We start from the raw sequence: 57671 nt of genomic DNA, 5'->3' as shown, positions 1-57671 counted from the left end.
AGCCCCTGCGTGACGGCCTGCGCCTGCCGGCAGGCACCAGCCAGCTGCAGATCGACTACGTGGCGCTGTCGCTGGCACGCCCGGAGCGCAACCGCTACCGCTATCGCCTGTCCGGCGTCGACGACGGCTGGCAGGACGCCGGCAGCAGTACCCGTGCGTACTACACCAACCTGGAACCGGGCAATTACCGCTTCGAGGTGGAAGCTGCCAACGAAGACGGCATCTGGAGCACCACGCCGGCCAGCCGCAGCTTCCGCATCGCGCCTACGTTCATGCAGACGGTGTGGTTCAAGCTGTTGTGCGCAGCGGCGATACTGGCACTGCTGGTGATGGCCGTACGCATCCGCAGTGGCCAGCTGGCGGCATTGTTCCGTGCCCGTCTGCAGGAGCGCCACGGTGAACGCGAACGCATCGCCCGCGACCTGCATGACACCCTGCTGCAGGGCAGCCAGGGCCTGATCCTGCGCCTGCATGCGATCAGCCAGTCCGCGCAGACCCCGGCGCCGGTGCGCAGCCAGCTGGAGTCGGCGATGCAGCTGGCCGAGCGCAACCTGGCCGAAGGCCGCGAGCGGGTCAACGCATTGCGTGATGGCCCGTTCGCCGATCGCGACCTTGCGTCGGCGCTGGCCGATGTGCACGCCGAGTACGCCGGCCAGGGCACCAACCCGCTGCGCCTGACCGTGGAGGGGGCAGCGCCACTGCTTCAGGCCGACGCCGCTGAAGAGGTCTTCCTGATCGGGCGCGAGGCGATCCGCAATGCGCTGCGTCACGCCGACGCCAGTGCCATCGAGGTGGAGCTGTCCTACGGCACGCGTTGCTTCCTGCTGCACGTGCGCGATGATGGCGTGGGTATCGCCGACGAGAACGCCGGCCACGGCCACTGGGGCCTGCAGGGCATGCGCGAGCGGGCGCAGCGTCTGGGTGCCGAGCTGCAGCTGTGGACGCGCCCCGGACTGGGTACCGAAATTGCGCTGGCGGTCCCCGCGCGGCGCCTGTATCACCGACTTCCATCGCGTTGGCGCTGGCCCTGGAGCACACCGAAGCATGACTGAAATCCCTGCCCCGATCCGCGTCCTGGTGGTCGATGACCACCCCCTGCTGCGCGACGGCCTGGCAGCGCTGCTGGGCGCGCAGGCCGACCTGCAGCTGCTTGGCGAAGCCGCCGACGGCGAAGAGGCCATCGCGTGCTACCAGCGGTTGCACCCGGACGTGGTGCTGATGGATCTGCAGATGCCACGCCTGGATGGCGTTGAAGCGATCGTGCGGATCCGCGCGCTCGACCCGCGCGCGCGGATCATCGTGCTGACCACCTACCGCGGCGATGTGCGTGCGGTGCGCGCACTGCAGGCCGGTGCCAGTGCCTACCTGCTGAAGGACATGCTGCGCCATGAACTGGTCGACACCATCCGCATGGTGGCCGGTGGCCGGCGCGCACCGATCCCACCGGCGGTGGCTGCCAGCATCGCCGCGCACGTGGTGGAAGACCGGTTGTCACCCCGTGAAACCGAGGTGCTGCGGCACGTGGCGGCGGGCCTGTCGAACAAGCGCATCGGCGAACGCATGCAGATTTCCGAGCAGACGGTGAAGGCGCACATGAAGAGCCTGATGGACAAGCTTGGCGTGGGTGATCGCACGCATGCGGTCACCCAGGCGCTGCGGCGCGGCATCATCAGCCTGGATGACAGCGGGCTGGATTGACGCCAGGGTCCCACGCTCAATAGATCCACGCCATGCATGGATGAATCCCGGCCGGCTACAGGGCCTCCGCCAGGAACGCCAGCACCGCCGGCCCCACCTCACGATCAGCGCGTGCGTGTCCTTCAGGCGTTCCACCTACCTGCAGATACGGCCCCACATCATGGCGGTGGGTGGTCGGTTGCAGCAGCGGCGTGATCAGGTGCCCTGCATCCGCGTAGTACAGGAAGCGATCGCGATCACCGCGCCCTGCCGCAGCGAGCCTGCGCTGTGCCACCGCCATCATCACGCCGGAATCGCCGAGCCGATCATCACCTCCGCCGATCCACAGCGTGCGCGCGGCCATCGTCTCGATGGGCAGCAGCGCGGCCTGCAACGCGGGCTCCCATTGCGGCCCTGGGGCTCCCCAATCAATGTCTTTGCGATACGGCAGCCACGGCAGCGGCCTGCCCTTCCAGCTCAACGGCGAACGGTCGACCGCGCGGAAGTCGGCGGGCGCCACATCACGCGCGATGCCGCGGAAAGGAGCCGGGCTGCCCACCCAGGACACCGCAACGCGCAGCTCGGGCAGATGTACTGCGGTGGCCATGGTCACGATGCCGCCCCATGAGCCCCCCATCAGCCCCACCCGTTGCGGGTTGACCCGCGGGTGCAGCTGCAGCCAGCGCGCTGCATCGCGCACGGTCTCCAGCGGAACCTCGATCAGGTCCTTGGGCACCCCTGGCCCGCGGTACCAGGCCACCGACAGCGCGACATAGCCGTTGCTGGCCAGCCACGCAGCATAGGTGTCGCCGCCCTCGAATCCACCTTCCGCGCCGCCCAATGTCACCAGCGCAGGGGCCCTGGCCTCGGCCTGCAGGCCGGCTGGCAGATACAGGTGCGCTTCGCGCCCGTCCATTTCGACCCGTTGCACCTGGACGCTCGGCAGCATCAGGTGGCGTCGCAGGGTTCTGCGCGCAACCACCGATCCTGCCCGCTCCACCTCCAGCTCGAAGTGCTGCGGCTGGAATCCCAGGCCATCGTCGGAGCGCTGCCACTGCAAAGGAAGGGCGTTGGGCGTCCCCTCCTGCGGCTGCATCGACCAGATCAGCCCGCTTGCGTCGACGCCCCGGTAGCTGCCCTGCTCCGATCCAGTGCGGGAGATGTCGACACGTCCCTGCAGATCCGCACGCAGGGCAGCATGTGATTGCCAGCGCTGGCCCCGGCGGTCGCGCATCGACAAGCGCAGCTGGATCACTTCGGCCGCTGCCAGGCCCTCGACCGTGATGGCAGGAACGCGATCGGCGCGCCCGGGATGATCATCAACGTGCACCGTTACCCCCGCCAGCGCGGGCAGCGCCAGCGCACCCAACAGAATCCCCAAGCCCCAACGCATTCTCGTGTCCTACCCTGATCTGGAATGCAGCAGGGTGCACCGGCCGCGCTCCGGAGGCGGGATGCTTCAGCGGAACTGGCACCAACCGTGCCGCCGCTGGCACCGGCCGTGGGTCAGGACCGTGCGGCCAGCGCCTCCTCCAGCGCCGGCCGGTAGCTGCGGCTGACCGGCACCTGCACGCCTTCGGCCAGTTCAAGCAGCGCATCGCCGTTGTGCCGCTCGATCAGGGACCGCACCCGCAGCGGGTTCACCAGCACCGAACGATGCACGCGCAGCAGTTCCCCATCTCCCAGCCGCTCGGCCAACCGTGCCAGCGGTTCACGCAGCAGATGCAGCTGCTGCCCCACATGCACGCAGGCATAGTGACCGGCCATGTCGATGTAGTCGATCTGCGCCAGCGGCACATAGCGGACGCCGCCGGCGTCGGGTACTGCCAGCACCCGCGTACTGCCGCCCGCGGCCGGGGCGAGGCCGGCCAAGCGCCGCACCCGTTCGATCGCCTCCTGCAGCCGCGGTGCCGCCACCGGCTTGAGCAGGTAGTCGGCCACGCCCAGTTCAAAGGCACGCAGCGCGTGGTGAGGCAGCGCGGTCACGAAAATAGTGTGCGCCGCCAGCGCCGGCTGCTGCAGTGGCAACGCCCATCCGTGGCCGTCGGGCAGGGCCAGGTCCAGCAGCAGCAGGTCGAAACGTCGCCCCTGCAGATGATCGCGCGCCTGCGCCAGCGTTGCCGCTTCCGCATCGACCCTGACCTGCGGCATCCCCGCCAGCAACCGGCGCAGGCGATCACGCGCCAGCGCTACGTCATCCACCAGCAACACACTCAGCGGTCGCGTCACGTGGCCACCCGCGGCAGGATCAGCCGCGCGCGGTAACCACCGCCCTCGCTGCCAGCGCGCAAGCGCCCCCCGATCATCGCCAACCGCCGCTTCAATGCCGCCTGGCCGGTGCCCAGGCCATCGCCGCTGCTGGGTCGCACGCAGGCATTGAACAGCGACACCTCGAGCAGCCCCCCGTCCACCTCCGCACGCAGCTCGATCCACAGCGGTTCATCACCCGGCTGCCAGCCGCTATGCAGTACCGCGTTCTCGATCAACGGCTGCAGCAGCAGGCCCGGCACCCGCCACGCCAGCGCCTGGGCGCTGGCATGCAGGCGAAGATGCAGTGCCTCGTCGCGCAGCAGTGACTGCAGGGCGACGTAGTCCTGCGCGGCCCCCAGCTCGTCGGCCAGCGCACGCTGCGCCGGGCACTGCAGCGTGTCCCGCAGCAGCGATGACAGCTGCGCCAGCGCCGCGTCCGCCAGATGCGGCCTCTGCAACGCCAATCCGCCGATGGCATTGAGTGCATTGAACAGGAAATGGTGCTGAAGGTGCTGCCGCAGGGCGACTTCACGGGCCTGCTGCAACGCCTCCGTCTGCGCCTTCAGCCGCTGCGCTCCGGCCAGGCCATGGCCGACGCCTGCCACCGCAATGAAGGTCGGCAGTGCGAACAGCGCCGTGATGCCGATCGCTCGCATCGCCTGCGGCAGTGCCGGCCATGGCTGTTCCTGCCACAGCTGCAGCAGCAGGTGGCCCAAGGTCCATCCAATGGCCGTCAGCAGCGGGATCAGCAGCAGGCCCAGCAACAACCACCCGACCAGATGGCTGCGCGCGGACAATGGCCAGCGCCGGCACGCGGCCCACAGCGGTGGCGTTGCCAGCATCCAGGGCAGTTCGGCGCCAAGGATGAACAACGTCGCCGGCACCAGGCCACCAGGCTGTCGAGTCAGGTGCACTGCCGGCACAGCGGTGGCAATCAACAGCGCCCACAACGCCAGCATCACCCAATGCGGGCGCGGCAACGAAAGCGGTGCAACCGGCGCAGGCGGCAGCAGGGTGGGCGAAGCAGGCATGCAGGGATTCGAACGGAAAACGGGCACCATGCTAGATGCCCGCATCGAATCGTTCCCGTGCCGGAAGCAAGGGGCTCATCCTTGCATGGCGCAGGTCTACTGCTTGGCTGCCTCGGCATTCCAGGCGGCAACCTTGGCCCGGGTCTCGGCCAGCATCCTGTCCAGCGCCGCACGGTCATACACGTTGCCACGCAGGATCACGCTGTCGATCTTTTCGGTAGCGGCGATGTCCTGCAATGGATTGGCGGTCAGCAGCACCAGGTCGGCGGCCTTGCCGGTGTCCACGCCACCGTAGCGATCGATCTGGCCGAACCAGGCCGGGCCGGAACGGGTCGCTGCCGACAACGCCTGCGGTGCACTCAGGCCCTCCTTCACGAACAGCTGCAGTTCCTGGTGCAGCGCAATGCCCGGGAAGTTGTACGAGTTCAGGAAACCCGCATCGGTGCCGGCGATGATCGTCACGCCCGCCTCCTGCAGCAGCGGCAGCACTGCGGCCACCTGGTGGTACTGCGCGTGGCGCGCTTCGATCTGCGCGGGCGCGGCCTTCGCGGCGCGGTCCACGCGCCACTGGTAGGTCGCGCGCAGGCCCGGGCCGATGTAGGCCAGGTACGGGTCGTTGGCGTGGTCATCCTGGTCGAGGAAGTCGAGGATGCGGCCACCGTTGAGGGTCGGGGTCACGAACACGCCACGCCTGGCGAAATCGCGGTAGGCGCGCATCGCGGTATCGCGGTCGAAGCTGGCGTCGAGCCGCCGGTTGGCTTCCGCGCGGTCGATGCGGCCGGCGGCGAAGTCGGCTGCGATCTGCGCCTCGTCCTTGCTGCCGGCCTTGAACGCATAGTCCAGGTGCTCGATCGAAGCCAGCCCGGCATCGACGGCCTGCTCCACGGTCAGCGCCATCGGGATATGGCCGGACGCCTTGAAACCCGCCTTGCGTGCGGCACTGGCCGAGTACAGGAACAGCTCCGGCTTCAGCGTACTGTCGGTGATCTTCACGAAATCGACCTTGTCCTGCTGCAGGCGGGCGATCGCCCGATCGACGTCCGCCTCGCTGCCCACTTCGATCGTGCCCTTCCAGACCGGCTTGATGCCTTCGATCTTCGCGCCCGAACTGAGCAGGCGCGGCCCGAAAAGGGTGCCCTTGGCGATCTCGCCACGCCACTGCAGCACCTGCTCGGGCAGGTCGCCGGAGCAGTCACGCACGGTGGTGATGCCGTGCGCGATGTACAGCGGCAGCAGCGCCTTGTTTTCTTCGATCAGCGCCGGGCCGCCGCCGAAGTGCACGTGCATGTCCCACAGGCCCGGGATCAGGTACTTGCCCTTGGCATCGATCTGGCGGGTGGTCTTCCACTGGCTGCGCAGCTGCGCGTCCGGACCAACGGCAACGATGTCCTCGCCGCGGATCACCACGCTCTGCCCAGGCAGCGTGCTGGCATGTTCGACATCCACCACGGTGGCATTGCGGATCAGCAGGTCGGCACGCTCGGCGGCCGCGGCCGACAGCGGCGCCACCGCAACAAGGACGGCAAGAGACAGCGAATGGAAACGGAACATGGACAGCATCCTGATGGGCACGCCCAGCGTGCGGGTGGAAGGGTCGGGCCTCAGCGCACCGCGCCGTACTGGCGCAGCAGTGCTTCGATGTCGGTGTAGCCGCGTTGCCGTGCATGGGCCAGTGGTGTCACGCCATCGCCGTCAGCCCGTTCGGGATCGGCACCGGCATCGAGCAGCAGCTGCACGATCTGCACATGACGCGGACCTCCATCGCCGAGCAGGATCGCTTCCAGCAATGCGGTCCAGTGCAGGCGGTTGACATGATCCACCGCAACGCCCGCGCGCAGCAGCGTGCGCACGGTGGCGACGTGGCCGCGCTCGGCGGCCGGAATCAGCGCGGTACCGCCATAGCGGTTGGTGCTGTGCAGATCAGCGCCGTGCGCCAGCGTCATCGCCAGGATTTCGTCCAGGCCACGCGCACCGGCGTACAGGTAGGCACTGTCCTGCAACGCATCCTTGGCATTGACGTCGGCACCGGCCTCGATCAGCTCGCGCGCGGCATCCACGTTGTTGCCATGCGTGGCCAGCAGCAGCGCGGTACGACCCTGGCCGTCGCGAGCGTCGAGATCGGCGCCCTCTTCCAGCGCCGCGCGCACCGCCTCGCTGTCGCCGCGGGCGGCCGCGTCGCGCAGGCGCGCATCGGGCGAGCCCGCGGTGGCCGAACATGCAGGAATGGCCATCGCCAGCAGGCACAGCAGCAGCAGGCGCCCCAGCGGAGCGGGCCAGCGACGGCAACGATGGATACGCATCTTCGTTTCTCCTGTTCGGCGGGTCCTGCGGGCGCTGCCGGCACAACCGCAGCGCCATGCTTGCCGCCCCCTTTCCTGCATGGTAGAAGTCGCCACTTGCATCCAGAAGTGAAATGTTCAAATGCCAGACAGTGCCAAATCGAATAGAACCCTGTTCGAACTGGACCTGCTGCGGGCGCTGGCGATGGTGGCCGACTGTGGCAGTTTCACCACCGCCGCCACGCGACTGCATTCGACCCAGTCCACGGTCAGCCAGAAGGTGCGCCGCCTGGAGGAACTGGCCGGGCACCGCCTGCTCGAACGGGGCCACCGCGACGTGCATCCCACTGATGCCGGCCACACCCTGCTCGGCTATGCGCGGCGCATGCTCGACCTGAACGAGGAAATGGCGCAGGCACTGGCCGGTGCCACGGTGGAGACCGCCGTACGCATCGGCGTGCCCGAGGACTTCGTCAACGCGCAGACCACGCGGATGCTGGCGGCCTTCAGCCGTCGCCATCCGCAGGTGAAGCTGGAGATCAGCAGCGGACTGAGCCGCGACCTGGCGCACGGATTCGACCATGGCGAGCTGGACCTGGTGCTGGTCAAACAGCGTCGCAACACGCGTCAGGCCGTGCACTGCCGGCGTGAGCCGATGCATTGGATCGACAGCCTGCGCAGCAGCTGCCTGCAGCTGGATCCGCTGCCGCTGGTCACCTTCCCGCCGCGCGGGCTGTATCGCGACGAGATGATCCACGCCGTGGAAGCGCTGGGCCTGCGCTGGCGCATCGCCTTCACCAGCTCGTCGCTCAGCGGCATCCAGGGCGCGGTGGCCGATGGCATCGGCATCAGCCTGCTGCCCCGACGCGCGGTCATGCGTGAACACCGCATCATCGATGGTGAGCGCGACCTGCCGGTGATCGACAACTACGAGATCGGCCTGCTGCATCGCGCCGATGCCGATGACGCCGTGCGCGCGCTGGCCAGCGAGTTGTGGCGGCAGGTGCAGCGCGAACCGGATTGAGCAGCGTAGATCCGCGCCATGTGTGGATGCGTTTCGCGCATCAGACATCGATATCTGAACAATCCTGCCGCGCCTGGGCGTCACATCGCCAGATACAGTGCCCACTGTTTCCGTGCTCCGCGGCGCCTCGCCATGTCCGACGAAATTCCCGCCCGCTTCGATCCCCTGCCCGCTGCCCTGCAGACCCATCTGCAACACCAGCGGTCGTTGATCGCTGCACGCGTGGCGGCCGGTTTCCCCAGCCTGCCGGTGCAATGGCCACTGCCAGCCAGCACGCTGCAGCGTGTGGTCGACGCCGAACTGATCGACCGTGACGACGGCGACGGCTGGGAGGCCCTTGGCGTGGCGTTCGGCGACACCCTGGCCCAGCGCGTGCCAGGCCTGGCGTGGATGCAGGTCACCGACGCCTGGGGCATCGATGCGGTGCTGCGCTATGCCGACAGCAGCCTGCAGATCGGTGCCAGTACGCTGCTGCTCAAGCGCGTCGAGCAGGGCGAGGTGATCGACATTGCCCACCTGCTGGCGTGGCTGGAGGAGTTCGTCGCGACCCGCGCCGACGATTACGTGTGAGCCGCGCGCCGGATTCGATCGCATCACCCACGCATGGCGTGGATCTACAGCCAGCGGCCGTCCACCACCACGCGGCGTTGCACTGGCACTGCAGCCACCGCCGCCGGGCCATGGTCGGCACGCACCGCGACGAAGGTGGCCGGGAGGCCCTCCGCAAGGCCGTACTGTGGCAGTCCGATCACCTGAGCGGCATGGGTGGTGACCATGTCCAGCGCCAGCATCAGGTCGGCATCGGTGTAGAAGCCGGAGCGGTAGCCCAGCAGCATCGCCCGCTGCAGCAGGTCGCCATTGCCGTACGGCCACCAGCAGTCGCGGATGTTGTCGTTGCCGGCGAACACGCGCACGCCGGCGTCATGTAGCGCACGCAATGGCGGGAACGGGTGGTCGCCCGGTGCATTGCTCATGATGGCTACGCCGGCCGTGGCCAGCGCCTCGCCAACCTGCAGCGCGCGCGCCAGCGGCACTTCACCCAACGAATAGGCATGGCTGACCGCCACCCGGCCCTGCAATCCGGCCGCCCGGGTCCGCGCAGCGATGCGCAGCAGCTGTGCCAGCCCGGTCTCGCCGGGTTCGTGCAGATGGATGTCCAGCCGCACGCCATAGCGCTCGGCCAGGCCGAACAACAGCGCCAGCTGGCCTTCGGCATCGCCGTCGAGGGTGGTCGGGTCGATGCCGCCCAGTACCTCCACGCCCGCGGCAATGGCCTGCTCCAGCACTGCGGCGGTGCCTGGGCAGGACATCACCCCGGCCTGCGGGAACGCCACCAGCTGGATGCGCACGATGTCGGCACAGCGCAGCGCCGCCTCGCGCACCGCGTCCAGATGGCGCAGCCCGGTACTGCCATCGATGTCGACGTGGCAGCGCATCGCCACCGTGCCGAAGCCGCTGCACTGGCGGATCAGCGCCTCGGCCCGGTCGACCATCGGTGCCGCGCCCGCCACCGCCGCCTTCTCCACCGCCAGGCGCTCACGCAGGCTGTTCACCGGTTGGTGCGGATGCCAGCGATCACCCACGAAGCTCTTGTCCAGGTGGATATGGCCGTCCACCAGGCCTGGCAGGACGGCAAAGCCGCTCAGATCGACGCTTTCCGCACCTTCGCGCGGCGTGCCTTCTGCGTTCAGGCCGCTGATGCGTCCGTTGCGGATGTGGAAATGCAACGGTGCACCGTCGCGATCCACGCCGCCATGGACGAACTGAAGCGTCATCGGAAACTCCCGCAAAGCCAGGTCATGGCGCCATCCTGCGCCCCCGGCACCCCCATCGGCCAACGAAATATCTGGATGCCATGCATTCATCAGAACGATGAATGCCGCAACGACGGCCGGCCGCTGCCACGCCGTGCACACGCCTGAACGGGTACCATAGGCACCTGTTTCCGCTGTGATGCCGCATGGGCCCGTCCGACCGCCACGATCGTCTCCGCCGCTGGCAGGCCGCGTCCCTGCTTGCCGCCGCCCCGATCGCCAGCCTGTCCGCCACTGATGCCGCCGCCACTGCACCGCTGCAGGCACCGCCTGGACAGCAGCGCATCGCGCCGGCTGCGCTGGTCGAACGGCTGCACCAGCGCGTGCTGTCCGGGCAGAGCGCTACCGCCACCCTGGAGCACTGGTGCGCCGAGCATGGCCTGGCCGAGCAGGCACGGGTGCGTGCGGTGCGCGTGCGCGGCCAGGACAAGCCGGCACCGGCCGACGTGTTGCAGGCGCTGGGCGCGGCGCAATCCGGTACCGCCCTGCGCTACCGCCGCGTGCAGCTGGTCTGTGGCACCCGCGTGTTGTCCGAGGCCGACAACTGGTACCTGCCCGGCCACCTCAGCCCGGCCATGAACGACGTGCTGGACAGCACCGACGAGCCCTTCGGGCGCGTGGTCGGCCCGCTCGGCTTCCAGCGCCAGACCCTGGCCGACCAGACCTTCTGGCCGCCGCGCGGCGAAGGCGATCATGGCGTGATCCTGGAAGTGCGCGCCCTGTTGCGCGACCGCCAGCAGCAGCCTTTCAGCTATGTCATCGAGTCGTACCTGCAGCAGGCGCTGCCCTGAACCGACGGCGGGCGCAGCGGCACCGCACAATGAGCCAAAAGCAGAAGGCCCGGCAATGCCGGGCCTTTCGCTTGCAGCGGGATCAGCGGAACCGGTAGTCCAGCTGCAACCAGTACTGGCGGCCATACGGGTCGTAGTTGCCGACCGGATAGAACGGCCAGCCGCCTCCGTTCCTGTCTGCCGGCGGGCGGCTGTCGCGCAGGTTGTTGACGATCACGCCCACCGACAGGTTGTCACCAAACTGGCGGAACACGCTGGCGTTGTAGGTCATGTACGGACCCATGCGGCCACTGCCATCACTCTTTGGCAGCGAGCCGAAACGGTTGCCATACAGCGTGGTGGTCCAGTCACCCTGGTTCCAGGTGATGCTGCCGTTGGCCTTGCTGCGCCACTGGTAGTCATCCAGCGAATTGCGGATGTCGCGCTCCGGGTCGTCGGAGAACTGCCGGTATGTGTGCTCCAGCACCACGGTGTAGGCCAGGCGCGTGGTGAAGCGGCCATAGCGGCCCGCATCGAAACGCCAGTTGCCCTTCAGGTCCAGGCCGCGCACCGATTCGGACGCCGCGTTGATCGGGTTGATCAGCACGCGGGTCACCTGGTCCGGTTGCACGGTGGCGTTGGAGGGGTTGCGGATCACCCGCGACAGCGCGTCCTGGCACAACGGTGAGCCGATATCACGCGCCTCTCCGCCCAGCGTGCGGCCCAGGCGGCAATCGGCCTCGTCGCGCAGGATGCGGCTGGTGTCGAGGCTGGTCACCTCGTTGTCGATGCGGATGTCGTAGTAGTCAGCGCTGAAATCCAGCCCGGCCAGCGGCGACCAGACCACGCCGAAGCCATAGGATTTGGCGGTTTCCGGCTGCAGCTGCGCATTCGCGCGGTTGCTGTAGTCAATCGACAGGCCGTTGTAGTCGCAGTTGTCATACGACTGGCCTGCGGTGCGGCAACGCCAGTAGTCGGTCATGCCCGGGTTGTAGCCACGGGTCTCGGTGGCGAACACGTAGTTCATGTCCGGCGCGCGGAAGCTGGTCGCAGCGGTACCACGGATCAGCAGGCTCTCGATCGGGCGGAACTCCACGCCGAAGCTCCAGGTGGCCTTGCCGAGGTGCTCGCCGCCGGCACGGTACTGGTCGTAGCGACCGGCCAGGGTGGTGGTCAGCGACTTCAGCAACGGCAGTTGCAGTTCAACACCCGCCGCATAGCGGTCGCGCTCGCCCCCGGCACCGATGCCGGCGCTGGTATTCCAGAACTCTCCACTCCCCAGCCGCGGATCAGGGCGGTTGCGGTAACCCTGGCTGCCAGCCTCGACCACCGCCGCCAGCGCGGCATCACCGCCGGGCAGCTCGAACAGGCGGCCGTTGATGCTGGCGCTGAAGGTCTGCAGCCACGCCGCATTGCGGCTTTCCTGGTAATCGGACAGCCCCGCGTACTCGTTCGGCGTCAGCGGCTTGAACAGGCGTGCCGGGTCCGGTGCATAGACCTCCACGCCATCGCGCACGCCCAGCTTCGGGCCGAGCAGGTATTCGTTGATGCCGGCCAGCAGTACCGGGCGACGGGTACGGTTCTCGTAGCGGGAACGGCTGTAGACCGCTTCATAGTCCCAGTCGCTGTCGCCGATCCGGCCTCGCGCGCCGACGTTGAACGACCACGAGTTTTCCAGGAAGCGGTTGGCGTTGCGCGGCAGGCCACCAATCTCTTCCGGTGCGAAGCGACGGTACCAGCTCTCCAGGTTGCCGGTGGTCTGGTTGTAGAAATAGTTGCGGGCCGACGTCCAGGTGGGCGCGCGGGTGTTGTTGGTGATGCGTGCGCTGCCCACGGCCAGATCGGCGAACAGGTCGGTGGTCTCGTTGACGTGGAAGGTCAGCAGGCCATATCCATTGAGGTTGCGCTTCTCGGTCTGCACGGTCCAGTAACTGGCGGCAGCCTCGTTGCTGCCGCAGTACCAGCCCTGGCGCGGGTTGAAGGCACGGAACACACTGCCGCCGTAGATGCCCGACGCCGGGTCGCAGCCGTTCGTACCCGGGTCGATGTTGCGGCCGGTGGCGGCGTTGCGCCGGTAGGCGATGGCGGTGGCCTGCGGCGCCTTGCCGGTCGGGTCATCGTCCAGCGAATCCATGAAGTCGCGCTGGCGCGCGTGGATCGCCTTGCGCACATCGAACTCGAAGCCGAACAGGCCGTCCCAGCGCTCACCGGAACCGCCGCCGACCACCTGCACGCGCTGGTTGTCGCCACCGCCCTGCTGGGTACCGCCAGCGCGCACGTTGACGTCCACGCCCTCGAAGTGGTCCTTGAGGATGATGTTGACGACGCCGGCGATGGCATCGGAGCCGTACACCGCCGATGCACCGGCAGCCAGCACCTCGATGCGCTCGATCAGCGCGCTCGGAATGTTGGCCAGGTTGACCACGTTCACCGAACCTTCGTAGGCCAGTGGGTAGTCGGACTGGCGTCGGCCGTTGACCAGTACCAGCGTGCGGTTTGGGCCCAGCCCCCGCAGATTGATGGTGTTGGCGGCCGGGGTGAACGTATTGCCGAAGTCCTCGCCCTGCACGTTGCCGGTGTTCTCGGTCAGGGCACTCAATGCATCGAAGGCATTGCGGTAGCCCTGTGCATCGATCTGCTCACGGCTGATCACCGTCACCGGCGACGGCCCCTCGACGCTGGCGCGGGGAATGCGCGAGCCGGTGACCTTCACTTCCTGTAGCTGGGTGGGTGCGCTTTCCTGCGCGAAGGCCGGCGACGAGACCAGCATCAGGGACGACAGCGCAAGCACCAGCGGACGCGGGCGCAGCGCCTTGTGAGAGGCGGACATGGGCTTCCTGGAGGAGTGGGTGGTGGCACGGGCGGCGGCCATCGGCACATAACGTTCCCGTAACGAAAGTGTCCTGAATGGGCAGTTTCAACGGAAATGACCAGCCCTGATGGACTTATGCCTGAACCGAATCAGACCTGCCGCGGCAGCGATCACGCTTTTGCAACGATTTGAATGGTCTGCCGCTGCGGGCCTCGCCATCGTTGCGGGGATGATCAGCCCATATCCGACCCCCGCCCTCCCCCCGCTACGCCCGGTGCTGCGCCGCCATCTGCTGCAGCTGCAGGTGGCGCCGATCACCCTGCGCCCGTTCCAGCGCACCGATCTGCCGCGCTGGCGCCTGTTCGACGACCGTCGGCAGCGCGGCCGCCACCCCCCGTCCGGCATCGACGAGGAAGCACGCTTCCTCGCCCATATGCATCGCTCACGCCTGGAGCAGGACAACGACCAGCTGATGCTGGGCGTCTTCGATGACGAACACGGCACGGTGCTGGACCAGCTGCACATCCGCCTGCAATCGCAGGAGGCGCGCTGCGTCGAGCTGCTGTCGCTGCAGCACGGGCATCCGCATGTCGACGCCATGCTGCAGGCACTGTGCCCGTTCCTGTTCGACGGCGTCGGCCTGCATCGCCTGTTCGTGATGCTGCCCCCGGACGGCAACACGCCGTTCGCCAACGCGCTGCACGCCTTCGGTTTCAACCTGGAAGGCCTGCTGCGCGACCATCACCTGGACATGGACGGCTGGCAGGATCGCCAGCTGTGGGCACTGACCGCGCCGACGTGGCGCAGCGGCCTGCAGGTGGCGGACTAGCGCACCCGTTCCAGCACATCGCCGGCACCGGTCAGCACCGAGCAGGCGTGGTCCTGCAACTCTTCTCCGCTGGCCTCGTTGCCGGTTTCCGCGTCCACACGGGTGGCCAGCAGGATGAAGCCCGGGCCACCCTGCACCCGGTCACTCCCCGCCACCACCAGACTCCACTGGCCCACGTCGTCCACGCCTGCCAGGCCATAGGCCAGCAGGTTGAGCGGATTGGCGGTCAGCTCCGCGCCCGGCAGCAGGCGTGCCTGGTAGCGATGTCCACGCAGCAGCACCGGCAGTGGCGCCCACTCGGTGCCCAGCGCAGCCGCCTGCGCATCGAGGGCCTGCAGCACGTCTGCACGCAGGCAGTCGATGTGGATATGCAGCTGGTGCTGCGAGCGCCCATGCGGTGAATTCAGCGCCAGGCTGGCCACGCTGCGCGGCAGCGGCCGGCCCAGGGCACGTTCGGTATGGCCGCGGGCCTTCCAGGCGGCAGCGAAGTAGTTCGGTGCGCCGCGCCGGTACAGGCTGCGGTTCTCGATGCCACTCAGCTTGTCCAGCGGCATCAGCAGGAACTGGTAGTCGCCGTGCGCATCCTTGACCAGCACATCGCGCCGATCCACTGCCGCCTCCACCTGCAGGCAGTCGCCACGCGGGCCTTCTGCCCCGCGGCAGTCACGCTCGATCAACCGCCACAACGCATCGGAGTGGGCCGGCGGTGGCGGAGCGCTGGCACAACCAGCCAGCGCGGACAGGGACAACAGCAGCAACAGGCGGGGCACGGCACTCACGTCAATGGCTCGGCCAACGGCCGCGGCCCGTAGTGTAGCCGCCCTCCCAGCCACGCACCGCGCCGGCGGCATGGAAGCTTTCCTTTGCCCTGCCCGGGGCATGCGGGGTCGCGCCGAATCGCTTGCATGGCGGTCCCGCCGTTCCGCCGGATCAATGTCCTGGGTCAGTAGGTGCCGTACGACACTTCCACCACCACCGGCTTGCCCGCGTCCTGGGCCGGCTGCAGGGTGAAGCGGTCCAGCGCGCTGCTGTCATCGCCCAGCGGCGTGCTGCGGAACTGCAGGCGGTAGGTCGACCCGGCCTGCACGCTGCCATCGGGCAGCAGCCGTGCGTTGGCCGGAACGAGCAGCCCACCCAGATCGCTGTAGGCTTCGGGCGCATCACTGAAGCCGTAGTCGACCAGATCATCGGTACGCCGCATCTCGTAGACCCGGGTCGGCCACGGCCGCGCCGTACTGCGGCCGTTGCGCAGATCGGTCACCCACTGTTCGGGCAGCTGGTAGACCTTGCGCAGCGCCGTATCGTCCAGTTCGGCGCTGGCCACCTGCAGGCAACACACCAGCCGCTTGCTCTCGCGGTCGTAGATCGCGAAACGGGCGTCACGGCTCGCCGGCGCCGGCAGCAGCGCGAACGGCACCTCCCGCAGCGCCGGCTCGGCGCCATCGCGCGAGCCCAGGTTGCGCCAGCCACCGAAGGTCGGCTCGGCCGCCTGTGCCACCGGGACGGCCAGGCAAAGCGCCACCATCAGCGCGCCGGCCGTGGGTGCGATCCAGTTGTGCATGTTGTTCATCCGTCGATGGCACCAGGCCAATCAGTTTCGTGAGGATGCCATGAAGATGCAGCGGCTGCCATGTGGGGACGGGCAAGGACGCGGCGGCGCGGGTTCCGGCCAGGCAACGAAGCAGGCCTGCCCGCTAATAGGTTCCGAAAGGCACCTCGACCCTCAGGGCTGCACCGCCCCTGGCCGGTTTCAAGGTGTAGGTGTGTACGCCACCGTCGCCATCGGCCAGCGAGGTTTCATCCCGCTGCACCGTATAGCGCTCCCCGGCAATCTCCAGCGCATCTGGCCCCACCACCCGCGCATCTGGCGGCAGCAACAGGCCACCCGCTGCGTCGCCCTCTTCCTTGAAGGTATGGCTGCCCATCGCATCCTGGACCTTCAGCAGCTGGACATGCGGACGATAGGGTGCGGCATCCAGATTCCAGCCATTGGTCAGATCGGTCACCCACGGCCCCGGGATGTGCAAGCGGTCCTGGAGCTCGCTTTCACTCACCTCGGCGCCTTGCACCGACAGGCAACACACCACCTTGCCTGCCCTGGCGTCGTAGATCGCCCAGCGACTTCCCACCGGTGCAGCATGGGGAAGCATGGAGAAATGGAAGTGCCGCGCGTAATCACTGTCGGAGACCCGGCGCCACCCGCCCACGTCGCGCGGCTGCGCATGGCAACTCGCCGAAAGCAGTACGCCTGCTGCCGCAAGCGCCGCTCGACTCACGAACCCGGCCATCTTCACCGGTCAGCCGCCCATTGCGGTTCCCAGCTGCTGGAACGCGCCGCCGATGGAGGGGATATTCGCGGGCGGCAGCGTGGCGGGATCGCGGCACTCCTGCGCCCTCCTGCCGGCGACGCTGAAGACCTCGCGATAGCGCAGGTAGCCGTAGGTATTGAGGCGCGGAATGTTCAGCTCCGTCCACTTCATCATGTAGAAGCCAGCCAGCGAATCGTGCATGTAATTGTCGAACAGGTTGGTGCTGACATCAGGCACCGGCGTAGCGTTGAGCACCAGGTCCAGCAGGGTGCTGGTTTCGGCGGGAATGCCTGCGTAGGTGTAGGCCGCAGCGGACGCTCGTGGAGTTGGCTCGAACACCGGACGTCCGGCCTTGCGTCCGGCGTCCATGCGTTTCTGGCTTTCATCCAGCTGGCGGCGGTAAGCCGCCATGTCGCTCTTGCCTTGGGCCAGCTCGGTGACCAGATTGGCAAAGTCGCGCTGCGCGTTGGCCAGATCCACCTGATCCTCTGCATCGGACTGCTTGAAGAACGGCTGCTGTAGCAAGCTCTGCGGGCCGTTGGGCAGGCGCTTGCCCTTCCAGGCCACGTACTGCCGACAATGACCGGTGATCTGCTGTGTGTGCGCGCCTGCAGGTACCCCATGGCCGGTCAGCCAGGCGTTGTAATCGCGGATCAGCTGTGGGTGGCAGCCGAAATGCGTGGCATAGGCCGGGTCCTCGTTGAGTTCGGTGATCGTCTCCATCATGACACCCGCCTTGATGGCTTCGTGATGCATGTCGATCAACGGAATCTGTGACAGCTTGGCCTTGCCGTTCGCTGCGCCCGACACGAAATCCTTGCCCTGGCCGCCGGGCGAGTAGCCACCGCCGACATCGGAATGCATGCCGGGATAAAGCACTTCCTTCCCGCTGGTCGCCAGATCCAGCGGGAAGTTGATGCGCTGCTCATGCAGGGCAGCGAAATGCACGCATTGCCGGGCTTCGGGGTGAATGCTCATCATGTCACCGGCGGCCCAGTCCCATTTGCCCTTGGATACCCGGCTCATGGCAGCAACGCCCACCGATGCTACGGTGTCGAAGATACCCATGAAATTTAGGTAGAGCGGAACACCGGCGATGTTGTAGCCACAGCCGCTGCCCCAGGCCTCGGCGGTTTCATACAGCCGATGCACGAACGCCCGCGCCTGTGCGGCACCGCGCGAGAAACCGAAAACGGACACGTGCACAGAGGTGACGCGACGCTGGTGGCTTTTCACCACGCGCTCGAGGCGTTGCGCGATTCCGGTCAGCATGGCGCGGCGCGTCATACCTTCCAGCAGGCGCGTCTCGCTCATCGAACCGACCAGGATCTTGGCTTCAGCCGGCGTGATCAGATCATTGGATTTGAGGTACTGATGCACCGAGTTGATGACTTGCAGGATCGCCCAATGGATGCGATCGGCACCGTATCGTGCAGCCCCTCCTCCCAGCGTGTCGCCATCCTGGTTGGTATCGCCGACCTCGGAAAATGGCGTCCCCACGCCGGGAACATAGACGCTGAAGAAGCCGTTCTCCGGCTCGGCCAGGTTGGCGTCGTACAAGCGTGCCACGTTGCTGTGGCCGTTGCGTGCAAGCTGGGTGCGGGTGGCGCGTGTCTTGCCGGTGACGAAGGTCCCTTCCCACTCACGGTTGTTGCCGGTGCCATCGAAGTAGATGCTCACATGAACCTGGCCCTGGCATTGCGAACCCTTCTCGCGCAGGCACGCCATCGCCTTCGCCCGCCGCTGTGCCTCAGCGCCGCTCAGGGCCCGCTGTCCGTTGGCGGGCATGGGCTGCGCGCCAGTCGCCGTGCGTTCATTCATGTCCTTGCCTCCTTGTTCCGATGTCCGTCCCTGCCGGATTGCTTGTCCCTGTTGATCCCACCCCGCTTACCATCAGCCAGCGGGCGGGCGCCGGAGGTGCTCCCACACGGGATTTTCCCCCTCACGCAACGGCGCCTCGGGTCCCGTCAACGGATAGTCCGGGTGCCCCAGTATCAGATTGGTCACGAACACCTTGACCTGGCCATTGCGCAGGAAGTGAACAGCGAGACTGCCAACCTCGTCGTACCTGGGGATTGATACCGTCGCCTTCTGGTAGGTTTCCAGATCAGTTGTCCACTCGATCTCCACGTTCAGATCCGGAGTCCATCGGTCAGGAACAACAGCGCAGCAGACCGTGCCGCTTGCCGAGTGACGTCGAGCCGATCCTCCGCTTCCACCATTCACCTGGAACTGCGCAATGGACTGGTCGGTATGGTTGTAGCCCCGCACTCCCACAGGTGTAGAGGCGGGCTGGCCCTTGCAGGCGGCCAGTACCGGCAGCAGAAGCAGCACAACCAAGGCGGACAGCAGCGGAACACGCATAATGTGATGTGTACGCACGAATCGTGGGATCATTTCTTCTTGTCCTTGAGGGTGCAGCAGCGACCCGAGCAGCGCGTCATGGCTGTTGCCTTCTGGTTTCCAGCATCTTCATTCCCGATGCAGTTGCTGACGTCATCATTCGCGCCTGGCCCTCTGATCAGCTTTCGAGGGGGCGCCGAAGGTGCTCCCACACCGGATTCTCGCCTTCGCGCAAGGGCGCTTCAGGGCCGGTCAACGGATAATCGGGATGACCCAGCACGAGACCGGTGACAAAGACCTTGACCTGTCCGTTACGCAGGAAATGGACCGCCAGGTTTCCGGGCTGGTCGTACTTTGGAACTGCAACAGTCTTCTTCTGGAACGTTTCGAGATCCGTCGTCCATTCGATCTCCACCTTCATATCCGGTGTCCATCGATCAGGCAGCATCGCGCAGCACACCGTTCCGCCTTCCGAGTGGGAATCTGCCGACCCGCCACTGCCGCCGTTCACAAGGAACTGCGCGATGTAGGCATCGGTATGGTTGTAGCCCAGCACAGCCACCGGTGTGAAGGCTGTCCGCCCCTTGCACGCGGCCAGTACCGGCAGCAGAAGCAGTAGAACCAAGGCCGCCAGCAATTGAGTGCGCATCAAACGCATGGTTGTTCCTCTACCGGCAAGGCCGTGGGGGCATCCCACAATGGAACGCCCATCAACCAGATATCGTCAGGCAAGGCCGACGCCCAATCCGGGAACGGAGCCTCAAAGGCACTGGCTGCCTGAGAAAACCGGGTCCGCACGGCGGAATGATCCCGGCAGGCGCCTGAGGTGTACAGCGCCAGCAACAGGTACTGCACGTGATCGTCCACCTGGTCCACGCCGTGCGCGATCGTGTCCTGCATATGCTTGACGACGAACGGGTACAGCGAGCGATAAGGCACCCGCTTCATCTCATCGGGAATGACCCGGCGGAGCTGGGCGATGGCCACATCCGGTTCGCACGCATCCAGCAGGCGCGTGTACTGCTGCTGGTCCAGGCGCAATGGCGGAAGTGCAGGCAGACCGGCATCGTCCACCTCGGCCAGCGGCCATTCCTGCAGATCGCCATAGCGGTCGAAGTACTGCAGGCGCTGCACGCCCTCCAGCAACGCGGCACGCTGCGCGGGCAGCAGCAGTTCCAGCAGCGCAGGCAGGATGCGCGTGTCGTACCAGCGCAACAGCATTTCGCGACCACCCTTCTCGGGCACCTTGACCAGATGGAAGGTCCGCAGCCGCTTGGCGAGCTCGTCCAGTTCCAGCGCACTCCACAGCAGGGTCACGCCCGGCCGCTGCGTGCCCATCTGCCGGATCTCCGCATCCAGCCTGGCGTGCACGGCCGTGTCCGGCCAGGCCACCAGCAAGGGAGCGATATCCAGCAGGCTCGCCTCGGCCGTGCCCTCGAACAGCGAGCGATAGTGCGCGCCCAGGCGCTCCAGCCGCTCATGGAAATGCGGCCGCTGCGCGCTGTCGATCACCGCATAACGATTCATCACACCAGCACTCCCGGCGTGCCCTGGCGCATCGCGTCGAGAATGCAGCTCTTGCAGCTGCTGCGCGGGAACTGGGGAAGCGGATAGCCCTGTTGGGCCGGCCCAACAAATGACTTGCTGCCGGCATGCACGGTGATCGTGCCGGGGCAAGCGATGGTAATGCTGCCGCCAGCGATGGTCAGGCTGGCCCCTCCGGACGTCGCGACGTGGATCGTGTTGGCCGCGGCGAGCTCCACCGGTGCCTGCGCGCTGGCGCCACGCAGCGCACCACGCGACTGGATGCGGACCAGGTCTGCATGCGCCTGGATGTCCAGCGCTTCGCTGCCGGCCACCACGTCAAGTGCCGTCGGAGCGGCGGCTGCCCCTTCAACGACGGACGCAAGCACTCCGATTGCTTGCCCGGCATGAAGCCGCGCCTGCCCCATCGTGATCGCTTCACTGTGACTGCCACTGGCCAGCAGCAGACCTTCGCCGCTGCTCCAGTGCATGGCTTGGCCCGCCACCTGCACAACGCCCTGCGGAGCCGCCATCCCCAGGAGCGGGTCGCCCGAATGCGGCACCCTGCCCTGGCCCGCCTCGGACGCGCGCTCGGCCGCACTGCCCTTTCCTGCGCCGAAATCATCGCCACCGGTGGTGGTACGCACGCTCGCCAGCAAGCCGGGGACCGGCGACTTGTCGGCCACCATCCTGGAGCGCGCCGCGGCCTTGGCACCCTCCTGCATCGCCAACGGACTGGTTACATGCGTGCGCGCGGCCTGGGTAAAGCGCTCGCCCAGGGCCTGCAGCTGGGCCAGCAGCGCGGCGGGCTGCACCGCCTCGCCTGCAGGTGCGGTCGATCGATGGCCATAGGCGGTGAACCACACGCCCGCCGTCGCCCGTACCGCCCCCCAGGCATCGCTGCGCAGCTCGAAGCCGGTGCCGCGCACGCTGCCTACATAGTTGTCAGCCTGGTGCCGCAGGTGACCCAGCGACAGCTGCGAAACCTGCTGGCTGCTGGCCAGCTGTGCACGCAGCTGCTGGTTCGAATCGTCGAACAACAGGTGGTTGCTGCCTTCACCGCCGTCCCATTCACGCGAGCGGATACCCCAGAGTGCTCCGCCCTGCCGATGCGCCTGGTCGCCCGCGCCTGCTGCGTGCCATGCCGGCGCCTGGCCGCCACTGAGGTTGGCCTGTGCGCTGTGGCGCGCATCACCGGCCTGGCCGTAGGCAGAGACATCGCCCTCGCTGCTGGCACCAGCGGGCGTCGGCGCCACGCCGGCCTCGCCGCGCCCGTTATACAGCGCCCCCAGCACCAGCGGCCGGTCGATGTCACCGTCCAGGAAGCCGACCAGCACTTCCTGGCCGATCCGCGGCAGGAACTGGCTGCCGACGCCCGGTCCAGCGTAGCGCTGCGCCACGCGCAACCAGGCACTGTCATGAGCACCCTCGCCCTGCGCCTGCTGGAAATGGAAGCGCACGCGCACGCGGCCGTGGCTGTCGGCGTGCAGGTCCTTGCTGTCACTTCCCTGGCCGGCCACCACGACCGCCGTCTGGTACCCGGGCACCGTCGGGCGAGGATTCAGGCGGGCCCCGGTGCCATCCAGCAGCTGGGGTCGCCACGGGGTGGCGCGCGGCACCGCCTCAAATCGATTGCCATAGCCAATCGCCTCAGCCTGCTGCCACAGTGCGGCGTCTGCGCTGTCGCCGGGGGCGACGCCGAGTGCGTCGTCAAGGCTGCGACGCAGGTCGGTGGGCAGGTTGTTGATGCCGGCATGGTCGACCGCGACCAGCAGCAGCTCCGGCGGTGTACCGCCCGGGGCCTGCTGCAACCGCAGCCAGCTTCCCGACTGCAGGCCGCGCACGGTGCCGTGCCCTTGCCAGCGTCGACTGTGTGCTTCGCGCGCCTGCGCCTGCAGGCGGGCCTGGCGCGATGCGGCCGCGCCATCGCTGAAGGCATAGGCGCCCACCGCATCGAAATCCTCGCGGGTGGAGCCGTTGCCGCCGCCCTCCATCGGCGACTGGCCCGACAGTGCACGCACCTGGCGATAATCATCGCTCTGCAGGCTGACCGCCGTGCTGGCCAGGCTGCGGTGCAGGCCGATGGCCTGCACGCTGTCGCTGGTTTCAGTGGCATCGCTGCGATGGAAGCGCACGCCGGCCCCGGCGCTGGTGGCATCCTCGGGCAGCGCAACGCTGTCGGCAAAGATCTCCAGGCCATTGCCGCAGGGCGCTTCCTCGTCCCGATACAAGCGCCAGCCCAGTCCTTCCTCGGCCAGCAAGCGCTGCAGGAAGTCCAGATCGCTCTCACGGTACTGCACGCAGTAGCTGCGCACACGCTCACCCAGGAAGGCGTCGACGCCTTCGGCCCAGCGCCAGCGTGCGATGTCGGCGTGTGCGGAAAGCACCGCATCGACAATGGCGCGGATGCCTTGCTCCTGGAACACGCGGCTGTGGCGCGCATGCTGCAGCCACCAGGTCCACGACACCAGGTGCAACCGGTAACGCACCAGCCCACCGTCGCCCCCGACCCGCGCGGCGTCGGCCACCAGCCCGCTGCGCTGCCATTGCCCGCCGTCGGCGAGCTGCGTGATCAACGTTGCGCGGGTGGCAGGCAATGACCCCAGTTCGAGGCCAGCATCAGTGCAGAGCACCTCGACCTCGGTCCATGCGTGTTCGCCCAGCGCGTCACGTCCACGCCAGCGCTCCACGGTGCATCCCGTGAATGCTTCCGACTGCAGACGATACAGGCGCTGCGCATCGCCAAGACCTGCAACCTGCGTCATCAGGTAATTCAGCTGATCCATGCCATTTCCAGAGTGAAGACGCCAGATCCATGCGGAATGGCGTCGGTTTCCAGTTCCCGAATCTACCAGAACGGCGTGTTCGTCAAAATCACGGCGCGTTATTGCGCGACGAACTGCGCTTTGCGTCACATAACCGACGGAATAACGTATTCAGCTACAGGCACTTGCCCGGATCCCGTAATCGCGTTCACATTCAACGGCTAGAATCGTCCGCAGTCCCCAACGAGACCTGCCATGCTGGATCAGGAAGCCCTGCTGGCCCCGATTTCGGAAAACGCCCCGACCGGTGAAGACCTGTCGTTCTCGGCGGAATTCGATCGGATCATCGAAAACCGTCGTGCCGACGACCCGACCCTGGACCAGGGTGCGTGGCAGACCGACATCAAGTACGCCGACTGGAGCAGTGTGCTGCGCGAGGCCGACAGCCTGCTGCAGACCCGCACCAAGGACCTGCGACTGGCCGGCTGGCTCAGCGAGGCGGCCACCCAGCTGGAAGGCTTCCAGGGCCTGGCTGCTGGCTACCGGGTCACCGCCGGGCTGTGCGATCGCTTCTGGGATGAGGTCCATCCTCAGGCTCCGGACGGCGACTTCGAAGAACGCATCGGCAACCTCAGCTGGCTGCTGACCAATTCGCTGCAGTGGCTGCGGGCGGTGCCGATCATCGTCGCCCCGCAGGGGCGCTTCAGCCTGACCGATTTCGAGCATGCCCACGCCCGCGCCAACAGTGGCGAGGACGATGACGGCCGGCCCGGCCTGGACATCCTCACTGCCGCCCGCCGCGACACCCAGCACGGGTTCTACCGCCAGCTGGCGGATGACCTGCCCGACTGCAGCCAGGCCTTGGCCGAACTGCAGGCGGCGGTGGACAACCGGCTGGGGCTGGACGGCCCCAGCTTCAGCGCCGTACGCGAGCAACTGGAGCATCTGCAGCGCACCGTGCTGCGCTTTGCCCGCGAGGCCGGAGTGTTGCTTGATGGCGAGACCGGGGCGGTGGAAGACCCGTTCAGTGACAGCCATTTCGCCGAAGACGCACCCACGTTCGAGGCGACGCCGGCTGCGCCCTCGCGCGGTCCCGCCGGTGCGCCGGGTTCGCGCAAGGAAGCCTTGCAGCAGCTTCGCCAGGTCGCCGAGTTCTTCCGCCGTACCGAGCCGCACAGCCCGGTCGCCTATCTGGCGGAAAAGGCAGCGCGCTGGGGCGAGATGCCGCTGCACGTCTGGCTCAAGCGGGTCATCAAGGACCACGGCACGCTGGAACAGATGGAAGAAATGCTGGACGTCAATCCAGAAGACTGAGCTGCGCGTCACGGCCGGGGAGCCTGACCGGCTCCCCGGGCAAAGTTACTGGATCTTGAACTCGATCCGGCGGTTGCGCGCACGACCGTCGTTGCTGGTGTTGTCCGCCACCGGCTCATCCGGCCCCTTGCCCAGCACGTCCATGTGACTGCCGGGGATGCCCTTGGACATCATGTAGTTCTTCACCGCCAGCGCACGTGCATGGCTGAGCGTGAGATTGGACTCACGCTGGCCGACATTGTCGGTGTGGCCGATGATCAGGAACCGGCTGTCCGGCATCTGCGCCATCTTCGCCACCATCTCGTCGAGGATGCTCATGCCGAACGGCGTAAGGCGCGCGCTGCCGCTCTGGAATTCAATGATGCGGTTGGCCAGGGTCTGGTCCAGCACGTTCTGCTGCGAGCCCACTTTCAGCGCGTTGGTCACCGTGTAACTGGTGTTGCTGGCCAGGCTCAGGTCACTGGCGACCTGCTGGCGCAGGGCTTCATTGCCGACTTCACCCGTAATGCGCACCGCCTGGCCATTGACCTCCAGCTTTCCGGGCGACACCCGCTTCAGGCCCGGATTGATCATGCCGGAAACATAGTCGCCCCAGTTCGGCGGCGTGGCGATGGTTTCCACCTGGATGCGGTCGACCACCCGCTCGGCGCCATAGACCGCGCGCAGGTTGTTGAGCAGCTTGGCCTTGGTCGCCTGGTCAGGCACCACGCCTTCGATGACCACCGGACGCTCGCCGGCGGCCACTGCCGGCGCGTTCTGCGCGGCCAGCGGCGCGGCCACCAGCAGCAGCGGCAGCATGAGATGGAGAGGTTTGCACAGGCGCATCGTCAGGTTCCCAGGAAAGTCTCGCCGAACAGCTTGCGTGCGGTGGCCAGGGCCAGGTCGTCACGGTCGAGGAAGCTGCCGAAGCGGTTGAGGTTGTAGTCGCCGCGCAGGTAGTCGTCCACCCACTCCGAATGCTGGATGCGGATCAGGAAGTCGCCCGCCTCGGCCGGATCCAGCACGGCGCGCAGCACCTGGCGATCAGCGCCGTTGAAGCCGACGATCATGCTTGGCGCAGCGTCGTTGCGGATCAGTACGGCAAGTTCGAAATCGCCGCGTGCGACGAAGCTGGACAGCAGGTCGAGCCAGAACGCCGCCACCAGCGGGCGATAGGCCGGATCGCGCACCAGCGGGAACACCAGCGCCTTGTCGATGTTGACGTCGCCGCCACTGAGCACCGGCTGCAGCAGCAGGCCCAGCGCGGGCAGCACCTGGCGCAGCGCCACGTCGCCGTGGCCGGACTCGCGCAGGCGCTGCTCCAGGTCGGCCACCGTGGTGTTCTCGAGGAAATCCTGGAAGCTGCCGTTGTAGTCACCCGGGTCGGTGCTGATGCTGAAACGGGCATCGGCCAGCTGTGCCAGCGCCTGTGCTGCGTCGCTGTCCTGGTAGGCCTGGCGTGCGAGCCTGGCCAGGCCCGACCAGGCGTTGGACATCGCCAACGGACTGCGGCCGATGAACGGCAACGGCTCAGGCGCATCCAGGCGCAAAGCCGACAGCAGCGGGAAGCGCCGCTCGGACGCGTCGCGGCTGGCCAGGAAGTGGCCGCACAACACCATCTTGCTGCGCGAGCCCAGGAAGGCGTAGTGGATCTCGGGCGCTTCGTCGTAGCGCTGCTTCCAGTCCGGGCTCTGGCTCAGCAGTTCCAGGCTCTCGCCGGCCCAGCGGTCGAGCCAGCCCAGCAGCTGGTGGTTGTCGGCCGCGCGGACGAAATCGCCGCGCGAGGGCACCTTGCCGAAATAGGACACGCCCGCGCTGACCACCCGGCTCATCGGGCGCCTCCAGCGGCCGGAGCCGGCGTCGCTGCCGGCGCAGCAGCGGGTGCCGCCTGCGCCGCGGGCTCGCCACCGGCAACGCGTTCGGGCAACTGCAGCCCGCGCTGCCAGTCACCTCCGCCCTGTGCGGCCTCACCGGCACGACGGACGATGCGCATCTCCACCGGCACCGACACACCGTTGCCCGTCCAGGTGATGCGGCTGGAGTCATCCAGGCGCTCGACCTGGCCCGCCCCCATCAAGCGGTTGACGCCGTTCGAACCTGGCGCACTGAACACTTCCACCGTCCTGCCATCGCCGGTCACCGCGGTGATCTTCACGCCCGGCACCTGGCCGACGTTCGGGTACTGCATGGTCGTCCACTGCGGTGGCGTGTTGCGATAGCGCAGCACCTGGCCGTCGATCTCGATGGTGTATTCCAGCGCGCCGGCCGCCGGTGCCGGCAGGATCTCGAAGATCGTGGTGTCCTGCGACGCACCGGCCGCCGAACCACTCACCCAGTTGCCGTAGTTGGCCACCAGTTCGGCCGACAGGTTCACGCCCTGCCCGGCCCAGCGGCGGGTCTCCAGCAGCGGGCCACGCTGGATCACCAGCGTGCCCAGTGCCTCCTTGTTGAAGGCCGCGATGCTGCCGCTGGCGCCGAAGATGCCGGCAATGTCGCTCGGCGCCGCGTCGACGTCGGAGTTCAGGTTGAACGGGTACTGCTGGCCGATGCGTGCCTTGAAGGGGTCATAGACCTGCGCCTTCCAGGTCTTGTTGACTTCATTCTCGGTCGGCGCGATCAACGTGCCGAAGGTCTGGGTCAGCGGGCGCAGCAGCAGCGGACGCAGCGCTTCACGCTGCTTTTCGTCCAGCCCGGTCAGCACCTGCTCATCGACCAGCGCCAGGCCCACGCTCAGTTCGGAACCTTCGTTGCTGAAGGTGTCCTGCATCAGCTTGCGGGTAGCGACCCCGATTTCGCCCTGGCTCTTGATCGCGTTCAGACGCGCGCGCAGCTTGGCCAGCGTGTCGAAGTAGGCCGTGATCACCGCCGGCTGGTCACCGCGCTCGCTGGTCAAGCGGGCAATGCCCTCGAACGCCTTGCCGATGGGGCCGACCGGCTGTGCCGCAGCCGCGGCGGCCGGGTCCTTGCGCAGGATGGTGCGCTGGAACCAGGCGACGAAGCCCTTGCGCGCCTTGCTGGAGCGGGCCAGCGCCTGCGGGTTGTCCCACACGGTCTCTTCGTTGATGCGCTCCAGCAGCACGCGCAGTGGCGAATTGCTGGCATCGCCCAGCTTGTTGATGCGTGCCACCGCCTCGTCGAAGGTGCTGAACTCCGCCACGCTCAGGCCCTGCAGGAACCGGGTCCACTCGCGGGCATAGTCGTTCTTGTACAGGTTCACCAGCTCGCGCGAGACGTGCTCCGGGCTGCCGGCCAGCGACAGATCGCTCTGCTCGGTGGTCCCCAGCACCCAGTCGGTGGTGCTCAGCTGCGTGTTGGCCGCTTCCTTGATCGCATCCTGCACGTACTCTTCCCACGCCTTGCGCGAGAACGCACCGGAAATGGCGTAGTTGCCGTTGATCATGCGGCCGTTGCGCTCGACGCCGATCAGGCTGTCGACCGTGGTGGTGGTGAAGCGTGCGCCGGCCCGGGCCTTGATCTGCGCGTACACGCGCTCCATCGCCGGCTGGCCCTTCATCACCTGGCCCAGTGCCTGGCGCGTGTCGGACACCAGGGTGACCTTGTTCTGCACCTGCGGCCAACTCGGCTGGCCCGCCTGCGCCACGTAGAAGGTCATCAGCTTCTCAGCCGCGCGGACCATTTCCTCGCGGCTCATCTGCCCGCGGTTGGCTTCCAGCCAGGTGCGCCAGAACAGGGTCAGCTGCTGCGACAGGTGCGCACCCTCCACATACTTGCGGTTGCCCAGCATCAGGTAGGTCTTGAGCGCGTTGTAGGCATCGTTGGTGCTGGTCGGCGACGCGTTCTGGTACAGCACCTCGCTCTCGGCAGCGCTGCTGGTGCCCTGCCCCAGCTTGTCGCGCTCGGCGACCACCTGGCCCAGATAGTTCTCCAGGTTCGATACGGTCGGCGCCAGCATCACCTGCTGCATGCCGTGGTTGTACTCGCGCAGCAGCTTCTCGCGGATGGCCGTGCCCTGGTACAGGCCCAGATGGGTGGTGATGCCCCCTTCCTTGCCATAGCGGTCCAGCTGCTCCATGCGATCCTGCAGCAGCAGCAACGCATCGATACGTGACTTCAGGTCCATGCGGTCCTTCTGCACGCGCACGGCCTGGTCCAGATCCTTGGTCGCATTGGCAACCAGCTGCGCATTGGTGGTGTACGACCACGTCCACAGGCCCAGCGCGAGGGCCAGCACGCCCACCGCGCCCAGGAACACGCCATAACGCAGGCGGTTCTGGTGCGGGCTGGAATACTGCCGCACCAGTTCCTTGTCGGCAAAGATGACCTTGCGGAACAGGTCCTTCAGGAAGAACGCGGTATGCCCGGTCGGCGCCTCGTCCACGTTCGAGCCGCGCTCCAGGTTGAACTGGCGGCCGACGCGCTCGGAGGCGTGATGCACCGAGCGCCCTTCCTGCAGCGCGCTGGAGAAGTAGAAGCCGCGGAACACCGGCTTGAACTGGTAGGGGTTGTCTTCGAACAGGGTGGCGATGAAGGTGCGCAGCGCCGGCTTGATGCCGACGAACTCCAGCGGCAGCGACAGCAGGCCCGGCGAGACCTCACGGCCACGCTGCATCGCCATGTGGGTCAGGCTCATTTCCTTGATGCCTTCGGCCAGCTCATCAAAGTGGCTGTCGAAGGCGGCCAGCGCGTCACCCTGCTGCTGCACGTCGAACGGCAGCGTCGCGCCCCACACATGCTCGCGCTCGCCCGGATCGAGGTTGCGGAAGAACTCGCTGAACCCGGCGATCAGGTCGGCCTTGGTGAACAGCACGTACACCGGCGCGAATACTTCCAGGCGCTCGGTGATTTCCTGCACGCGCTGGCGCAGGTTCTTGGCCAGTTCGATGGCGAACTCCGGCTTGCTGCCGGACAGCTCGGCCAGGCTGGCGGCGATGATCACGCCATTGATCGGTGCACGCGGGCGGTTCTTCTTCAGCAGGCCGAGGAAGGTCAGCCACTCCAGCCGGTCCTCGACGCTGACCGAGTAACGGCCGGCGGTGTCGAGCACGATGCCGTTGGTGGTGAAGTACCAGTCGCAGTTACGGGTACCGCCGATGCCCTGCACGACGTTGCCGCGGTTGTCCTCGAACGGGAACTGCAGGCCCGAATTGAGGATCGCGGTGCTCTTGCCGGCCGCCGGGTTGCCGATGATCACGTACCAGGGCAGTTCGTACAGCGCGGCGTTGCCCTTCAGCACCCCCATCCGCGAGGACTTGATCTGCTTGACCGCATCCATCATGCGCGTACGCAGCGCTTCGGTATCGGCGCGCTGTGCCGGCTGCGCGCTGGCTACCGCCTTGTCCGCCTCGTCCTTGACCATCGCCTCCACGCGCTTGGCGGCGCGCCGGGCAAGCATCCGCTTGACGACCCAGACCAGCAGCGCCAGCACCAGCAGGCCGGCCAGCACGATGGCGACCCAGATGCCGATCTGCCGTGCCTCGGCCTCGCCGTAGTGGGCCAGCGCAGCGGCACCGACCAGGCCGATCACCATCCACAGACGGTAGTCGCGCAGGTAGTAGCTGAAATTGCTCAAACTCATGCAGGGATCCAGGGGTCAGGGAGCGGACGGCGCCTCGGCCGTCAGCGTCGGGGAAGGAAGAGGATCGACCAGCCCGAACAGGCGCTGCTGGTTGTCGGCGACACCGAGCAGCAGCACAGGTTCGCTCTGGCGCTGAAGCTGCGCGTGGGCCAGCGCCAGCTGGGCCAGCGGCAGCGCCGGGCCCAGTTCGCCGGCGCTGATGGTCAGCGCCAGGCTCTGCGGACTGAAATCGAGATCGGGTGCCAGGGTGGCAGCGATGGCAGCGGCATCCACCATCAGGTCGCCCCGGTGGTCAGCGTCGTGCAGCACGAACTGGGCCTGGGCGCCATCGGTCGCCAGTGATGCATGCCACTGGGTGGCGAGCGCCGCCAGCTGCCGACGCTGTTCTGCCGGGCGCTGCCCCTCGACCTGCTCGGCACTGACCAGCTGTGGTCGCCACAGCCGGGCGTCGCCTTCGCGTGCAGCAGCCTGGCTGGCCAGCAGCACGCCCGCTGCGCCTTCACCGGGTACGTGGCCATCGGTGCGCTGCGCCGTCGCCAGCACCCCGGCCGACTGCCAGGCCGAGACGATGCCGGCATCGATGCTGGACGCGGCCGCCAACAGCAGGTGCCAGCGTGGCGTCGGCGACGACGCCAGCGCATCGATGACCCGCTGCACATACGGCCACACATCGCGCGCACCATCCAGCACGGCAATGCGCACGTCGAAGCGGCGCGCATCGAGGCCGGCATCACGCGCCTGTCGCTGCAGCCACTCCTGTACCCACGGGCGCAAACCATCGGACCAGCTGCCCGGCACCAGCAATTCGAGGGTGAGGATATTCTCAACGCGCTGTTCATCGCGGCGGCGCAGGCCGGCCACCACCACCTCTTCGGAGGCTTCGATCTCCGGCAGGGCCGTGAAGGCGGCCTCCAGCAGGCGTTCCAGCACCGGCCGCAGCAGCGCCAGTGCACGCCGTTCGTGCGCGGCGGTATCGATACCGTCCTGGCGCACCTGCAGGACTTCGAATTCGTCCAGATCCGGTGCTGCGCTCATCCGCACCGGCAGGTTGTAGTTGTCGCGGAAACGCCCGTCGAGCACCGGGCGCGGTGGCGCCGCCGCAGCCGCCAGCAGGGCCTGCGCATCGAGGTCCATGCCCAGGCGCAGGTGGCCGGCCAGCAACGCAACGGCAGGCACGCCCGACGGGGCGCCAGCGACACTCTCGCGTTCGGCCGGGGCCGGGCCGGAACGATCCTCACCGGCTTTCTGCAACGCCACATCGGCGCCGCGCCGCGCGGCGTTGCGCAGCATGAAGCCGGCACCACTCAGCCCCACCGGCAGCAGCCCCAGATAGGCCAGCATCTGCATGCCGGTCGGTACCGTGCCGCTGTTGCGCCAGTAAAGAATCGTCGCGCCCCAGGTGGCGATGAAGACCATCACCACCGACGCTGCCTTGCCCAGCCATCCCGCCATCAGTTGCCGTGCTCCATGCGCTGCTCCCGTCGACCGCGTCGTTCAGCGCAGGCCAGTGGTGGCCTGTGACGCCATCAGCGTCGCCCCGCACGCCGTGCGGTCGCCATCGCGCGCCACCGGCTGACCATCGATCACGACGGTTGCGTCACCACTGACAATCGAGGTTGCGCCATGCACGGCGCAGACTGCACGGTCGCCCACCCGGGCCACCGCCTTGCCATTGATATCGGTCTGGCCGGTGCCTGCCACCACGCTGCCTCCGTGGCTGAGCTTGTCACCGACGACGATAAACGGTCGTGCCATCCATCATGCTCCTTGATCCTGTGTGACCTGGCGCTCCATCGCCCCCTGTTCCCCGGCGACCCAGATCATCGCGGTAACCATACCAGCACCGCCATGCGGTTATCACCCTTGGCGTGACAGTTCTTCACGCTTGGCCGCACGGGCCGCGCGGCAACGCGCTGTCATTTCCACGTGAACATAATCCTTGATGCTGCGCCAGTTTCCACCCCAGTCCAGGCCTGCCTGTTCAGCCAGCTCGCCGTACAGGAAGTAACCACGCTTGGTCCACTCGTCGTTCATGTCCCACTGCAGCTTGCCATCCCGGATCGGTGCACTGTCCACGCCCAGCCCATATTGATGGCAGCTCTGCCAGGCGCCTGCACGTGTCGCCTTGCCTCCGGCCATCAGCTCGGCCTGCCGCTGCGGACTGCGGTAACCCTCGATCAGCACCATCTCGTAACCATACTGGCGGCGCATCACCTCATAGATGGCCAGCACGCGCTGCTGCAGATCGGCATCGATCTGATCCCACTTGCGGTCTGCCGTCACGATTTCAGGCCGCAGGCGGCGCACCTCGGCGGTGGTGAAGACTTCCGGTGGCGGCGGCGGCGGCGGGGTCAGGCGCTCCCCCCGCAGCAGCTGGGCGACCATCGAACTCGACTCCGCCAGATCATCGCCGCGAAAATCTTCGAGCACCACCGTCTGACGTGTGATCAATATCACAGTTGGAGGAATGAGCAGCGCCGCTGCCGCAATCGCCATAATCGGCCAATGCCGCCGAAGGGCACTGTGTGCAGCGCCGGCTTCTTCACGAACCCCACTGCGCACCCGGGTAACCCCATGACCGACTTTATCGCCCACCCGACCCGCCTTGCGACGGAATCCGCCCAAGCGGCGCGACAGTGCCTGGCGCAGCGATTCCACGGTCTCGGGAAACAGCAACACCCAGCACACCGCCGCCACAAGTGCGACAACGGCAATGGCAGCAACCACGATTGGCAACACCGGTCCTCCTTGACTCGTAATCTGGTTGACGCCCCACCGCCTTTCACTAAGAATGCGGAAATTCGCTTCGGCAGATGCCGAGTCAAACCAAGGGCTGGATGCACTTGAATAATGGCGGAATCAATCGGCCAAGTCTGCTCTCAGGGGGAGCGCAGGCGAAGGGCCAGGCCCCGAATTCGGGCCGTATTCTGGCAGACATGGAGGGCCGGCAGGCAACCGCGTCCCCTCGTGCTGCGCGCGCGTCGGCCGGTGGCAATCGGCGCCTGGGGCTATGGTTGGGCATCGGTGCCGTTGTCGTCGCCATTGCCGGGCTGGCCGCCTGGGGCTTCTCCGGCAGCAGTGATTATCCGGAACCGAGCGAGTATTCGCTCACACCGGATCCGGCCCATGCCACCGGGCACCCGGACATTCCGGCGGGCGCCCCGCGTGACGGCGCTGCCATGATCGTCGATGCGCCGGCCACCGCCGGTGAGCCGGCCCTGCCTGCACCTGCCGCAGACACAGCGCCTGCATCCGCTGATGCCGCTTCGGTCGCTGCGGCCCCATCGGCGGCGACTGCGGCGAGCGGGGCGGCCGCACGCAGTCCTGCGCCTGCCGCACGCGCTTCGCGTGCCGCAACGCAGAGCGACGCAAAGAGCAAGGGCGATGAAAACCTGCTCGGCACCCTGCTCGGCATCATCAAGGAAGAGGACAAGGCCAAGGCCAAAACGAAGGCCAATGCCCAACCGCAAAGCATGGACGACCTGATCGCACAGATCGAGGCCGACCAACGGAAACGCACTGAAGACGAGCGCGCCGCCTTCGAGCGCGTGGCCAGCAAGAAGTCCGCATCGACCGAGTCGAACATCCAGGCTCAGCTGCGTGCCTGCCCCAGCCCCGCGTCGCTGAAGGGCGTGGATTGCCGCCGCCGGATCTGCGCAGCGGTGAGCGGCAAGGACCCGGCCTGCCCGGCGATGTGAGGCGTTTTTGTAGGTCGAGCCGTGCTCGACTCTGCTGCACCCGAAGACCGCTACCAGCCCGCACACGTTGCCGAACGCAGTTTCTGTCAGACCCGGCTCGTTGCCTGCAGGAGCTGCTGCCGCACTTCATCGTTGCGGGCCTTCGCAGCGGCTATCGAGTCCTTCCAGAATCGCTCCATCTGATCCGCCCGGCCACCCGCATGATCCACCCGCCCGTATACGGCCGGCGCACGCAGCGGCGGCGTACCGGAAGGCTCGGATGTTCCGCGTCGGGTCACGGCCGCCGACCAGACCGGCTTGCGGCACAGCTTCATCGCAAGGAAGCGGAACAGCGCCCAGGGCAAGGTGAGCGGCAGTGCAATCCACATCAGCCCTGCGCCCGCAGAAGAGACATGAATGATGAACGCATTGCGGAAGCTCGGCACCACTGAGGTGTAGAGCTGCAACGGCGGGAACGGAAGCGCGGAACGACCATGCTCCATGAAGCGCCGGATCATTTCCCAGTGCGCGAGCACGACGGCAGGGTTCGAACCGCAATCCGAGCCTACCGCAAAGGTGTGCACGACCTGATCGCCGCGCATCACCAGGCCCCTGAGATCGTAGGTGTAGTCGTCACCGGGCCCAGCGGGCTTGTCCCTGCCAATGATGAAGCGGACATCCGACCAGGCCGCTGAAATCACCTTGTTGCGTCCGCCTGTGAAGACATGCACCTGGTGCGTGGTTCGGTCAAAGCGGATGGGGTAGTACTGGTAGCGGAAGATGTCCCGCAGTATCAGCATCCAGAAGACAAATCCGACAAACGCGAGAGCCAGGGTGCTAACGCCGACGGCAGCATAGATGGCATCAAGTGACTGAGCTTTGTTCTCGGTGGAGATAGCCGCGTGCAGCATCGCAATGATGAAGATTGCACCCAGCACCACAAAGACGCTGCCACCCATCAGAGCCCATCCGCGGTATAAGAAATGCCGATCCACATACTCCATGGAGTCAGCATCCAATCCGATGATGCCCTTGTTGATCGGCGTAAACGCCGAAGAGTCGAACTGGCGCACATCGGCACCTTCTTCATATTGGGAGAGGGGGCGGTTGTTGCGATAGCGCTGGGCAAGCCAGCCGGCGAACTGACTCATCTGCGGCATTATCCTGATCGAGTTGAACGACGATCCCACTCCGACTGCGCCATGACCTCAGGCTCGGCCAGCCTCAGAGGGTCATTCGCGTCGACCTCGCACTCATCCTGCACCCATTGCGGCCACACTGGCACACGGCAGGACTTCAGGACCAGCCACCGGCAGAGCACCAAGGGCAGCAGCAGTGGCATAAGCATGAACCGGGCACTCAGCATGGCCGGCCCAAGGCTGGCGACCACGAACAGATAGCAGTTGCGCAGGGAAGGCTTGACCGACAGGTTCATCTGCCGACCGTCGATGGTGTCGACCACCTCGGCGGGCCCTTCTTCCATGTAGCGGCGGACAAACTCCCAGATGCCACGTATTTTCAACTCGTCATCGAAGTAGTGACCGACAGCGAAGGTCCGCTTGACGAGATGATCCTCAACGATGCTGCACCGCAGGTCACGCAGGAACTCCTCGCTGGTTCCTTGCCCGATGTAGAAGACGGCCTCATCCCATGGGACGGACACCGCGCCCTCCTTCCCGCCCATGAAGAAGTAGACCTTCCGGTTGCGCCGGTTGAATCTCGTCGGGTACCAGACGTAGGTGAAGAACTCGTATCGGAGGGTGATATGCCAGAACAGTGCGGGGGCGCCGACCACGCAAGCGCCCACCATGCCGTACATCACCCAGTCCCATATGTCCCCCTCCAGGTTGGGGAAGACCAGAGTGAAGAGCAGGAAGAAGCCGAGCAGGAACAGCCCCAGCGTGCCAAGCAGGACTACCGTGGTCGACACCATTCCCCGCAGACGGAAGCGGCGATCGATCAGCTCGATGCAGGTCGAATTGAAGCGTACCAGGCAGGCGTGTTCGGCGGGCGCCACGGATTGAGCGGCATGTACATTGAAACGCGATGCACTCTCCTGGGGAGAAAGTGGACGTCCCACGGGAAAATCGCGCATCCATCCGGTATACATCCAATCTCCCTTTCCCGCAGCGTTGGCGAGCATGACATGCCATGCGACTACTGGGCGGCCAGTGTCGCCACCGACGGGCCCACGTGATTGTGCACTCCGCTCGATCGGGATGCACTGGCTGGGCGAGCGCGATAGCATGGATCATTCGGCCAAGGAAGTCCCTGATGTCCACACTCTCGCCCCGGACTGCAGCTCTATTAGCCATTCTGTTACTCACTACATCCGCATGTGCCAAGGCGGAAGATTCCCCGTCCGAAGCGAAGCGCGGCCCCGGTACAGCTACGCAACAAAAGGTCGTATCTGACCTGGTACCGATCAAGGGAGGCTCGTTCCTCATGGGTGATTTTGGCCCCGTGCACAACGAGGACAAACTGCCCTACAGCGGAGCCATGAACGATGACGTGCTTCGAAAGATCACGCTGGACGGCTTTTCGATCATGGCCCACAAAGTGTCGATTGAGGATTTTGATGCTTTCACGGACGCTACTGGCCGCCCGAGGGTGGGTACTTCGAAGATTGACTCGACGCTTTATCGTGCCGATCCCAAGGCCGCTGCCGGAGTGAAGTGGCAGGATGCCCTGGACTTCTGCACGTGGGCTGGGAAGGGGTCGGGTCGTAAGCTCACACTCCCAACCGAGGCACAGTGGGAGTACGCGGCACGGTCAGGAGGCAAGATGGTTCTGTTCGCGACCGATACAGGCACCATCGAAGATGGTCGCAATGTCGCGAGCTATTCCCAGTACGATGACGGCAGCGGATCCTCTCTGGGCAAGTTCCCTCCCAATCCGGCAGGGTTGTACGACATGACAGATCACGGCTATGAATGGGTACAGGATTGGTACGAGGAGAACTACACGGGAGGTGATGCAAAAAATCCTCTTGGACCGAAGAAGGGTACCCAGAAGGTAATTCGAGGGAATGACAGTCGTGGCGGTGATTCACTTGTATTTGTTGCCATGACGTTTGCGCGCGATCACCAGCCTCCGAATCCCCCCAAGCTCAAGAACGCCCACGGAAGTGACATTGATGCGAATCAGAATGCGAGCCACGGGTTCCGCTGCGTCAATCGGGACTGAGGGCGGAGGATTCGAGCCGGATGCATAGGGCGGTTGGCGAGGTACTACCGCACTCCAAGCTTCACCCGAGCACTGCCTAGTCGACCTGCTCCAGCCATAGAGCCATGAAGGGGCGACAAAGTCGCATCTATCACCCAATGAGTGCCGGAGAGCTTGGCAAGCGCATCATATACTGGGCAGGGCGGACCTGAGGATGGCGCAATCGCAGCCTTCTCGTTGCGACGGGGTATTCACTTAGTGCGCCAGGTCCGCTGCTACTATGCAGTGCTCGGCCAAAGGAATTCTTCATGTCTATGCTTTCACTTCGGACAGCCGTCCTGCTCGCCACCCTGCCGCTTACTACCACTGCATGCGCCAAGGAGGAAAGACCATCTGTCCAAGTGGACCGTGGCTCCGGTACAGCTACTCAGCAAAAGATCATGTCGGACCTGGTGCCGATCAAGGGTGACTCGTTCCTGATGGGTGATTTTGGCCCCGTGCACAACGAGGACAAGCTGCCCTACAGTGGAGCGATGAATGATGACGTCCTCCGGAGAATCACGCTGGACGGTTTTTCGATCATGGCGCATAAAGTTTCGATTGAAGATTTTGATGCTTTCACGGACGCGACTGGCCGCCCAAGGGTAGGCACCTCAGCGCTTGACGCAAAGCGATATCGTGCTGACCTCAAGGCCGCGGCGGGAGTGAAGTGGCAGGACGCTGTGGACTTCTGCACCTGGGCCGGAGCAACATCAGGTCGGAAGCTGGCACTTCCCACCGAGGCACAGTGGGAGTTCGCGGCGCGCTCCGGTGGGAAGATGGTTGTGTATCCGACCGATACAGGCACCGTTGATGATGGTCGCAATGTCGCGAGTTATTCCCAATATGAGGACGGTAGCGGAACTGCCTTGGGCAGGTTCCCTCCCAACCCAGCCGGTCTATACGACATGATCGACCATGGCTACGAATGGGTCCAGGATTGGTACGAAGCTGAATACTCCGGCGGTGATTCAAGAAATCCCACCGGCCCAAAGAGCGGCACAGAGAAGGTCATCCGGGGAAACAGCAATCGCGGCGGCGACTCACTCGCCTTGGTTTCAATGACTTTCACTCGCGATCATCGCCTCCCGAATCCTCCAAGGCACAAGGATACGGATGGGAGCGAGATTGATTCCAATCAGAACAGGAGCCATGGATTCCGCTGCGTTACTCAGGACTAAGGCTTGGGGCCTGCTGTCTGAAGTACCAGGGAGCGGCGATACATCGCCGCTCGGCGGCATCATGCAAGCATGGTCTGATCGTCACGATCCAACCATAGTCCCGGGGGATCCATCATTGCGAAAGTCGGAGCTTCGGTGCCGTCCAACGCAGCCAGCTGTACTGGATCATCAATGTTCATGATCTGAGCCACCTCGTATCCCTTCGGGAACTCATTGAGCAACTTTGCGCGCTTCTCAAGGAAGGACTGGAGATAGGAATTCCCCACATCGCCGACCTTGTCGCGCGAGTGCTTGTTCATCGTCCCGAACACGTTGGGCAGATCATTGTTCAGCGAGTAGCCGTAATCGAGGAAGCGCACCACGTCACCTTCCGCCTTGCCGCCGTCGGGCCGGCGCTTTCCTTCGATCGTCATGTGTTGCATGACATTCATCCACTCCGGCCTGGATGTGACCGGCTGCAGAATGTTCAGCACAGCCTGCTTGTGCCCTGGCAGCGCGTGGATCTCGATGTCGCCCCAACCCGGAGAGAACTCAGGAAGATTGCGCGCATGTGATTCAGGGTAGTGTCGGGTAACGGCGTAAAGCAGCATCCCCCTGGTCTCTGGTGTTGCGTAAATGGTAGGCGGCCAGACCGGCCTGCAGCGGTGCCACATCGGCAAACAGCGGAGCCAGCGCCTGCACCAACCGGCTCAGGTTCCAGTACGCCACCTGTGGCTGCGTACCGAAGCGGTAACGGCGGCCCTGCGCGTCGGTGGTGTTCGGCGTCCAGTCCGGGTCGAAGTCCTCGACCCAGCCGTAAGGGCCGTAATCGAGCGTGAGGCCGAGCACGGACAGGTTGTCGGTATTCATCACGCCATGCACGAAACCCACGCGCATCCAGTGCGCGATCATCTCGGCGGTGCGTACCGCGATCTGCGCGAACCAGTCGCCATACAGCGCCTCGCCCTGCCCCTCCAGCTCGGGGAAATCGCGGGCGATGCAGGCATCCACCAGCTGCTGCAGCAAGGCGGTTTCACCGCGCGAAGCCGGCAGTTCGAACGAACCGAAGCGCAGGAACGAGGGCGACACCCGGCACACGATGGCACCGGGCTCGGCACGCGGGTGGCCGTCATAGAACATGTCGCGCACCACGTCTTCGCCGGTACCGACCAGCGACATCGCGCGCGTGGTCGGCACGCCGAGATGGTGCATCGCCTCGCTGCACAAGAATTCGCGGATCGACGAGCGCAGGACGGCACGACCATCAGCACCGCGCGAATACGGCGTCGGGCCCGCGCCCTTCAACTGCAGCTCCCAGTGGCGCCCATCCGGCGCAACCAGTTCACCCAGTGAGATCGCACGGCCATCGCCCAGCTGCCCGGCCCAGTGGCCGAACTGATGCCCGCCGTAGTTCGCCGCCCACGGCTGCATGCCGGCGTACAGCGCATTGCCGCCGAACACGCGGGCGAAGCCTTCGCTCTCGACGTCAGCGGCATCGAAACCGAGCAGCGTGGCCACCTCCGGCGACCACGCCAGCAGAGCGGGCGCTGCCACCGGCGTGGGCATCACCGGTGACCAGGCCGCGCCCAGCACTTCACGGCGGCGCGGGCCGGATTCGGGGTCACCCGGCAGACTGTGCAGCAGGCGGTTGTCGAAACGGGGGCTGTCGGTATCCATGGCCTTGAAGATGGGGGCGACCGCCGCCCGCCTCAATTACCGCTGAGCGCCTGCAGGTGGCCACCGTGGGCCTCGGCACGCTGGTAGGCCGGGCGCTCGCCGATGCGCTTGAGGAAACCACGCAGTGCGGGCTTGTCGTCGAGGCCACCGCCACGTGCAGCGGCGGCCTGGATCGGGAAGCTCATCTGGATGTCGGCCGCGCTGAACCGCTCACCCGCAAACCATGGGCTTTCGGCGAGGCGGCGTTCCATCCAGTCCAGGTGCAGGCGCCGCTGCGGGCCAATGAAGCCCCGCTCGGCCTTGTCGGCAATGCTGCGCGCGATCGGGCGCGCGAAGAACGGCATCGGCGCGTTGCGGATGCGCCCCATCACCAGGGTCAGCAGCAACGGCGGCATCGCCGAGCCTTCGGCGTAGTGCAGCCAGTAGCGGTAGGCAATGCGCTCGGCGCCTTCGGCTGGCATCGCTGGCGGCGACAGCTGGCGCTGGCTGTCGTAGCGGTCGGCAAGGTAGTCGAGGATCGCACCGGATTCGGCCAGCACCAGCTCGCCATCCTGCAGTACCGGCGACTTGCCGAGCGGATGCACGTTGCGCAGCTCGGGCGGCGCCAGCAGCGTTTTCGGATCGCGAGGATAGCGACGGAGCTCGTAGTCCAGCCCCAACTCTTCAAGCATCCACAGCACGCGCAGCGAACGGGAGTTTTCCAGATGGTGGACGATGCGCATGAGGATGATCCTTGGGAAGACCTGCATCGTACCGCGCAGGATGCATGCCGCTTGTAGAGTCGAGCTTGCTCGACTGTCGTTGCAAGCAGTCGAGCAAGCTCGACTCTACAAAACGGCGGGCAATAAAAAACGCCGGAAGCTTTCGCTTCCGGCGTTCTGGCTACCCAACGGTAGCAGACGGATTAGACCGCCTGCACCTGGTCAGCCTGCATACCCTTCTGACCCTGGACGGCGATGAAGGTAACCTTCTGGCCTTCCTGCAGGGTCTTGAAGCCGGTGCCCTGGATGGCACGGAAGTGCACAAACAGGTCCGGGCCGCTTTCCGGGGTGATGAAGCCGAAGCCCTTGGCGTCGTTGAACCACTTGACGGTGCCGGTCTGACGATCAGACATTTGACTAACTCCTGAAACACATGTTGAAAAAATCGCAGCCACCGGGTATCGGGGCCGAGACTGAGTTGCAGGCGTTGGTAAAGCGGATCGATGAGCGGATCGTGAGATCAACTGCACCAGGCCACGATTCACGGTGACCCTAGCAAACACAGTGGGACCAACGATACGCGTGTTTTCTGCAAAAAGCGATAGCCCGGACGTTCATGGGCAGGGCCCGCCCGCTAGGCGTGACAAGGGCTGGCAGCCGATCGTGGCTAACTCCGAGTCCCCATTCAGGTTTTTCCTACCCTACACTGGGTAAATGACTGAAGCTGAAACCCAAGCTGAACCCGCCCTCCCCCGCATCTGGGTGGATGCAGACGCCTGTCCTGGCGTCATTCGCGACATCCTGTTCCGGGCCGCTGAACGGGTCGGGATCGAGCTGACCCTGGTCGCCAACCAGTGGGTCCGCACCCCGCCCTCGCGCTGGTTGCGCTCGATCCAGGTGCCGCAGGGCCTGGACGTGGCCGACAGTGCCATCGTCGAGCGGGTTGCCGCTGGCGACCTGGTGGTCACCCAGGACATCCCGCTGGCCGCGCTGGTGCTGGAGAAGAAGGCCGTCGCACTGAACCCGCGCGGCCAGCTGTACACCCCGAACAACATGGCCGAGCGCCTGTCGATGCGCAATTTCATGGAAGAGCTGCGCGGCGCCGGGGTCCAGACCGGGGGCCCGCCGCCCCTCGGCCCACGCGACCGGCAGCTGTTCGCCGCCGAACTGGACCGTTGGCTGGCCCGGCGTCCCGGCCGCTGAACGGCGCTACCCCGCCTGATCCGGCAGGCACAGGCGGCGCTGGCTGCTGAACTGCCGCCGTTCCCCGCTGAGCGGATCATCGAAGGCCAGCCCCTGTGCCAGCAGCTGCAGGGGCGGCTCGGCCGCCCCCTGCGGGCGCGACCTCAGTTGCGGATACAGGTCATCGCCCTCGATCGGCGCGCCCAGCGCGGCCATGTGCACGCGCAGCTGGTGCTTGCGGCCGGTCGCTGGCCGCAGCCGGTAGTGCCAGATCGGTCCCTCCGCCTCGATCAGTTCGATCCAGCTCCGCGCATTGGGCTCGCCCGGCGCTTCGGCCATGCGGAAGAACGGCTCGCCCGGCACCAGCCGGCTATGCCGCTGCAGTGGGAACGCCACGCCCGGCAGGGCCGGTGCCAGTGCCTCATAGATCTTCTCGATGCGCCGTTCGCGGAACAGCCGCTGGTAGGCATCGCGTGAGGCCGGCTGCGTGGAGAACATCACCAGCCCGGCCGTCAGCCGATCCAGCCGATGCAGCGGCACCAGCTCGGGGTTGCCGGTGCGGACGATCAAACGCGCCAGCAGGGTTTCGCGCACGTGCCGGCCGGCCGGCGTCACCGGCAGGAAGTGCGGCTTGTCGGCCACCAGCAGGTGCGCATCCAGATGGACGATGGTCTCGGCGAACGGAATCACCGCCTCGTCGGCCACCTCGCGGAAGTACTGGATCTCCAGCCCCACCTGCCAGGGCAGGTCCGGCGCCAGCGCCCTGCCCTGCGCGTCCTGCACGCGACCACGGGCGAAGCGGTCCTGCCATTGCGCGCGGTCGATGCGCGGGAATCGCGCGCACAGGCCATCAAGCAGGCTGGGCCAGTGGCCGGGCGGCAGCTGCAACCGGCTGGGAGGGGTCATCGCGTCCATTCCTGCGGTGGATAGAGCGTGCAAGCGTGCCACGTTGACGCCCTGCCGACAGCCCGGCAACGGACACCCCAGGAGCAAACCTCTATCATTGTCCTCTTTAGTCCACGGATCCCCCATGGCTCTTACCGCCACCATCCGCAAGGCCGAACTACAGATCAGCGACATGGATCGCGGCTACTACGCGACCCACAACCTGACCCTGGCCCAGCACCCGTCCGAGACCGACGAGCGCCTGATGGTGCGCCTGCTCGCCTTCGCCCTCAACGCCGGTGATCGCCTCGAATTCGGCCGCGGCCTGAGCACCGATGACGAGCCCGACCTGTGGGAACACGACTACACCGGCGACATCCTGCAGTGGATCGACCTGGGCCATCCGGACGAATCGCGCATCCGCAAGGCCAGCAACCGCAGCCGCCAGGTGCAGGTGGTGAACTACGGTGGCAACGCCTCCGAGATCTGGTGGACCAAGCAGGGCAAGGGACTGGCGCGTTTCGACAACCTGTCGGTGGTCGACCTCGACGGTGCCTTCGTCGAGCAGTGGGGCCAGCAGATCCAGCGCGCCATGCGCTTCAGCGTGCTGATCCAGGATGGCGAAGTGCAGATTCTCAACGACCAGATCCAGCTCGACATCATCCCGAACTGGCGCAAGCGCGCCAAGGCATGAGCACGATCCGCTGCGATGTAGTGGTCATCGGCGCCGGCGCGGCCGGGCTGATGACTGCGATCACCGCCGGCCAGCGCGGCCGCCAGGTGCAGGTGATCGACCATGCCAACAAGATCGGCAAGAAGATCCTGATGTCTGGCGGTGGCCGCTGCAACTTCACCAACACCGGCACCACCCCGGCCAACTTCCTGTCGGCCAACCCGCACTTCTGCAAGTCGGCGCTGGCCCGCTACACGCCCTGGCATTTCATCGAGCTGGTCAGCAAGCACGGCATCGCCTACCACGAGAAGGAGCTGGGCCAGCTGTTCTGCGATGTCTCGTCCAAGCAGATCGTGAAGATGCTGGTGGACGAATGCCAGGCAGCCGGCGTGCAGGTCCGTACCGACTGCAGCGTGCAGCGCATCGAACACGGCAGCGACGGTTTCCGCGTACACACCAGCCACGGCCTGTTCCACTGTGCCTCGCTGGTGGTCGCGACCGGCGGGCTGTCGATTCCCAGCATGGGTGCCACCGGTTTCGGCTATGAGATCGCACGCCAGTTCGGCCACGCGGTGCTGCCGACCCGCGCCGGGCTGGTGCCGCTGACGCTCAGCGGCAAGCACCAGGAGCGGCTGGCCGAGCTCAGCGGTGTCGCCCTGCCGATCGAGGCGCGCTGCAACGGAAAGAGCTTCCAGAACTTCATGCTGCTGACCCATCGCGGCGTGAGCGGCCCGGCGATCCTGCAGATTTCGTCCTTCTGGCAACCCGGCGACACGCTGGAACTGGACCTGCTGCCCGGCCAGGATGCCGGCGAGTGGCTGCGCCAGATGAAGCGCGAGCGGCCGGCCGCCGAGCTGCGCACGGTGCTGGGCGAGGTACTGCCCAAGCGGCTTGCGCAGCGCCTGTGCGAACACTGGCTGCCCGACCGCCCGGTGCGCCAGCTGGACGAGCCGGTGCTGCGCCAGGCCGCGCAGCTGCTGGGCGCGTTCCCGTTGGTGGCCAGCGGCACCGAAGGCTATCGCACCGCCGAGGTCACCCTGGGCGGCGTGGACACCGCCGAGGTTTCGTCCTCGACGATGGAATCCAAGCGCGTGCCCGGCCTGCACTTCGTTGGCGAGGTACTGGACGTGACCGGCTGGCTGGGCGGGTACAACTTCCAGTGGGCCTGGGCCAGCGGCCACGCGGCCGGCGGCGTGGTGTGAACCACATCGCCGTTCGATGCGCGCAAGGGGGGCGCGCATGGACGGTTCGGCGCGCATCGTGTATCTAGATTTGCAGATTGGGGAGCAGTGCATGCAGAACGCGAACGACATCACCATCCGCCTGCTGATCGTCGATGACAGCGGCGAGAATGCCGAAGCCATCGTCAGCGCCCTGCGCAACAGTGGCATCGCGGTGCGCCCGTGGCGCCCGCAGGATGCGGCCGAGCTGGCCCAGGTGCTGGACAGCCAGGCCATCGACCTGGTGCTGGCCTCGCCGTCGCCGGGCATTCCATTGCCGCTGGTGGCCCAGCACATCGCCGCCAGCGGCAAGGATATTCCGCTGGTGCTGCTGGCCGAGCGCATCGATGAGGACGAGCTGGTGCAGGCCAGCAGCCATGGCATCCGCGCCCTCGCCCTGCGCCAGCGCCCCGAGCATCTGCTGGCCGTGGTCCGCGACCAGTGGGTGGACCTGCAGGCCCGCCGTGGCCTGCGCCGCATCGAGGCACAGATGCGCGAAACCGAGCGCCGCTGCGACGCGCTGATCGCCTCCTCGCGCGACCCCATCGCCTATGTGCATGAAGGCATGCACATCCGGGCCAACGACGCCTATCTGGAGATGTTCGGCTACGAGCATTTCGACGACATCGAAGGCATTTCGCTGCTCGACATGGTCGCCGCGCAGCATGTGGAAGGCTTCAAGCAGCTGCTGAAAGGCCTCAGCCGTGGCGAAGCGCCGCCGCCGCAGTACCAGCTCGACGCCCGTCACGAAGATGGCAGCGCGTTCCCGGCAACGATGGAATTCACGGCGGCGACCTACGAGGGCGAATCCTGCCTGCAGGTGGTGCTCCGCCGCCGCATGGAATTCGATCCGGAGCTGGCACGCGAAGTTGAAGACCTGCGCCAGCGTGACCAGGTCACCGGCCTGCTCAACCGCCCGACCTTCATGCTGCAGCTGGAAAGCGCGGTGGCCCAGGCCGGTCGCAGCGAAGGCCAGTTCGGCCTGCTGTTGATCGAACCGGACCATTACGCACGCCTGCTGCCGGACATCGGCCTGGCCTCGGCCGACGCGCTGATCGGCGCGCTCGCCGCCCTGCTGGCCGAGGTGGTCGGCGAGGACGCGCAGCTGGCCCGCTTCGGCGAACACAACTTCGCCGTGCTGCAGGCTGGGCCCTATGCGCAGACCGTTGCGCTGGCCGAGCGCATCCGCGAAGCCTATGCCGCGCATGTCTTCAGCATCGGCGCACGCTCGGCCACGGTGACGGTCAGCATCGGCGGCGTGCAGGTGGGCGAGAAGATCGCCAGCATCGGCCAGGTGCTGGCACGTGCCAGCGAATGCACGCAGGCCGCTGCCGAGCTGGGCAATACCTGCCGCATCTTCGACCCCGCCGCTGCCGACCGCGTGGAGGAAGAGCGCGTGCTGCGCTGGGTGGCACGCATCCGCGAAGCGCTGGCCGGCGACGGCTTCCAGCTGCACTACCAGCCGGTGCTGAATCTGCAGGGCGAGCCACTGGAACTGTACGAGGCCTACCTGCGCCTGGAGCACAACGGCGAGCTGCTGAGCCCGACCGCGTTCCTGGGCATTGCCGAGGAGCACGGGCTGCTGGCCGACATCAACCGCTGGGTGGTTTCGCGGGCCATCGCGGTGCTGGGCCAACGTGCGCGCGAAGGCCATGCCACCCAGGTGCTGGTGAAGGTCACCCCGGAATCGTTCGACGATCCGCAGATGATCGCCACCCTGCGCCGCGAGCTGCAGGCACAGGGCGTGCCGGGCGAACGGCTGTGGCTGCACGCACCGGAAGCGAAGGTGTTCACCCATCTGCGCAGCGCGCAGCAGTTCCTTGCCGAGGTCGCGCCCCTGGGCTGCCGCATCGGCCTGGAGCAGTTCGGTTCGGGGCTGGATTCGTTCCAGTTGCTGGCCCACTTCCAGCCGCAGTTCCTCAAGCTGGACCGCGGTTTCACCAGCGATCTGGCCGCCACCCGCGAGAACATCGACCGCATCAGCCAGATCACCGCGCGTGCGCAGGAAGCCGGTATCCGCACCATCGCCGAGTTCGTCAGCGACGCCAATTCGATGACCCTGCTGTTCAGTGCCGGCGTGGACTATGTGCAGGGCGACTTCGTCGGCCCGGCCTTGCCGGAGATGGGGTTCGAGTTTGGTTGACCCACGGGGCTGCCGGCCAGCGGCCGGCACTACCCAACGAAAAGGCCGGCTTTCGCCGGCCTTTTCATTGATCAGGTCATGTCGACCAGATTCTCGATCCTGACGTCCGGATTGACGTCGGCTTCGTAGTCGACGCCGTCCACGCCGAAACCGAACAGGCGCAGGAAGTCGGCCTTGTAGCCGGCCAGGTCGCTGATCTCGTACAGGTTCTCGTTGGTCACCTGCGGCCACAGCGCAACCACCTTGCGCTGCACGTCCGCGGCCATTTCCTTGTAGTCGGCACGCAGGCGGCCTTCCTCATCGACCAGCGCGACGGTGTGGCCATCGGCATCGACCAGGTCGTGGCGCAGGCGATCGACCGCCACGCCGTCAGCCCTGCCGCCGTAGAGGATGTCGTACAGCACGTCCAGCTGCTCGATGCAGCCTTCATGGGTGCCCTTTTCCTTCATCACCTTGAACAGCAGCGACAGGTACAGCGGCATGGTCGGAATGGCCGAGCTGGCCTGGGTGACCACGGCCTTCAGCACCGACACGCGCGCATCGCCACCGATCTTTGCCAGCTTCTCGCGCAGGCCCAGCACCTTGGTGTCCAGGTCCTTCTTGGCGGCACCGATCGAGCCATTCCAGTAGATGGCCTGGGTGATCTCTTCGCCCACGTAGGTGAAGGCGGTGGTGGTGCAGCCGTTGGCCAGCACACCGGCATCGGCCAGTGCATCGATCCACATCTGCCAGTCTTCACCACCCATGACCGCGACGGTGCCGGCGATTTCTTCGGCGGTAGCCGGCTGCAGGTGGGTCTCGGTCAGCACTTCCTTGTCGGTATCCAGGCCACGCAGCGTGATCGGCTCACCGATCGGCTTCAGCGTGGAGCTGATGATTTCACCGGTCTTCGGGTGCTTGCGGCGCGGTGCAGCCAGGCTGTAGACCACCTGGTCGACCTGGCCAAGATCGGCCTTGATCATCTCGATGGCCTTGGCCTTCACCTCATCGGAGAAGGCATCGCCGTTGATGCTCTTGGCGTACAGGCCGGCTTCGTCGGCGTACTTGTGGAACGCGGCCGAGTTGTACCAGCCGGCGGTGCCGGGCTTGGACTCGCTGCCCGGACGTTCGAAGAAGATGCCCAGGGTCGCCGCGCCGCTACCGTACGCAGCGGTGATGCGCGCAGCCAGGCCGTAGCCAGTGGACGCGCCGATCACCAGCACGCGCTTGGGGCCGTTCTGGATCGGCGGGCGCGCACGGATGTAGTCGATCTGCTGCTTGACCGCGGCCTCGCAGCCGGTCGGGTGGGTGGTGACGCAGATGAAGCCGCGGACGCGCGGTTTGATGACCATGGATACCTCGGGTTGGCAGATGCGGCGCACGGGGCGCTCAGCAGGAATACGGGTGCGCGCCTGCGCGCGCGAACCGCAGGATCGTAGTGCGCGAGGGAAGATTGCACAACCGACGCTGGCGTAGGGTGGTTCTCTTTTCGCAGGGCTTGCAGCCCTGCACCCGCTGCAATCAACGTCAACGTCAAAGGCCGGCTATCCGGGGGTTGGCGCGGCGGGTCCGGTTGAGGGGGACGCCGTGAACCCGTCCATGGGGGCTTGGTCGCGGCATCCATGCCGCTCACACCCCCTCAACCGGACCCACCCCGCCTTCGACAGACTTCCGCAATCTGTCGGAACGGCACCCAGCTCTGGTAGGTGTCGACCTTGGTCGACACGGGTGAATTCATTCGATATCTGACAGATGTGTCGACCAAGGTCGGCACCCACCAACAGCCGCAGGAAACGATCTGGGGCAGAGCCCCCTGAGTCAGGGGGCGGCCGCGAAGCGGCGGGGGTGTGGGAGCTGGTAAGTGGGGCCCACGGTTCGCGCAGCGAAGCGTGGGAGCGACAGCGCGCATGCGATGACGCATACCAGCCCTGCCAACAAAAAACCCCGCTTGCGCGGGGTTCTCTGTGTGTTGCGTGCAACAGGTGATTACGGGCGACGGGCCAGGGCCTCGACGTCCTTCGCCTTCGGCAGCAGGTCCTGCTTGCTGACGCGCAGGAAGCCGATCGTCAGCATCGGCACCGCCACCAGGATCGAGGACAGCACCACGATCACCGCACCGATCATGTGCGTCTCGGCCAGGCCTTCCATCGAGCTGCCGCCGTACATGTACAGGGCAAGTGCCGACAGGAAGAACATCACCGCGGTGATCACCGTACGCGACAGCGTCTGGTTGATCGAACGGTTCAGCACTTCCATCGAGTCCACGCGCAGGCTGCGGAAGTTCTCGCGGACGCGGTCGAACACCACGATGATGTCGTTGATTGCAAAGCCCATCACCGACAGCAGGCCGGCCAGCACGGTCAGGTCGAACTCACGGCCCAGCAGGGACACGTAAGCCACCGTCACGATCAGGTCGAACATCGCCACGATGCTGGCGGTGACCGCGAACTTCCATTCGAAGCGCACCGCGATGTAGATCAGGAAGCCGGCCAGCATGAAGATGGTGGCGTACAGGCCATTCATCGCCAGGTCCTTGCCGATCTGCGGGCCAACGAACTCGTTGCGCAGCACGGTGGCCTGGTTGTCGGCGGTGGACAGTGCCTTCACCACGGCCGCGGCGGTGGCCTTGTCCTCGGCAGCGGCGTCGCCGGTACCCGGGGCATGCTCGCCGTGCGGGGCCAAGCGGATCAGCAGGTCGGTGTTGCCACCGACACTCTGCACCTGCGCGCCGTCAAAGCCGCTTTCCTCGAGCTTGGTACGCACCTGCTCGACGTCCACCGCCTTGTCGAAGCGGGCTTCGATCAGCGTGCCGCCGGTGAAGTCCAGCGCATAGTTGAAGCCCTTGAAGCCGATGATGGCGACCGAGGCCAGGAACACCACGATGGTGACCGCCATGGCGACATGGCGCCAGCGCATGAAGTCGATCTTGGTGTCGTTCGGGAGGATGTGCAGCGGAAACAGTTTCATGTGCGTGTCGTCCCGTCAGATGGCCACGTTCTGGAGCTTCTTGCGGCTGCCGTAGATCAGCGTCGCCAGCGCACGCGACACGGTGATCGCGGTGAACATGGAGGCGAAAATACCGATGATCATGGTCAGCGCGAAGCCCTTCAGCGGACCGGTACCGAATGCGAACAACGCCACACCGACGATCAGGCCGGTCAGGTTGGCGTCGAGGATGGTGCCCGAGGCACGCTCGTAACCGGTCACGATCGCGGTCTTGCCCGGCACGCCGGCACGCAGTTCTTCACGGATACGCTCGTTGATCAACACGTTGGCGTCCACCGACAGGCCGACCGACAACGCCAGGCCGGCGAAGCCCGGCAGGGTCATGGTCGCGCCGAACATCGACATCACCGCCACCACGATCAGCAGGTTGAACAGCATCGCGATCGAGGTGATCACGCCGAACATGCGGTAGTAGATGCTGAAGAACACCAGGGTGAACAGGAACGCGAACACCACTGCGCGCATACCGTTCTTGACGTTCTCGGCGCCCAGGCTCGGGCCGACCACGCGCTCTTCGACGAAGTCCATCGGCGCCGCCAGCGAGCCGGACTTCAGCAGCTTGGCCAGGTCTTCGGCTTCCTTCTTCTGCAGGCCGGTGGTCTGGAAGTTCTTGCCGAACACGCCGTTGATGTTGGCCACCGAGATCACTTCCTCGTTGACCTTGAAGCCACGCACTTCCTGGCCGTCGACGACGGTCACGGTCGGCACGCGCTCGGTGTAGACCACCGCCATCGGCTTGTTCACGTTGGCGCTGGTGAAGTCGAACATGCGCTGGCCGCCGACATTGTTCAGCGTGACGCTGACCGCCGGCGAGCCACTGTTCGAATCGGTCACCGCCTGCGCGCCGACCATCTGGTCGCCGGTGACAATCACGCGCTTGTTCAGCAGCACCGGGCCACCGCCATCACGGCGCTGGTAGACCTTCGCTTCCGGCGGGATGCGGCCGGAGGCGATCGCGTCCTGTGCGTTGCCATCAACCACCGCACGGTATTCAAGGGTGGCGGTGGCGCCGATCATGCGCTTGGCTTCGGCGGTGTCCTGCACGCCCGGCAGCTGCACGACCACGCGGTCGGCACCCTGGCGCTGGATGATCGGCTCGGCCACGCCGAGCTGGTTCACGCGGTTGCGCAGGGTGTTGATGTTCTGCTCGATGGCACCGTTGGCGATCTGGGTGATCTCGGCCTCGGGGATGGTCACCGTGATGCGGCTGCCGCTGACGTCGTAACCGAGGGTCGGCTGCGCCTTGACCAGCGCGGTACGGGCGAGCTGTGCCGCGTCATCACCGGCCGACGGGCTCAGGTTGGCCACGATGCTGTTGTCGGCACGACGCTCCACCGACTGGTAGGCGATGCGAGCGTCACGCAGCGTGCTGCGCACGTCTTCGGTGTAGGCGTCCAGGCGCTTGTCCAGGGCGGCCTTCTGGTCGACCTGCAGCACAAAGTGCACACCGCCCTGCAGGTCCAGGCCCAGCACCATCGGGCGACCGCCGAGGTTGGCCAGCCAGTCCGGCACGGTCGAGGCCAGGTTCAGCGCCACGGTGTACTGCTCGCCGATGGTGTCACGCAGGGCGTCGCTGGCAGCGGACTGCGCCTTCAGGTCCGGCAGGCGGACGATCAGGCTCTCCCCTTCCTTCTCGGCGCCAATGGTGGTGATACCGGCCTTGTTCAGGTCGGCCAGCACGCGGTCGCGCAGCGCATCGTCGACCTGCCCGCCACGGTTGGCGGTGATCTGGATGGCCGGGTCCTTCTGGTAGATGTTGGGCAGCGCGTACAGCGCGCTGAGCGCCAGTACGATCAGGATGACGACGTACTTCCAGCGTGGAAATTCGAGCATTGCTTGGGTCCCGCGCGGCGCCATCCCCGGCGCCGCGGTTGTGCTTCGGAAAGGGAGTGGCTTACTGGGCCGACTTCAGGGTACCGGCCGGCAGCACGTTGCCGACAGCGCCCTTCTGCACGCGGATGCGCACGTTGTCAGCCACTTCGATGGTGATGAAGTTGTCGCCGATGTCGGTGACGATGCCGGCGATGCCGCCGTTGGTCAGCACTTCGTCGCCACGCTTGATCTTCTCCAGCATGGCCTTGTGCTCCTTCTGCCGCTTCATCTGCGGGCGGATCATCAGGAAGTACATGATGGCGATCAGGATGATCGGGAACAGCAGCGTGGTCAGGCCCATGCCCTGCGGTTGGCCGCCGGCGGCCTGGGCGTGGGCGGCGGGAATCAGGAAAGCAAGCAGGTTCATCGTTGGTCCTTTGGTTGGGCGGCGCCCCGGCACCATCAGGTGCCACGGTCGCGACCGCGGATCTGGGTCAGCCTTGAAGTATGCCACGGCCCCGGGCGTTCGTCCTTGGGCCGTTTGGCAGGGGGTGTCCGGTTACAGGGGCGGCGCGACCGCCCCCCGTGCCGCGTAGAAGGACTCACGGAAGGCCAGGAAGGTTCCCGCCTCGATCGCCGCACGGATGTCGGCCATCAGCTTTTCGTAATAGAACAGGTTGTGCAGGGTGCCCAGCATCGGCGCCAGCATCTCGTTGCAGCGGTCCAGGTGGCGCAGGTAGGAGCGGGTGTAGCCGCCGCTGCAGGCCACGCAGCCGCAGCCCGGCTCGATCGGGTCCATGTCGCGCGCGTACTGGGAGTTGCGGATGCGGACGGTGCCGAACGAGGTGAAATAGTGGCCGTTGCGGGCGTTGCGGGTCGGCATCACGCAATCGAACATGTCCACGCCGCGTGCAACGCCCTCGACCAGATCCTCCGGCCGGCCCACGCCCATCAGGTAGCGCGGGCGGTCGCCCGGCAGTTCCGGGTCCAGGTGATCCAGCATGGCATTACGCTCGTGCTCCGGTTCGCCCACGGCCAGGCCGCCGATGGCGTAGCCGTCGAAGCCGATCGCCTGCAGGGCCTCGGCCGAGCGGCTGCGCAGGTCGGTGTGCACGCCGCCCTGGACGATGCCGAACAGGGCCGCGTCGTTGCCCAGCTCGTCATGCGCGTTGCGGCTGCGCTGGGCCCAGCGCAGGCTCAGCTCCATCGAGCGACGGGCCACATCTTCGGTGGCCGGGTACGGGGTGCACTCGTCGAAGATCATCACCACGTCCGAATCGAGCACCTTCTGGATCTTCATGCTCTCTTCCGGGCCCAGGAATACCCGGGCACCGTCGGTCGGCGAGGCGAAAGTGACACCCTGCTCGGTGATCTTGCGGCGGTGGGCCAGCGAGAACACCTGGAAACCACCCGAATCGGTCAGGATCGGGCCATCCCAGCGGCAGAAACCGTGCAGGCCGCCGTGGTCGGCGATGATGTCCAGGCCCGGGCGCAGGTACAGGTGGAAGGTGTTGCCGAGGATGATCTCGGCGCCCAGTGCGCGCACCTGGTCCGGCAGGATGCCCTTGACCGAGCCATAGGTTCCCACCGGCATGAAGGCCGGCGTTTCCACCGTGCCACGCGGGAAGGTCAGGCGGCCACGGCGGGCACGGCCGTCGCGGGTCTTGAGCTGGAACTGCAGTCGGGACATGGAGCGGTCATTCAGGCAAATAGTCGCCCATTGTCTCCCAAAACCGGGCGCCGACGAACCCGTGACCTGTCTGCGCCGTTCAGCGCACTGCCCGCTGGCGCCAACGCTGCGCCAGCAGGTCGGCCAAGGCCTCGGCCTGGATCGAATTCAGGATGTCGTTATGGTTGGCCGAGACGCTGTCCTCGCCGGCAATCACCCATACTGGCCGCTGCTGCATCGGCACGCAGCCCTGGCCGGGTACGCTGACCGCGTGCAGCACGAAGCGGCCATCGGCCAGGGTCGCGGTACAGGCATCCGCGGGCGAGGGTCGACAGGCATCCCCTGTAGTGCAGACCCTGGCACGGTGGGTCTGCCGCTGGCGGTCAAAGCCGATCGGGGTATCGCGGAAGGCGATCCGGTAGCCCAAGCCCACCGCCTTGTCGCCCTGCGCCTGCAGCACCGTGACCTTGCGATGCTGGCGCAAAGCGTCTGCTGCCGTGATCGAGACCGCGCCGCTGAACGCCGGCGATGCCGCCCACGCTGCGACCAGCGCCTGCTCGACCGCATCGAATTCGCCTTCGGCGACCGCCGGGTTGAGCATGAAGTACTCGAAGCCGTGCAACTGCTCCTGCGCCAGCCCGCTCTTGATCGCATGGAACAGCGCCGAGCCGCCAAAGCTGTGGCCGATCATGTAGACCGTACGCTCGGGGTGCTGCTCGCGCAGCATCGTCACCACCTGCGCCAGCCCACCCTCACCAACGGTTATGGACGCGTTCTTCCGGTCCCATACGGTCAGGAAGTCGCTTGGCTCCCAGGCCAGCGGGGTGTCGATGGAATCGCCCCGCCAGCCCACGTACAGCCCCCTGACCGGCGTTCCGGCCTTGGCCTCGACGCTGGCAAGGAACCGGTCAAAATCGGTGAAATTGCTGTCTGTGGGCGATGCGTTGTGGTGCCAGCCGTTGATGAATACCACCACGGGCAGCCCGGCCGGCTCGACCGCCAGCCAGTGCTGCAGGCGGTCGAACTGGCCCGGCCAATGGAACCGCCCTGCATCATCGATCTCGATCACCATGCGCTCGCTGCGCGCCGGTGCGTCGAGTCGCACGGCCTCGTGCTCGGGCCAGTAGGCGATATCGGGCACGCTGGTACAGGACGAAAGACCACACACGATCAGGCACAGGCCGGCAATCCGCCGCATGAGCGTTCTCCTTGGTGGGGCACAGGCCCCTCCCCGGGGTCTGCGCGCTGCGATCCTAGCCTGCGGTCACGGGCACTGGACGACCGCCTGTCGGAAGGTCCAGACTGCCGCTGCGACGTATCGAACCGGGGGGAACGATGCTGCACCCAGCACTGCGGGCCGGCTGCCTGATTCTGGCCGCTGCCCTGGCCTGCGCGCCCTGCGCGGCCTTCGAACTGCAGATGGTGACCCGTGCCCAAGCCAAGGATCTGCGCACCAGGCTGGACCAGCTTGGCGTTCGCGGCGTCTCGTTGCAGATGATCCTGGATAGCGGCTACGAGCCCGTGCACGAGCGCATCATGCTGATGTCGTACGGCTGCCCCGGCCAACCATCCTGCGCGGCCCATTCCGAGCGCGGCCATGTCAGCATGGGGCTGCAATGGAACGACAATCCCCCGGATGTGCCCTCCCTTGGCGCCTGCCAGGGGAAGGTAGTGATGCTGCCGCACCGGAGCGGGAACTGCTGGCTGGCTCATATGCTGGAGGCCAAGCGCAATCCCGATGCCGGTTACGGCGAAGCGTCACTGATGGCGCAGCGCTCGCACTACGGCGACATGCAGTTCCTGCACGCCATGGCGAGCGCGCCCGGCGAAGCGGCGTCGACCACGCTGGAACACATGATGGCCTGGGCCGAGTACAGCTACCGCCTCTCCTTGCGCGGAGGCCTGGAGCAGTTGGACGTGGAGGCACCGGTACGTCAGTTCGCCGGCCTGGCGCCCTGGTTCCAGGCCGAAAAGCGCCACTGGACGGGGGCCGACCTTTTCATGTACGGCCACGAGTACGACGAACCACTGATACGCGACATGGCGTTCGGCTCCCTGCTGCATCTGCTGCAGGATTCCTACTCGCAGAGTCATGTCCAGCGCGACTACACTGCCGATGGCTTACCCATCGAACGCCTGTTGACCTATCGCGGGCAGTCCAGCCACTGCCACGCCAAGGCCGATCGCAAGGGCCCGGAGGGAAAGAAGCCGCTGGCGACCAACCTGCGCGCGGCAATCGAGATGGGTCGCGAGCTGATCGCACTCCGCGAACGCACTGCGCCGTGGACGGAGGCCGAAGGCCTGCTACGTGGCAGCGCCTTCCGCCTCGCGGCGGACGTGCAGCCAGCCGGCACCGGGGCGTTCACCAGCAAGAACTGCAAGTAGCAGGCGCAGCGCCTCAACCCGCCTGCGGGAACAGCAGCATCGCGTCGCCGTAGCTGAAGAAGCGGTAGCGCTGCTCGATCGCGTGCTGGTAAGCCTCGAACACGCGGTCCTTGCCGGCGAACGCGGAAATCATCATCAGCAGGGTGCTTTCCGGCAGGTGGAAATTGGTCACCATCGCGTCGACGCTGCGGATGCGGTAGCCCGGGGTGATGAAGATCTGGGTCTCGCCGGCGAACGGCAGCAGCTCGCCATCGCGCATCGCGCTTTCCAGCGCACGCACCACCGTGGTGCCGACACCAATCACCCGGCCGCCAGCCGCGCGCGTGCGCCGCACCTGCTGCACCAGTTCGGCACCGACATTCAGCCACTCGCGGTGCATCACGTGGTCCTTCAGGTCATCGGCACGCACCGGCTGGAAGGTGCCCGCGCCCACGTGCAGGGTGACGTGGCCGAAGTCCACGCCCTTCTCCTTCAGCGCGGCCAGCAGCGGTTCGTCGAAATGCAGGCCGGCGGTCGGCGCGGCCACCGCGCCCACTTCACGCGCGAACACGGTCTGGTAGCGCTCGCGGTCGTCCACGCCGGGCTCGCGCTGGATGTACGGCGGCAACGGCAGGCGGCCGGCGTGCAGCAGCCACTGCTCCAGTGACTCGGGCACATGGAACTGCAGCACGTAGAACTCGCCGTCGCGGCCCAGCACCTCGGCTTCGCCGCCGGCATCCAGCGCGATGCGGCTGCCGGCCTTCGGCGACTTGCTGGCACCCACCTGCGCACGCGCCTGCTGGCCGCCGAGCAGGCGCTCGATCAGGATCTCCACGCGGCCACCGCTGGCCTTCTGCCCGAACAGGCGGGCCGGAATCACCCGGGTGTCGTTGAACACCAGCAGGTCGCCCGGCTGCAGCTGTGACGGCAGGTCACGCACCTGCAGGTCGGTGAAGCCTGCCGGGGCGGGTGGCACCAGCAGCAGGCGGCTGGCGGAACGTTCGGCCAGGGGCGCCTGCGCGATCAGTTCGGCCGGCAGGTCGTAGTTGAAATCGGACTTCTTCAAGGCAGTGGGCGGCAACAGGTCGACAATGGCGCGCATTGTACGTCCAGCGTCTGCGAGCCGGCGCGCTTCGCGGCGAACGTCGTGCAAAATGCTGCTATGCAGCAGGTTTCTGCGGGGTTATCGCGCAAAAAAACAAGTGCTAGCATCGAGCCGGAAGTCCGCTGCACGAGCCTGCCCCCAAGCGCGCGTGATGACGCGCGTTTTGCTTTTGAAGACCCGTGCGACCCATTGTTTCAGGAGATCTGCAATGAGCGTCATCGAACGCCTCGCCCCCCTGCGCAACCAGCCCGGCACCCGCCTCACTACTGGCCTGGACGACGCCACCCTGACCGCCCTGTCCGCCCGCCATCCGCAGCTGGTTGCCGCGGTGGAGGCCGCCGCCGAGGAATTCGCGCGCGTGCAGGCCGACCTGGGGCCGCTGCTGGCGCAGGACGAGCAGGCGCAGATCGACGCGATGCAGGACGGCTTCGTCAATTTCTACGCCGATGACGCAGTGACCCCGTATGTGGCGCTGGCCGCGCGCGGTCCTTGGGTGGTGACCCTGAAGGGTGCGGTGCTGTACGACGCCGGCGGCTACGGCATGCTCGGCTTCGGGCACACCCCGGATGCCGTGCTGGAGGCGATGGCCCGCCCGCAGGTGATGGCCAACATCATGACCCCGAGCCTGTCGCAGCAGCGTTTCATCACGGCCCTGCGCGCCGAGATCGGCCATCGCCGTGGCGGCTGCCCGTTCGCCCGGTTCATGTGCCTGAACTCCGGCTCCGAGGCGGTCGGCCTGGCGGCCCGCATCGCCGACGTCAACGCCAAGCTGCAGACCGACCCGGGCGCCCGCCACGCTGGCGCGGCGTTCAAGCGCGTGGTGGTCAAGGGCAGCTTCCATGGCCGTACCGACCGCCCGGCGCTGTACTCCGATTCCAGCCGCAAGAGCTACATGCAGCACCTGGCCAGCTACCGCGGCGAAGACTCGGTGATCACCGTTGCGCCCTACGATGAGGCT

Annotated in this window: 50 protein-coding genes and 1 pseudogene (2 of these 51 running past the window's edge); 16 read left to right on the top strand and 35 right to left on the bottom strand. The window is 66.3% G+C overall.

Annotated elements, in window-relative coordinates; translation table 11 throughout:
• Together N7590_RS01870 and N7590_RS01865 are read left to right on the top strand one after the other, a co-directional pair.
• Positions 1-1052: the 3' portion of a sensor histidine kinase gene (locus N7590_RS01870; RefSeq protein ID WP_279935027.1), read on the top strand. The gene continues 1978 nt to the left of window position 1, outside the view; the window shows 1052 of its 3030 coding nt (coding positions 1979-3030); its start codon lies off the left edge, out of view; it ends in the stop codon at positions 1050-1052.
• Positions 1045-1698, top strand: coding sequence for a response regulator transcription factor (locus N7590_RS01865; RefSeq protein ID WP_164240408.1), 654 nt, complete (start codon positions 1045-1047; stop codon positions 1696-1698). The genes N7590_RS01870 and N7590_RS01865 overlap by 8 nt, the downstream gene beginning before the upstream one ends.
• A 55-nt stretch (positions 1699-1753) precedes the next feature.
• On the opposite strand, the gene N7590_RS01860 is transcribed toward N7590_RS01865, so the two are convergent.
• From N7590_RS01860 to N7590_RS01840, 5 genes are all read right to left on the bottom strand, one after another.
• Complete coding sequence (locus N7590_RS01860) at positions 1754-3058, bottom strand: acyl-CoA thioesterase/bile acid-CoA:amino acid N-acyltransferase family protein (protein ID WP_239544050.1); 1305 nt, start codon at positions 3056-3058, stop codon at positions 1754-1756.
• Between the two features lie 125 nt (positions 3059-3183).
• Positions 3184-3906, bottom strand: coding sequence for a LytTR family DNA-binding domain-containing protein (locus tag N7590_RS01855; protein ID WP_164240413.1), 723 nt, complete (start codon positions 3904-3906; stop codon positions 3184-3186).
• On the bottom strand, positions 3903-4958 hold the full coding sequence (locus N7590_RS01850; protein ID WP_239544053.1) for a histidine kinase: 1056 nt from the start codon (positions 4956-4958) through the stop codon (positions 3903-3905). The genes N7590_RS01855 and N7590_RS01850 overlap by 4 nt, the downstream gene beginning before the upstream one ends.
• 96 nt (positions 4959-5054) lie before the next feature.
• Positions 5055-6509: an amidohydrolase family protein gene (locus tag N7590_RS01845; RefSeq protein ID WP_164240417.1), complete on the bottom strand. Its 1455-nt coding sequence runs from the start codon at positions 6507-6509 to the stop codon at positions 5055-5057.
• A 50-nt stretch (positions 6510-6559) separates the two neighbouring features.
• A complete protein-coding gene (locus tag N7590_RS01840; protein ID WP_053450013.1) occupies positions 6560-7258 on the bottom strand; it encodes an ankyrin repeat domain-containing protein in 699 nt (232 codons plus the stop codon).
• A 121-nt stretch (positions 7259-7379) separates the two neighbouring features.
• Here N7590_RS01840 and N7590_RS01835 point away from each other — a divergent pair, with 121 nt between their 5' ends.
• Both N7590_RS01835 and N7590_RS01830 read left to right on the top strand, forming a co-directional pair.
• Entirely contained in the window at positions 7380-8261 is an 882-nt protein-coding gene (locus tag N7590_RS01835) for a LysR substrate-binding domain-containing protein (protein ID WP_164240419.1), read from the top strand.
• Positions 8262-8393: 132 nt separating this feature from the next.
• The gene (locus N7590_RS01830; RefSeq protein WP_053450015.1) at positions 8394-8831 is read left to right on the top strand and encodes a DUF3806 domain-containing protein; all 438 of its coding nucleotides are present in this window, start codon (positions 8394-8396) and stop codon (positions 8829-8831) included.
• 44 nt (positions 8832-8875) lie between these two features.
• Here N7590_RS01830 and N7590_RS01825 read toward each other — a convergent pair whose 3' ends face one another.
• Positions 8876-10036, bottom strand: a complete 1161-nt coding sequence (locus N7590_RS01825; protein ID WP_164240420.1) for an amidohydrolase family protein — start codon at positions 10034-10036, stop codon at positions 8876-8878.
• A 185-nt stretch (positions 10037-10221) separates the two neighbouring features.
• On the opposite strand from N7590_RS01825, the gene N7590_RS01820 reads away from it, so the two are divergent.
• Entirely contained in the window at positions 10222-10866 is a 645-nt protein-coding gene (locus N7590_RS01820) for a hypothetical protein (RefSeq protein WP_164240422.1), read from the top strand.
• An 82-nt stretch (positions 10867-10948) separates the two neighbouring features.
• Here the strand turns inward: N7590_RS01820 and N7590_RS01815 are convergent, their stop codons facing one another.
• Positions 10949-13675 (bottom strand): TonB-dependent receptor, encoded by a 2727-nt coding sequence (locus N7590_RS01815; protein WP_164240424.1) that lies wholly within the window; start codon positions 13673-13675, stop codon positions 10949-10951.
• A gap of 211 nt (positions 13676-13886) precedes the next feature.
• Between N7590_RS01815 and N7590_RS01810 the strand changes: the two genes are divergently transcribed.
• A complete protein-coding gene (locus N7590_RS01810; protein ID WP_271261662.1) occupies positions 13887-14486 on the top strand; it encodes a GNAT family protein in 600 nt (199 codons plus the stop codon).
• On the opposite strand, the gene N7590_RS01805 is transcribed toward N7590_RS01810, so the two are convergent.
• From N7590_RS01805 to N7590_RS01770, 8 genes are all read right to left on the bottom strand, one after another.
• Positions 14483-15256: a CDP-diacylglycerol diphosphatase gene (locus N7590_RS01805; RefSeq protein ID WP_164240460.1), complete on the bottom strand. Its 774-nt coding sequence runs from the start codon at positions 15254-15256 to the stop codon at positions 14483-14485. The genes N7590_RS01810 and N7590_RS01805 overlap by 4 nt on opposite strands.
• Positions 15257-15429: 173 nt before the next feature.
• A complete protein-coding gene (locus N7590_RS01800; RefSeq protein ID WP_164240428.1) occupies positions 15430-16047 on the bottom strand; it encodes a decarboxylase in 618 nt (205 codons plus the stop codon).
• Positions 16048-16180: 133 nt separating this feature from the next.
• Positions 16181-16774, bottom strand: a complete 594-nt coding sequence (locus N7590_RS01795) for a hypothetical protein (RefSeq protein WP_164240430.1) — start codon at positions 16772-16774, stop codon at positions 16181-16183.
• 9 nt (positions 16775-16783) lie between these two features.
• Entirely contained in the window at positions 16784-18355 is a 1572-nt protein-coding gene (locus N7590_RS01790) for a DUF2235 domain-containing protein (protein ID WP_337999984.1), read from the bottom strand.
• 333 nt (positions 18356-18688) lie between these two features.
• Positions 18689-19192 (bottom strand): DUF3304 domain-containing protein, encoded by a 504-nt coding sequence (locus N7590_RS01785; RefSeq protein WP_230078896.1) that lies wholly within the window; start codon positions 19190-19192, stop codon positions 18689-18691.
• Between the two features lie 124 nt (positions 19193-19316).
• A complete protein-coding gene (locus N7590_RS01780; protein ID WP_239544066.1) occupies positions 19317-19796 on the bottom strand; it encodes a DUF3304 domain-containing protein in 480 nt (159 codons plus the stop codon).
• Positions 19787-20665 carry a DUF4123 domain-containing protein gene (locus N7590_RS01775; protein ID WP_164240432.1) on the bottom strand — a complete coding sequence of 293 codons (879 nt, stop codon included), beginning with the start codon at positions 20663-20665 and terminating at the stop codon, positions 19787-19789. The genes N7590_RS01780 and N7590_RS01775 overlap by 10 nt, the downstream gene beginning before the upstream one ends.
• Entirely contained in the window at positions 20665-23448 is a 2784-nt protein-coding gene (locus N7590_RS01770; protein ID WP_239544071.1) for a type VI secretion system Vgr family protein, read from the bottom strand. The genes N7590_RS01775 and N7590_RS01770 overlap by 1 nt, the downstream gene beginning before the upstream one ends.
• Positions 23449-23682: 234 nt before the next feature.
• On the opposite strand from N7590_RS01770, the gene tssA reads away from it, so the two are divergent.
• Positions 23683-24741 carry a type VI secretion system protein TssA gene (gene tssA, locus N7590_RS01765; RefSeq protein ID WP_053508696.1) on the top strand — a complete coding sequence of 353 codons (1059 nt, stop codon included), beginning with the start codon at positions 23683-23685 and terminating at the stop codon, positions 24739-24741.
• 45 nt (positions 24742-24786) lie between these two features.
• Here tssA and N7590_RS01760 read toward each other — a convergent pair whose 3' ends face one another.
• The 6 genes from N7590_RS01760 to N7590_RS01735 all read right to left on the bottom strand — a co-directional run bounded on the left by N7590_RS01760 (position 24787) and on the right by N7590_RS01735 (position 32995).
• The gene (locus N7590_RS01760; protein WP_053508694.1) at positions 24787-25566 is read right to left on the bottom strand and encodes an OmpA family protein; all 780 of its coding nucleotides are present in this window, start codon (positions 25564-25566) and stop codon (positions 24787-24789) included.
• A 2-nt stretch (positions 25567-25568) separates the two neighbouring features.
• Complete coding sequence (gene tagF, locus N7590_RS01755; protein WP_006451227.1) at positions 25569-26552, bottom strand: type VI secretion system-associated protein TagF; 984 nt, start codon at positions 26550-26552, stop codon at positions 25569-25571.
• Positions 26549-30256 (bottom strand): type VI secretion system membrane subunit TssM, encoded by a 3708-nt coding sequence (gene tssM, locus N7590_RS01750; RefSeq protein ID WP_164240434.1) that lies wholly within the window; start codon positions 30254-30256, stop codon positions 26549-26551. The genes tagF and tssM overlap by 4 nt, the downstream gene beginning before the upstream one ends.
• A 15-nt stretch (positions 30257-30271) precedes the next feature.
• Positions 30272-31708, bottom strand: coding sequence for a hypothetical protein (locus N7590_RS01745; protein ID WP_164240436.1), 1437 nt, complete (start codon positions 31706-31708; stop codon positions 30272-30274).
• Between the two features lie 42 nt (positions 31709-31750).
• Positions 31751-32011, bottom strand: a complete 261-nt coding sequence (locus tag N7590_RS01740) for a PAAR domain-containing protein (protein ID WP_006451293.1) — start codon at positions 32009-32011, stop codon at positions 31751-31753.
• Between the two features lie 102 nt (positions 32012-32113).
• Positions 32114-32995, bottom strand: coding sequence for a M15 family metallopeptidase (locus tag N7590_RS01735; protein ID WP_239510805.1), 882 nt, complete (start codon positions 32993-32995; stop codon positions 32114-32116).
• A gap of 275 nt (positions 32996-33270) precedes the next feature.
• Here N7590_RS01735 and N7590_RS01730 point away from each other — a divergent pair, with 275 nt between their 5' ends.
• Positions 33271-33954 (top strand): hypothetical protein, encoded by a 684-nt coding sequence (locus N7590_RS01730; protein WP_164240437.1) that lies wholly within the window; start codon positions 33271-33273, stop codon positions 33952-33954.
• 86 nt (positions 33955-34040) lie between these two features.
• Here N7590_RS01730 and N7590_RS01725 read toward each other — a convergent pair whose 3' ends face one another.
• The gene (locus N7590_RS01725; RefSeq protein ID WP_164240439.1) at positions 34041-35084 is read right to left on the bottom strand and encodes a DUF6708 domain-containing protein; all 1044 of its coding nucleotides are present in this window, start codon (positions 35082-35084) and stop codon (positions 34041-34043) included.
• Positions 35085-35092: 8 nt separating this feature from the next.
• On the bottom strand, positions 35093-36076 hold the full coding sequence (locus N7590_RS01720; protein WP_204275086.1) for a DUF6708 domain-containing protein: 984 nt from the start codon (positions 36074-36076) through the stop codon (positions 35093-35095).
• A gap of 131 nt (positions 36077-36207) precedes the next feature.
• Here N7590_RS01720 and N7590_RS01715 point away from each other — a divergent pair, with 131 nt between their 5' ends.
• Both N7590_RS01715 and N7590_RS01710 read left to right on the top strand, forming a co-directional pair.
• Entirely contained in the window at positions 36208-37119 is a 912-nt protein-coding gene (locus N7590_RS01715; protein WP_080374934.1) for an SUMF1/EgtB/PvdO family nonheme iron enzyme, read from the top strand.
• 287 nt (positions 37120-37406) lie between these two features.
• Positions 37407-38318, top strand: a complete 912-nt coding sequence (locus N7590_RS01710) for an SUMF1/EgtB/PvdO family nonheme iron enzyme (protein WP_164240444.1) — start codon at positions 37407-37409, stop codon at positions 38316-38318.
• 59 nt (positions 38319-38377) lie between these two features.
• On the opposite strand, the gene N7590_RS01705 is transcribed toward N7590_RS01710, so the two are convergent.
• The 4 genes and pseudogenes from N7590_RS01705 to N7590_RS01690 all read right to left on the bottom strand — a co-directional run bounded on the left by N7590_RS01705 (position 38378) and on the right by N7590_RS01690 (position 41088).
• Complete coding sequence (locus N7590_RS01705; protein ID WP_279935023.1) at positions 38378-38908, bottom strand: DNA repair protein; 531 nt, start codon at positions 38906-38908, stop codon at positions 38378-38380.
• A 13-nt stretch (positions 38909-38921) separates the two neighbouring features.
• Positions 38922-39974 (bottom strand): annotated as a pseudogene (locus N7590_RS01700) (YdiU family protein); the annotation flags it as partial.
• A gap of 32 nt (positions 39975-40006) precedes the next feature.
• The gene (locus N7590_RS01695) at positions 40007-40696 is read right to left on the bottom strand and encodes a glutathione S-transferase (RefSeq protein WP_164242434.1); all 690 of its coding nucleotides are present in this window, start codon (positions 40694-40696) and stop codon (positions 40007-40009) included.
• A 182-nt stretch (positions 40697-40878) separates the two neighbouring features.
• Entirely contained in the window at positions 40879-41088 is a 210-nt protein-coding gene (locus N7590_RS01690; RefSeq protein ID WP_004153307.1) for a cold-shock protein, read from the bottom strand.
• A 301-nt stretch (positions 41089-41389) separates the two neighbouring features.
• On the opposite strand from N7590_RS01690, the gene N7590_RS01685 reads away from it, so the two are divergent.
• Entirely contained in the window at positions 41390-41878 is a 489-nt protein-coding gene (locus tag N7590_RS01685; RefSeq protein WP_053512042.1) for a YaiI/YqxD family protein, read from the top strand.
• Between the two features lie 6 nt (positions 41879-41884).
• Here N7590_RS01685 and N7590_RS01680 read toward each other — a convergent pair whose 3' ends face one another.
• Complete coding sequence (locus tag N7590_RS01680) at positions 41885-42763, bottom strand: pseudouridine synthase (RefSeq protein ID WP_053512043.1); 879 nt, start codon at positions 42761-42763, stop codon at positions 41885-41887.
• A gap of 124 nt (positions 42764-42887) precedes the next feature.
• Here N7590_RS01680 and N7590_RS01675 point away from each other — a divergent pair, with 124 nt between their 5' ends.
• From N7590_RS01675 to N7590_RS01665, 3 genes are all read left to right on the top strand, one after another.
• Positions 42888-43436, top strand: a complete 549-nt coding sequence (locus N7590_RS01675; protein ID WP_053449505.1) for a YaeQ family protein — start codon at positions 42888-42890, stop codon at positions 43434-43436.
• Positions 43433-44617 (top strand): NAD(P)/FAD-dependent oxidoreductase, encoded by a 1185-nt coding sequence (locus N7590_RS01670; RefSeq protein ID WP_164242435.1) that lies wholly within the window; start codon positions 43433-43435, stop codon positions 44615-44617. The genes N7590_RS01675 and N7590_RS01670 overlap by 4 nt, the downstream gene beginning before the upstream one ends.
• A 91-nt stretch (positions 44618-44708) precedes the next feature.
• Positions 44709-46778, top strand: a complete 2070-nt coding sequence (locus tag N7590_RS01665; RefSeq protein ID WP_040009725.1) for an EAL domain-containing protein — start codon at positions 44709-44711, stop codon at positions 46776-46778.
• Between the two features lie 71 nt (positions 46779-46849).
• Here N7590_RS01665 and fabV read toward each other — a convergent pair whose 3' ends face one another.
• The 6 genes from fabV to N7590_RS01635 form a co-directional block, all read right to left on the bottom strand.
• A complete protein-coding gene (gene fabV / locus N7590_RS01660) occupies positions 46850-48109 on the bottom strand; it encodes an enoyl-ACP reductase FabV (RefSeq protein ID WP_279935016.1) in 1260 nt (419 codons plus the stop codon).
• Between the two features lie 634 nt (positions 48110-48743).
• Positions 48744-49724 (bottom strand): protein translocase subunit SecF, encoded by a 981-nt coding sequence (gene secF / locus N7590_RS01655; protein ID WP_053512183.1) that lies wholly within the window; start codon positions 49722-49724, stop codon positions 48744-48746.
• A 15-nt stretch (positions 49725-49739) separates the two neighbouring features.
• Complete coding sequence (secD, locus tag N7590_RS01650) at positions 49740-51596, bottom strand: protein translocase subunit SecD (protein WP_164242437.1); 1857 nt, start codon at positions 51594-51596, stop codon at positions 49740-49742.
• Positions 51597-51657: 61 nt separating this feature from the next.
• Positions 51658-52002 carry a preprotein translocase subunit YajC gene (gene yajC / locus N7590_RS01645; protein WP_006434333.1) on the bottom strand — a complete coding sequence of 115 codons (345 nt, stop codon included), beginning with the start codon at positions 52000-52002 and terminating at the stop codon, positions 51658-51660.
• A 132-nt stretch (positions 52003-52134) separates the two neighbouring features.
• Positions 52135-53265: a tRNA guanosine(34) transglycosylase Tgt gene (tgt, locus tag N7590_RS01640; RefSeq protein WP_164242438.1), complete on the bottom strand. Its 1131-nt coding sequence runs from the start codon at positions 53263-53265 to the stop codon at positions 52135-52137.
• Between the two features lie 79 nt (positions 53266-53344).
• Positions 53345-54442: an alpha/beta hydrolase gene (locus N7590_RS01635; protein WP_164242439.1), complete on the bottom strand. Its 1098-nt coding sequence runs from the start codon at positions 54440-54442 to the stop codon at positions 53345-53347.
• 137 nt (positions 54443-54579) lie between these two features.
• On the opposite strand from N7590_RS01635, the gene N7590_RS01630 reads away from it, so the two are divergent.
• Positions 54580-55629, top strand: coding sequence for a hypothetical protein (locus N7590_RS01630; RefSeq protein ID WP_279935011.1), 1050 nt, complete (start codon positions 54580-54582; stop codon positions 55627-55629).
• A 13-nt stretch (positions 55630-55642) separates the two neighbouring features.
• On the opposite strand, the gene queA is transcribed toward N7590_RS01630, so the two are convergent.
• The gene (queA, locus tag N7590_RS01625; RefSeq protein ID WP_053512025.1) at positions 55643-56710 is read right to left on the bottom strand and encodes a tRNA preQ1(34) S-adenosylmethionine ribosyltransferase-isomerase QueA; all 1068 of its coding nucleotides are present in this window, start codon (positions 56708-56710) and stop codon (positions 55643-55645) included.
• Positions 56711-56921: 211 nt separating this feature from the next.
• Here queA and N7590_RS01620 point away from each other — a divergent pair, with 211 nt between their 5' ends.
• A protein-coding gene (locus N7590_RS01620) for an aminotransferase class III-fold pyridoxal phosphate-dependent enzyme (RefSeq protein WP_279935008.1) crosses the window boundary here: on the top strand, positions 56922-57671 show its 5' portion. The gene runs 747 nt beyond the window's last position; the window shows 750 of its 1497 coding nt (coding positions 1-750); the start codon lies at positions 56922-56924; the stop codon falls past the right edge of the window.

Source organism: Stenotrophomonas sp. GD04024 (assembly GCF_029837545.1).
GTDB lineage: Bacteria > Pseudomonadota > Gammaproteobacteria > Xanthomonadales > Xanthomonadaceae > Stenotrophomonas > Stenotrophomonas forensis.
This window is presented reverse-complemented; position numbering and strand designations above follow the sequence as displayed.

Coding starts and splice junctions, on each gene's coding strand:
- N7590_RS01775 (WP_164240432.1), bottom strand. CDS start 20,665: ATGAATCGTTATGCGGTGATCGACAGCGCGCAGCGGCCGCATTTCCAT.
- tssM (WP_164240434.1), bottom strand. CDS start 30,256: ATGAGTTTGAGCAATTTCAGCTACTACCTGCGCGACTACCGTCTGTGG.
- N7590_RS01840 (WP_053450013.1), bottom strand. CDS start 7,258: ATGCGTATCCATCGTTGCCGTCGCTGGCCCGCTCCGCTGGGGCGCCTG.
- N7590_RS01630 (WP_279935011.1), top strand. CDS start 54,580: ATGCTGCACCCAGCACTGCGGGCCGGCTGCCTGATTCTGGCCGCTGCC.
- tagF (WP_006451227.1), bottom strand. CDS start 26,552: ATGAGCCGGGTGGTCAGCGCGGGCGTGTCCTATTTCGGCAAGGTGCCC.
- N7590_RS01820 (WP_164240422.1), top strand. CDS start 10,222: ATGGGCCCGTCCGACCGCCACGATCGTCTCCGCCGCTGGCAGGCCGCG.
- tgt (WP_164242438.1), bottom strand. CDS start 53,265: ATGTCCCGACTGCAGTTCCAGCTCAAGACCCGCGACGGCCGTGCCCGC.
- N7590_RS01695 (WP_164242434.1), bottom strand. CDS start 40,696: ATGCGCATCGTCCACCATCTGGAAAACTCCCGTTCGCTGCGCGTGCTG.
- N7590_RS01710 (WP_164240444.1), top strand. CDS start 37,407: ATGTCTATGCTTTCACTTCGGACAGCCGTCCTGCTCGCCACCCTGCCG.
- N7590_RS01825 (WP_164240420.1), bottom strand. CDS start 10,036: ATGACGCTTCAGTTCGTCCATGGCGGCGTGGATCGCGACGGTGCACCG.
- N7590_RS01635 (WP_164242439.1), bottom strand. CDS start 54,442: ATGCGGCGGATTGCCGGCCTGTGCCTGATCGTGTGTGGTCTTTCGTCC.
- N7590_RS01675 (WP_053449505.1), top strand. CDS start 42,888: ATGGCTCTTACCGCCACCATCCGCAAGGCCGAACTACAGATCAGCGAC.
- N7590_RS01740 (WP_006451293.1), bottom strand. CDS start 32,011: ATGGCACGACCGTTTATCGTCGTCGGTGACAAGCTCAGCCACGGAGGC.
- N7590_RS01810 (WP_271261662.1), top strand. CDS start 13,887: ATGATCAGCCCATATCCGACCCCCGCCCTCCCCCCGCTACGCCCGGTG.
- N7590_RS01795 (WP_164240430.1), bottom strand. CDS start 16,774: ATGGCCGGGTTCGTGAGTCGAGCGGCGCTTGCGGCAGCAGGCGTACTG.
- N7590_RS01705 (WP_279935023.1), bottom strand. CDS start 38,908: ATGCTGCTTTACGCCGTTACCCGACACTACCCTGAATCACATGCGCGC.
- N7590_RS01725 (WP_164240439.1), bottom strand. CDS start 35,084: ATGAGTCAGTTCGCCGGCTGGCTTGCCCAGCGCTATCGCAACAACCGC.
- N7590_RS01665 (WP_040009725.1), top strand. CDS start 44,709: ATGCAGAACGCGAACGACATCACCATCCGCCTGCTGATCGTCGATGAC.
- N7590_RS01845 (WP_164240417.1), bottom strand. CDS start 6,509: ATGTTCCGTTTCCATTCGCTGTCTCTTGCCGTCCTTGTTGCGGTGGCG.
- fabV (WP_279935016.1), bottom strand. CDS start 48,109: ATGGTCATCAAACCGCGCGTCCGCGGCTTCATCTGCGTCACCACCCAC.
- N7590_RS01850 (WP_239544053.1), bottom strand. CDS start 4,958: ATGCCTGCTTCGCCCACCCTGCTGCCGCCTGCGCCGGTTGCACCGCTT.
- N7590_RS01830 (WP_053450015.1), top strand. CDS start 8,394: ATGTCCGACGAAATTCCCGCCCGCTTCGATCCCCTGCCCGCTGCCCTG.
- secD (WP_164242437.1), bottom strand. CDS start 51,596: ATGCTCGAATTTCCACGCTGGAAGTACGTCGTCATCCTGATCGTACTG.
- N7590_RS01690 (WP_004153307.1), bottom strand. CDS start 41,088: ATGTCTGATCGTCAGACCGGCACCGTCAAGTGGTTCAACGACGCCAAG.
- N7590_RS01815 (WP_164240424.1), bottom strand. CDS start 13,675: ATGTCCGCCTCTCACAAGGCGCTGCGCCCGCGTCCGCTGGTGCTTGCG.
- N7590_RS01720 (WP_204275086.1), bottom strand. CDS start 36,076: ATGCTCGCCAACGCTGCGGGAAAGGGAGATTGGATGTATACCGGATGG.
- N7590_RS01680 (WP_053512043.1), bottom strand. CDS start 42,763: ATGACCCCTCCCAGCCGGTTGCAGCTGCCGCCCGGCCACTGGCCCAGC.
- N7590_RS01715 (WP_080374934.1), top strand. CDS start 36,208: ATGTCCACACTCTCGCCCCGGACTGCAGCTCTATTAGCCATTCTGTTA.
- N7590_RS01760 (WP_053508694.1), bottom strand. CDS start 25,566: ATGCGCCTGTGCAAACCTCTCCATCTCATGCTGCCGCTGCTGCTGGTG.
- N7590_RS01785 (WP_230078896.1), bottom strand. CDS start 19,192: ATGATCCCACGATTCGTGCGTACACATCACATTATGCGTGTTCCGCTG.
- N7590_RS01670 (WP_164242435.1), top strand. CDS start 43,433: ATGAGCACGATCCGCTGCGATGTAGTGGTCATCGGCGCCGGCGCGGCC.
- N7590_RS01685 (WP_053512042.1), top strand. CDS start 41,390: ATGACTGAAGCTGAAACCCAAGCTGAACCCGCCCTCCCCCGCATCTGG.
- N7590_RS01865 (WP_164240408.1), top strand. CDS start 1,045: ATGACTGAAATCCCTGCCCCGATCCGCGTCCTGGTGGTCGATGACCAC.
- N7590_RS01800 (WP_164240428.1), bottom strand. CDS start 16,047: ATGCACAACTGGATCGCACCCACGGCCGGCGCGCTGATGGTGGCGCTT.
- N7590_RS01835 (WP_164240419.1), top strand. CDS start 7,380: ATGCCAGACAGTGCCAAATCGAATAGAACCCTGTTCGAACTGGACCTG.
- N7590_RS01770 (WP_239544071.1), bottom strand. CDS start 23,448: ATGGATCAGCTGAATTACCTGATGACGCAGGTTGCAGGTCTTGGCGAT.
- tssA (WP_053508696.1), top strand. CDS start 23,683: ATGCTGGATCAGGAAGCCCTGCTGGCCCCGATTTCGGAAAACGCCCCG.
- secF (WP_053512183.1), bottom strand. CDS start 49,724: ATGAAACTGTTTCCGCTGCACATCCTCCCGAACGACACCAAGATCGAC.
- N7590_RS01780 (WP_239544066.1), bottom strand. CDS start 19,796: ATGCGTTTGATGCGCACTCAATTGCTGGCGGCCTTGGTTCTACTGCTT.
- queA (WP_053512025.1), bottom strand. CDS start 56,710: ATGCGCGCCATTGTCGACCTGTTGCCGCCCACTGCCTTGAAGAAGTCC.
- yajC (WP_006434333.1), bottom strand. CDS start 52,002: ATGAACCTGCTTGCTTTCCTGATTCCCGCCGCCCACGCCCAGGCCGCC.
- N7590_RS01745 (WP_164240436.1), bottom strand. CDS start 31,708: ATGGCGGGATGGCTGGGCAAGGCAGCGTCGGTGGTGATGGTCTTCATC.